58 protein-coding genes and 1 pseudogene (1 of these 59 running past the window's edge) are annotated in these 57,671 nt (G+C 41.0%); 29 read left to right on the top strand and 30 right to left on the bottom strand.

Translation table 11 applies throughout. From position 1 onward, the window contains the following. The 7 genes from ACRCA4_RS09760 to ACRCA4_RS09730 all read right to left on the bottom strand — a co-directional run. Positions 1-365, bottom strand: partial view of an efflux RND transporter periplasmic adaptor subunit gene (locus tag ACRCA4_RS09760; RefSeq protein WP_433187601.1) — the 5' end (the start) only. 1,162 nt of this gene lie to the left of the window's left edge; 365 of the gene's 1,527 nt are visible here — the first part of the coding sequence; the start codon lies at positions 363-365; its stop codon lies beyond the left edge, outside the window. A gap of 1 nt (position 366) precedes the next feature. Beyond that, positions 367-1,656 (bottom strand): TolC family protein, encoded by a 1,290-nt coding sequence (locus ACRCA4_RS09755; protein WP_433187599.1) that lies wholly within the window; start codon positions 1,654-1,656, stop codon positions 367-369. Positions 1,657-1,818: 162 nt separating this feature from the next. Continuing rightward, positions 1,819-2,346 carry a DUF411 domain-containing protein gene (locus ACRCA4_RS09750; RefSeq protein ID WP_433187596.1) on the bottom strand — a complete coding sequence of 176 codons (528 nt, stop codon included), beginning with the start codon at positions 2,344-2,346 and terminating at the stop codon, positions 1,819-1,821. Between the two features lie 45 nt (positions 2,347-2,391). Further along, positions 2,392-3,291, bottom strand: a complete 900-nt coding sequence (locus ACRCA4_RS09745; protein ID WP_433187814.1) for a copper resistance D family protein — start codon at positions 3,289-3,291, stop codon at positions 2,392-2,394. A gap of 17 nt (positions 3,292-3,308) precedes the next feature. Continuing rightward, the gene (locus ACRCA4_RS09740; RefSeq protein WP_433187593.1) at positions 3,309-3,737 is read right to left on the bottom strand and encodes a copper resistance CopC family protein; all 429 of its coding nucleotides are present in this window, start codon (positions 3,735-3,737) and stop codon (positions 3,309-3,311) included. Between the two features lie 17 nt (positions 3,738-3,754). Next, the gene (locus ACRCA4_RS09735) at positions 3,755-5,173 is read right to left on the bottom strand and encodes a copper resistance protein B (RefSeq protein WP_433187590.1); all 1,419 of its coding nucleotides are present in this window, start codon (positions 5,171-5,173) and stop codon (positions 3,755-3,757) included. Next, positions 5,170-6,954: a copper resistance system multicopper oxidase gene (locus ACRCA4_RS09730; protein ID WP_433187587.1), complete on the bottom strand. Its 1,785-nt coding sequence runs from the start codon at positions 6,952-6,954 to the stop codon at positions 5,170-5,172. Before ACRCA4_RS09730 ends, ACRCA4_RS09735 begins: the two co-directional genes overlap by 4 nt. A gap of 155 nt (positions 6,955-7,109) precedes the next feature. Here ACRCA4_RS09730 and ACRCA4_RS09725 point away from each other — a divergent pair, with 155 nt between their 5' ends. Then, positions 7,110-7,799 (top strand): heavy metal response regulator transcription factor, encoded by a 690-nt coding sequence (locus ACRCA4_RS09725; protein ID WP_111570589.1) that lies wholly within the window; start codon positions 7,110-7,112, stop codon positions 7,797-7,799. After that, entirely contained in the window at positions 7,789-9,183 is a 1,395-nt protein-coding gene (locus tag ACRCA4_RS09720; RefSeq protein WP_433187583.1) for a heavy metal sensor histidine kinase, read from the top strand. The genes ACRCA4_RS09725 and ACRCA4_RS09720 overlap by 11 nt, the downstream gene beginning before the upstream one ends. A gap of 54 nt (positions 9,184-9,237) precedes the next feature. Here ACRCA4_RS09720 and ACRCA4_RS09715 read toward each other — a convergent pair whose 3' ends face one another. The 3 genes from ACRCA4_RS09715 to ACRCA4_RS09705 form a co-directional block, all read right to left on the bottom strand. Continuing rightward, on the bottom strand, positions 9,238-11,112 hold the full coding sequence (locus ACRCA4_RS09715; RefSeq protein ID WP_433187580.1) for a 2Fe-2S iron-sulfur cluster-binding protein: 1,875 nt from the start codon (positions 11,110-11,112) through the stop codon (positions 9,238-9,240). Continuing rightward, the gene (locus ACRCA4_RS09710) at positions 11,109-11,864 is read right to left on the bottom strand and encodes a hypothetical protein (RefSeq protein ID WP_433187577.1); all 756 of its coding nucleotides are present in this window, start codon (positions 11,862-11,864) and stop codon (positions 11,109-11,111) included. The genes ACRCA4_RS09715 and ACRCA4_RS09710 overlap by 4 nt, the downstream gene beginning before the upstream one ends. A gap of 163 nt (positions 11,865-12,027) precedes the next feature. Next, complete coding sequence (locus tag ACRCA4_RS09705) at positions 12,028-13,308, bottom strand: TonB-dependent receptor domain-containing protein (RefSeq protein ID WP_433187574.1); 1,281 nt, start codon at positions 13,306-13,308, stop codon at positions 12,028-12,030. Positions 13,309-13,362: 54 nt separating this feature from the next. On the opposite strand from ACRCA4_RS09705, the gene ACRCA4_RS09700 reads away from it, so the two are divergent. Beyond that, on the top strand, positions 13,363-13,629 hold the full coding sequence (locus ACRCA4_RS09700; protein ID WP_433187571.1) for a UTRA domain-containing protein: 267 nt from the start codon (positions 13,363-13,365) through the stop codon (positions 13,627-13,629). Positions 13,630-13,768: 139 nt separating this feature from the next. Here ACRCA4_RS09700 and ACRCA4_RS09695 read toward each other — a convergent pair whose 3' ends face one another. The 7 genes from ACRCA4_RS09695 to ACRCA4_RS09665 form a co-directional block, all read right to left on the bottom strand. After that, positions 13,769-14,122 carry a cupredoxin domain-containing protein gene (locus ACRCA4_RS09695; RefSeq protein ID WP_070049668.1) on the bottom strand — a complete coding sequence of 118 codons (354 nt, stop codon included), beginning with the start codon at positions 14,120-14,122 and terminating at the stop codon, positions 13,769-13,771. Between the two features lie 11 nt (positions 14,123-14,133). Then, positions 14,134-16,482 carry a heavy metal translocating P-type ATPase gene (locus ACRCA4_RS09690; RefSeq protein WP_433187566.1) on the bottom strand — a complete coding sequence of 783 codons (2,349 nt, stop codon included), beginning with the start codon at positions 16,480-16,482 and terminating at the stop codon, positions 14,134-14,136. Next, positions 16,469-16,903 (bottom strand): MerR family transcriptional regulator, encoded by a 435-nt coding sequence (locus ACRCA4_RS09685; protein WP_433187563.1) that lies wholly within the window; start codon positions 16,901-16,903, stop codon positions 16,469-16,471. Before ACRCA4_RS09685 ends, ACRCA4_RS09690 begins: the two co-directional genes overlap by 14 nt. A gap of 240 nt (positions 16,904-17,143) precedes the next feature. Then, positions 17,144-17,386: an N-6 DNA methylase gene (locus ACRCA4_RS09680; RefSeq protein WP_433187560.1), complete on the bottom strand. Its 243-nt coding sequence runs from the start codon at positions 17,384-17,386 to the stop codon at positions 17,144-17,146. Positions 17,387-17,424: 38 nt separating this feature from the next. Next, positions 17,425-18,354, bottom strand: coding sequence for an NERD domain-containing protein (locus ACRCA4_RS09675; protein ID WP_433187557.1), 930 nt, complete (start codon positions 18,352-18,354; stop codon positions 17,425-17,427). 681 nt (positions 18,355-19,035) lie between these two features. Further along, on the bottom strand, positions 19,036-20,367 hold the full coding sequence (locus ACRCA4_RS09670; protein ID WP_433187554.1) for a hypothetical protein: 1,332 nt from the start codon (positions 20,365-20,367) through the stop codon (positions 19,036-19,038). Positions 20,368-20,687: 320 nt separating this feature from the next. Beyond that, complete coding sequence (locus ACRCA4_RS09665) at positions 20,688-21,302, bottom strand: hypothetical protein (protein ID WP_433187551.1); 615 nt, start codon at positions 21,300-21,302, stop codon at positions 20,688-20,690. Between the two features lie 209 nt (positions 21,303-21,511). Between ACRCA4_RS09665 and ACRCA4_RS09660 the strand changes: the two genes are divergently transcribed. Beyond that, the gene (locus ACRCA4_RS09660) at positions 21,512-21,781 is read left to right on the top strand and encodes a hypothetical protein (RefSeq protein ID WP_433187549.1); all 270 of its coding nucleotides are present in this window, start codon (positions 21,512-21,514) and stop codon (positions 21,779-21,781) included. 7 nt (positions 21,782-21,788) lie between these two features. On the opposite strand, the gene ACRCA4_RS09655 is transcribed toward ACRCA4_RS09660, so the two are convergent. Both ACRCA4_RS09655 and ACRCA4_RS09650 read right to left on the bottom strand, forming a co-directional pair. Continuing rightward, complete coding sequence (locus ACRCA4_RS09655; protein ID WP_433187546.1) at positions 21,789-22,184, bottom strand: ACT domain-containing protein; 396 nt, start codon at positions 22,182-22,184, stop codon at positions 21,789-21,791. A 185-nt stretch (positions 22,185-22,369) separates the two neighbouring features. Then, a complete protein-coding gene (locus ACRCA4_RS09650) occupies positions 22,370-23,785 on the bottom strand; it encodes a leucyl aminopeptidase family protein (RefSeq protein WP_433187543.1) in 1,416 nt (471 codons plus the stop codon). A 340-nt stretch (positions 23,786-24,125) separates the two neighbouring features. On the opposite strand from ACRCA4_RS09650, the gene ACRCA4_RS09645 reads away from it, so the two are divergent. The 8 genes from ACRCA4_RS09645 (at position 24,126) to ACRCA4_RS09610 (ending at position 30,721) form a co-directional block, all read left to right on the top strand. Beyond that, positions 24,126-24,875: an SIR2 family NAD-dependent protein deacylase gene (locus ACRCA4_RS09645; RefSeq protein ID WP_433187540.1), complete on the top strand. Its 750-nt coding sequence runs from the start codon at positions 24,126-24,128 to the stop codon at positions 24,873-24,875. A 145-nt stretch (positions 24,876-25,020) separates the two neighbouring features. Then, a complete protein-coding gene (locus ACRCA4_RS09640; protein ID WP_433187537.1) occupies positions 25,021-25,875 on the top strand; it encodes a pirin family protein in 855 nt (284 codons plus the stop codon). A 19-nt stretch (positions 25,876-25,894) separates the two neighbouring features. Beyond that, complete coding sequence (locus ACRCA4_RS09635) at positions 25,895-27,103, top strand: bifunctional alpha/beta hydrolase/OsmC family protein (protein ID WP_433187534.1); 1,209 nt, start codon at positions 25,895-25,897, stop codon at positions 27,101-27,103. Between the two features lie 44 nt (positions 27,104-27,147). Further along, the gene (locus ACRCA4_RS09630; protein WP_433187531.1) at positions 27,148-27,474 is read left to right on the top strand and encodes a hypothetical protein; all 327 of its coding nucleotides are present in this window, start codon (positions 27,148-27,150) and stop codon (positions 27,472-27,474) included. Then, positions 27,467-28,351, top strand: coding sequence for a LysR family transcriptional regulator (locus ACRCA4_RS09625; RefSeq protein ID WP_433187528.1), 885 nt, complete (start codon positions 27,467-27,469; stop codon positions 28,349-28,351). Before ACRCA4_RS09630 ends, ACRCA4_RS09625 begins: the two co-directional genes overlap by 8 nt. Before the next feature lie 103 nt (positions 28,352-28,454). Next, a complete protein-coding gene (locus ACRCA4_RS09620) occupies positions 28,455-29,153 on the top strand; it encodes a pirin family protein (RefSeq protein ID WP_433187526.1) in 699 nt (232 codons plus the stop codon). Between the two features lie 13 nt (positions 29,154-29,166). Continuing rightward, complete coding sequence (locus ACRCA4_RS09615; RefSeq protein ID WP_433187523.1) at positions 29,167-29,898, top strand: sulfite exporter TauE/SafE family protein; 732 nt, start codon at positions 29,167-29,169, stop codon at positions 29,896-29,898. 211 nt (positions 29,899-30,109) lie between these two features. Continuing rightward, the gene (locus tag ACRCA4_RS09610) at positions 30,110-30,721 is read left to right on the top strand and encodes a hypothetical protein (protein ID WP_433187521.1); all 612 of its coding nucleotides are present in this window, start codon (positions 30,110-30,112) and stop codon (positions 30,719-30,721) included. 96 nt (positions 30,722-30,817) lie between these two features. Here the strand turns inward: ACRCA4_RS09610 and ACRCA4_RS09605 are convergent, their stop codons facing one another. Continuing rightward, on the bottom strand, positions 30,818-31,507 hold the full coding sequence (locus ACRCA4_RS09605) for an MOSC domain-containing protein (RefSeq protein ID WP_433187518.1): 690 nt from the start codon (positions 31,505-31,507) through the stop codon (positions 30,818-30,820). Between the two features lie 165 nt (positions 31,508-31,672). Between ACRCA4_RS09605 and ACRCA4_RS09600 the strand changes: the two genes are divergently transcribed. From ACRCA4_RS09600 to ACRCA4_RS09590, 3 genes and pseudogenes are all read left to right on the top strand, one after another. Next, a complete protein-coding gene (locus tag ACRCA4_RS09600; RefSeq protein ID WP_433187515.1) occupies positions 31,673-33,142 on the top strand; it encodes a protein adenylyltransferase SelO in 1,470 nt (489 codons plus the stop codon). An 84-nt stretch (positions 33,143-33,226) separates the two neighbouring features. Next, positions 33,227-33,619, top strand: coding sequence for an MAPEG family protein (locus ACRCA4_RS09595; RefSeq protein ID WP_433187512.1), 393 nt, complete (start codon positions 33,227-33,229; stop codon positions 33,617-33,619). A gap of 104 nt (positions 33,620-33,723) precedes the next feature. Beyond that, positions 33,724-34,457 (top strand): annotated as a pseudogene (locus tag ACRCA4_RS09590) (glucose 1-dehydrogenase). 62 nt (positions 34,458-34,519) lie between these two features. On the opposite strand, the gene ACRCA4_RS09585 reads toward ACRCA4_RS09590, so the two are convergent. From ACRCA4_RS09585 to gndA, 7 genes are all read right to left on the bottom strand, one after another. Next, entirely contained in the window at positions 34,520-34,948 is a 429-nt protein-coding gene (locus ACRCA4_RS09585; RefSeq protein ID WP_433187509.1) for a hypothetical protein, read from the bottom strand. Between the two features lie 166 nt (positions 34,949-35,114). Further along, on the bottom strand, positions 35,115-36,035 hold the full coding sequence (locus tag ACRCA4_RS09580; protein ID WP_433187506.1) for a cobalamin-binding protein: 921 nt from the start codon (positions 36,033-36,035) through the stop codon (positions 35,115-35,117). Further along, positions 36,032-36,631: a cob(I)yrinic acid a,c-diamide adenosyltransferase gene (gene cobO / locus ACRCA4_RS09575; RefSeq protein WP_433187504.1), complete on the bottom strand. Its 600-nt coding sequence runs from the start codon at positions 36,629-36,631 to the stop codon at positions 36,032-36,034. The genes ACRCA4_RS09580 and cobO overlap by 4 nt, the downstream gene beginning before the upstream one ends. A 37-nt stretch (positions 36,632-36,668) precedes the next feature. After that, positions 36,669-37,661 (bottom strand): FecCD family ABC transporter permease, encoded by a 993-nt coding sequence (locus ACRCA4_RS09570; RefSeq protein ID WP_433187501.1) that lies wholly within the window; start codon positions 37,659-37,661, stop codon positions 36,669-36,671. Positions 37,662-37,683: 22 nt separating this feature from the next. Further along, a complete protein-coding gene (locus ACRCA4_RS09565; RefSeq protein ID WP_433187498.1) occupies positions 37,684-38,457 on the bottom strand; it encodes an ABC transporter ATP-binding protein in 774 nt (257 codons plus the stop codon). An 80-nt stretch (positions 38,458-38,537) separates the two neighbouring features. Further along, entirely contained in the window at positions 38,538-39,737 is a 1,200-nt protein-coding gene (purT, locus tag ACRCA4_RS09560) for a formate-dependent phosphoribosylglycinamide formyltransferase (RefSeq protein WP_433187495.1), read from the bottom strand. Then, positions 39,734-41,254 (bottom strand): NADP-dependent phosphogluconate dehydrogenase, encoded by a 1,521-nt coding sequence (gene gndA, locus ACRCA4_RS09555; RefSeq protein WP_433187492.1) that lies wholly within the window; start codon positions 41,252-41,254, stop codon positions 39,734-39,736. Before gndA ends, purT begins: the two co-directional genes overlap by 4 nt. Positions 41,255-41,479: 225 nt before the next feature. On the opposite strand from gndA, the gene gap reads away from it, so the two are divergent. Then, positions 41,480-42,490, top strand: a complete 1,011-nt coding sequence (gene gap / locus ACRCA4_RS09550) for a type I glyceraldehyde-3-phosphate dehydrogenase (RefSeq protein ID WP_433187489.1) — start codon at positions 41,480-41,482, stop codon at positions 42,488-42,490. 109 nt (positions 42,491-42,599) lie between these two features. On the opposite strand, the gene ACRCA4_RS09545 is transcribed toward gap, so the two are convergent. Next, positions 42,600-43,019 carry a hypothetical protein gene (locus tag ACRCA4_RS09545; RefSeq protein WP_433187486.1) on the bottom strand — a complete coding sequence of 140 codons (420 nt, stop codon included), beginning with the start codon at positions 43,017-43,019 and terminating at the stop codon, positions 42,600-42,602. A gap of 273 nt (positions 43,020-43,292) precedes the next feature. On the opposite strand from ACRCA4_RS09545, the gene ccoN reads away from it, so the two are divergent. The 11 genes from ccoN to ttcA all read left to right on the top strand — a co-directional run bounded on the left by ccoN (position 43,293) and on the right by ttcA (position 53,108). Further along, complete coding sequence (ccoN, locus tag ACRCA4_RS09540) at positions 43,293-44,723, top strand: cytochrome-c oxidase, cbb3-type subunit I (protein ID WP_433187483.1); 1,431 nt, start codon at positions 43,293-43,295, stop codon at positions 44,721-44,723. A gap of 10 nt (positions 44,724-44,733) precedes the next feature. Beyond that, positions 44,734-45,345 (top strand): cytochrome-c oxidase, cbb3-type subunit II, encoded by a 612-nt coding sequence (gene ccoO, locus ACRCA4_RS09535; protein WP_433187480.1) that lies wholly within the window; start codon positions 44,734-44,736, stop codon positions 45,343-45,345. Between the two features lie 5 nt (positions 45,346-45,350). Beyond that, on the top strand, positions 45,351-45,533 hold the full coding sequence (locus ACRCA4_RS09530; RefSeq protein WP_433187477.1) for a cbb3-type cytochrome oxidase subunit 3: 183 nt from the start codon (positions 45,351-45,353) through the stop codon (positions 45,531-45,533). After that, the gene (gene ccoP / locus ACRCA4_RS09525) at positions 45,526-46,506 is read left to right on the top strand and encodes a cytochrome-c oxidase, cbb3-type subunit III (protein WP_433187474.1); all 981 of its coding nucleotides are present in this window, start codon (positions 45,526-45,528) and stop codon (positions 46,504-46,506) included. Before ACRCA4_RS09530 ends, ccoP begins: the two co-directional genes overlap by 8 nt. Before the next feature lie 76 nt (positions 46,507-46,582). After that, positions 46,583-47,068: a FixH family protein gene (locus ACRCA4_RS09520; RefSeq protein ID WP_433187471.1), complete on the top strand. Its 486-nt coding sequence runs from the start codon at positions 46,583-46,585 to the stop codon at positions 47,066-47,068. A gap of 12 nt (positions 47,069-47,080) precedes the next feature. Beyond that, positions 47,081-49,462, top strand: a complete 2,382-nt coding sequence (locus tag ACRCA4_RS09515; RefSeq protein WP_433187468.1) for a heavy metal translocating P-type ATPase — start codon at positions 47,081-47,083, stop codon at positions 49,460-49,462. Beyond that, entirely contained in the window at positions 49,459-49,650 is a 192-nt protein-coding gene (ccoS, locus tag ACRCA4_RS09510; RefSeq protein ID WP_433187465.1) for a cbb3-type cytochrome oxidase assembly protein CcoS, read from the top strand. Before ACRCA4_RS09515 ends, ccoS begins: the two co-directional genes overlap by 4 nt. Continuing rightward, a complete protein-coding gene (locus ACRCA4_RS09505; protein ID WP_433187462.1) occupies positions 49,643-50,317 on the top strand; it encodes a sulfite exporter TauE/SafE family protein in 675 nt (224 codons plus the stop codon). The genes ccoS and ACRCA4_RS09505 overlap by 8 nt, the downstream gene beginning before the upstream one ends. Before the next feature lie 36 nt (positions 50,318-50,353). Further along, the gene (gene fnr, locus ACRCA4_RS09500; RefSeq protein ID WP_433187459.1) at positions 50,354-51,067 is read left to right on the top strand and encodes a fumarate/nitrate reduction transcriptional regulator Fnr; all 714 of its coding nucleotides are present in this window, start codon (positions 50,354-50,356) and stop codon (positions 51,065-51,067) included. Positions 51,068-51,170: 103 nt separating this feature from the next. Continuing rightward, positions 51,171-52,103 carry a universal stress protein UspE gene (uspE, locus tag ACRCA4_RS09495; RefSeq protein ID WP_433187456.1) on the top strand — a complete coding sequence of 311 codons (933 nt, stop codon included), beginning with the start codon at positions 51,171-51,173 and terminating at the stop codon, positions 52,101-52,103. A gap of 87 nt (positions 52,104-52,190) precedes the next feature. Then, positions 52,191-53,108 (top strand): tRNA 2-thiocytidine(32) synthetase TtcA, encoded by a 918-nt coding sequence (gene ttcA, locus ACRCA4_RS09490; RefSeq protein ID WP_433187453.1) that lies wholly within the window; start codon positions 52,191-52,193, stop codon positions 53,106-53,108. A 128-nt stretch (positions 53,109-53,236) separates the two neighbouring features. On the opposite strand, the gene ACRCA4_RS09485 is transcribed toward ttcA, so the two are convergent. Together ACRCA4_RS09485 and ACRCA4_RS09480 are read right to left on the bottom strand one after the other, a co-directional pair. Further along, a complete protein-coding gene (locus ACRCA4_RS09485; RefSeq protein WP_433187451.1) occupies positions 53,237-53,899 on the bottom strand; it encodes a DUF2987 domain-containing protein in 663 nt (220 codons plus the stop codon). 1 nt (position 53,900) lies between these two features. Next, positions 53,901-54,830, bottom strand: coding sequence for a glucosaminidase domain-containing protein (locus ACRCA4_RS09480; RefSeq protein WP_433187448.1), 930 nt, complete (start codon positions 54,828-54,830; stop codon positions 53,901-53,903). A 196-nt stretch (positions 54,831-55,026) separates the two neighbouring features. Here ACRCA4_RS09480 and ACRCA4_RS09475 point away from each other — a divergent pair, with 196 nt between their 5' ends. Continuing rightward, entirely contained in the window at positions 55,027-56,241 is a 1,215-nt protein-coding gene (locus ACRCA4_RS09475; RefSeq protein ID WP_433187445.1) for a pyridoxal phosphate-dependent aminotransferase, read from the top strand. A 29-nt stretch (positions 56,242-56,270) separates the two neighbouring features. Next, positions 56,271-57,668 carry an alanine/glycine:cation symporter family protein gene (locus ACRCA4_RS09470; RefSeq protein ID WP_433187442.1) on the top strand — a complete coding sequence of 466 codons (1,398 nt, stop codon included), beginning with the start codon at positions 56,271-56,273 and terminating at the stop codon, positions 57,666-57,668. The last annotated feature ends 3 nt before the right edge of the window (positions 57,669-57,671 follow it).

Below are 57,671 nucleotides of genomic sequence, written 5' to 3'. Positions count from 1 at the left end.
CGGTCCTCATCAAACTGAACATAGCCAACTGTTTCGATATCTAGGTTGAGTCTCGAGGACGTGACGGTTGCAGTTGTAACCCCAAGGTTATTAATAACGTCGGGATCAATTCTCACCGTACCAGGTGAACTCTCTTCTGCATCATCGCCATAGTAAGGAATAAGGTCCATCCCCATTGGAGACTTTCCTGGTTTGTCTCGACGATAATTGGGATCCATCGGAGCCACCCAATATAACGGCTCTTTTTTGGCATTATCCGATGAAGCATCGGAGCCCGCAGTTGACTGCATTAAGTAGCCAATTGCACCAGCGCCAACCGCAAACCCTACAGCTAAACTTATAAGAGATTTAGTGACTGTTTTCATTTTAAACTCCTGAGAATAATAAGTAGTTTGCTTCGGCAATCAGCTTTTGGCGGTTTATGGCGATTGCTAATGCATCAATTTTTGCGTTGACTTCAGCAATCTGTGAACGCACCGCCTCTGCAAAGTCGCCATCATCATTGTTGTAAGCTGTCAATGCAGCTTCAGACTGGGCGGACATTTGTGGAAGTAGCTCTTCACGATAAAGAGCAGCGCGTTCATTCAAACGATGCAGTTGTACAAAGGTACTGCGTAAATTGGCTATTAACTGTCTGGCAATCAGCAGTTTTTCAGTTCTTTTTGCTTCAGTTTTATACTTTGACGAACGCACCTGTTCATCCTGCTTGTTATCAGTAAACAGTGGTATATCGAACGTAACTCCGGCTGACAGCAAGTTGGCACGGTCATTGCCGCTTGGATCGTCGTTTCTATGGCCATATTTCAGATTGGCTGACCATTGCGGTTTATAGCCTTGCTGAGCGAGCTCGACAGACGTCTCCGACGCCAAAATGTCTTGATCGGTCGCTTGCAAAACCGGGTGTTCTTTTATCAATTCGTACAAGGCTTGTTTCGGTATTGTCGAAGGTGATAGCAATGTCTTCTTCAGCGTAAGACTCGGAAGGTCATCCGGTAACCTTGATTTCGCTATAACACCTATCCATTCCGACAATTCGCTTTGAAGTTGCTCCTCTTTTTGTCGCAGTGACGTCAACCTATCATCCAGGCGTGTAAGCTCAAGTTGGGCTCTAATAACATCTTGCTGCCGTGCTTTTCCCTCGGTACTGGTATAACTCGCCTTAGCCGTCGACACTAACTGTTCAAAAAGCGCTCTATCCGATTCAATCAAGCGAATACTTTGCTGAGAGAAAAAAACATCTAACCACAACTTCGTGACCGTTGTTTTGACCTTTGCAATACGATCCGCTCTCAAAAACGGTTGTTTTTGAGCTAATTGGTTTTTCTGCTTACGAGACAACGATAATGTGTCTCCTCTGGGAAATGCTTGTGAAACACCGACGACTAACTGGGTCATTCCTTCCTGTCTTGAACTAAAACTGTCAACCGGGAAACTGGCAGCCGTGAGCGATATTTGAGGGTCAGGCAAACTGGAAGAGGCTATTGCTTCACTCGCGAATGCTTCTTGGGTTTGCTTACTTGCCGTTAACCAAGGATCTTCTTGTACAGCGATACTCACTGCTTCTTGCAAATTCAAAAGCGGCTCTTGTGCATTAACGACATTTGGCACCACTACAGTCAGAACACTTAAATAAGCCATTCTTCTTAAAAGTTTCATATTGTTACTCTCAAAAACTGTGAATTTTTAAATAGCCGAACCGCACCTTTTTTGTCGGCGAGGTTCTAGACATTAAGAACATGTAAAATATTGCTAGTTTAGTCAATTACAGAAGAACTGACTTACCAGCGCGGGTAAGTCAGTTCTTGTTACTAGTTGCTGTTAAAACTGCATATCATAACCATCTACTTTAGCGTAAACCTTGCTAGTACCATCTTTAAGGAATACCAATATCTCATACGGCATAAAACGGTCGCCCACTTCCATACCTGGTGAACCTAATGGCATGGCTGGTACCGTAAGGCCAATAGCATTGGCCACTGGTTCGGCTAAAAACATATGGATATATTTAGCGGGAATATGGCCTTCAAATACATAACCACTCTCAGATACTGCTGTATGGCATGAGATATGATTGGGCTGAATGCCATAACGATTTTTAATAAAGCTTAAATCATCATAGTCTTTTGCGATAGCTGTTATGCCATTTTGCTCTATATGCGATATCCATTTTTTACAACAGCCACAGCTACTTGTTTTATAAACAGTTAATAAAGGCTCGCTCTGTTGTTGGCTCACCACAGGCTCTGCCGTAACTTTCGGATCATTATTAGTTACAGCGGGTTCAGAGCATGCTGTTAGCAAAAATACTGCTGCAAATAAGGCAGTTAAAGTTGTAATTTTTGGCACAGGGTTCTCCTAAAAAATAAGTCTTAATAACAAATAAAGCTAAGATTAACTTTGTGGCCCAACAAGTGTCGTAAACACGCTAGTCGTCACTAATACTGAGACCACCAATAGCGTTTCAATTAAAATTGACAGCCGCAGCGGTTGGGCATTTTTATGCTGCGCCAACTCAGCAACAAGTTTAAGTTTATGCCAAGCTGCTAACAGCAACATACCACTGACAAATATCAGCTTTAACATCAATAACTGACCATAATTGGTAGTGAATAAATTGCTAATAGGCTCTACAAGCTGCAGTAGTAATAGCACACCACAAGCGATTAATATGGTTACAAAAAATACCGCTACCTTGCCAAAGTTTTCCATTAACGTCACTAGGTAGTCAGTGGGTAACGCCTTGCAGCTTTGATGTAAGGGCCACAAAGAGCCAGCCCAGGCTGCCATGGCAAGTATATGCAATACTAACAAGCCTTTAAACACCGTATTAAGCGCTACCGTATGGCCTGTAAAAGTAAAGCTAATTGCTAGCAGAATAAACCCAGTCACTGTGACGATTCTTAGTATGGTTTTAAACCTTGCCAGCTTGTTTATCCCCCACTCACTAAGTAACAACAGCGTAAAACCGACAACAATGAAACTGACTTGGCTACCCACTGCTGATTGCCACATGATACTAAGCATTAAGGAGTCAAACATACCTGTTAAGCCATTTTCAGCCATAGCACCGGCTTGAAGTGGCAATTGCAATAATGATACTACTAGGCCAAAACCCGCCCACTTTAACAACCAACTGCTAAGCCAGCCATCATAAGCCTCCAGCTTAGTATCAGTAGTACTTAACTGCTTTGATCGTAAAGTTTGCATTAATATGCTGCCGACACAACTGCTGACTGCAGCATAAGTGGCAAACTTTGTTAGTAATAGCATTAACTCCCAATGGCCAATCATCACTCGGTTGCCTTCTACTAATGCTGATGAGAATGCGACTGGTGATTAAGTGACTGATTAGAAAGCTGTTTTGCTTCCAGCTTCATATCGCCATGGAGCATAAAACTATAATCACCGGTCATTTTATGGCCATCTTGGCCCATAACAATCCAACTCACCTGATACTCGCCACTTTTAAGGGGTGGCAGTGGCCACTCAAATTCTGAGGCGGCTGTAGCTGAAGCCGCAAAACCAAATTTAACCGCTTTTTTCTCTGCATCAATTAAGCTTAATTTCATCATCCGTACTGGGGCACTGAATGTCAGCTTTAACGTTGCAGGGCTTTGCATTAACATCGCCTCATCTGCTGGTACTGTCTCAGTTAAATCAACATGTGCAGACACCGTAGTCGCCATTAATAAAACAGCTATAGCACTCACTATTTTTAATGTTTTTAATATTTTCATTTTTATCACCTTAATTATTAAAACCAGAACCGCACACCCGCGACCGCACTCGTAGTATCAGTCGCTTCATTATTCGCTCGGGCAAAGTCAGCGCTATTGCCATACTTAGCCATCCACTCAACACCGATATAAGGCGCAAACTGGCGTGAGAACTCATAACGTAAACGCATTCCAGCATTTAAAGACGCTAAGCCTTTTCCGATACCATTAATGGAATCGTCTTTACCATAAGCAGTTAATCCCACTGTGCTTTGTAAGATTAAACGTTGCGTGAATAGCAATTCATATTCAGCTTCTGCTGCTATGGCTGTCCGCCCAGAGTTGCCTAAATAGGCAGTTACATCTACCTCAAACCAATACGGCGCTAAGCCTTGGACACCCAATGCCAACCACTGCCGACTTTCCCCTTCCGTGTAGGTATCAAACCGGGCTCCGAGCTGGGCATCCCAAAACGTATAAACCGCACGGCTCCATAGCAAATCGGTTTGGCTTTCTTCCAACTTACCATCGCTTACCTCACCTTCCAGCTTTATTGCTAGTCGATTAAAAGTAGTGCCATACCAGCCTTGTAATTCAAATGCTAAGCTATCCGTAGCAAACTGGTGCTCCAACTTATCTGCTTTAATTGCGTAAAAACGGTGTTCATCTGCCAGTTTTAACTGGCGACCGCCGCCTATAGCATAAGGCCCGTCGGCTAAGGTATAACCGCCAGAATAAGCATGAGGATCTCGGGCATCTGCAGGCGCTTTTCCGCCCTGCATTTTCATATCGCCATGGTCCATTTGACTGTGGTCTATCGCCTTATCGCCATGGTTCATCTTGCTATGGTCCATTTCGCTGTGGCTCATCGCTTTATCGCCATGGTTCATCTTGCTATGATCCATTTGACTGTGGTCCATCGCCTTATCGCCATGGTTCATCTTGCTATGATCCATCTGGCTGTGGTCCATTACCTTATCACCATGGTTCATCTTGCTATGGTCCATCTGGCTGTGGTCCATCGCCTTATCGTCATGGTTCATCTTGCTATGATCCATCTGGCTGTGGTCCATTACCTTATCGCCATGCTTCATCTTGCTATGGTCCATCTGGCTGTGGTCCATCGCCTTATCGTCATGGTTCATCTTGCTATGATCCATTTCGCTGTGGCCCATCGCCTTATCGCCATGGTTCATCTTGCTATGAGCCATCTGGCTGTGGTCCATCGCCTTATCGCCATGGTTCATCTTGCTATGACCCATTGCGCTGTGGTCCATTGCCGTATCACCATGCTTCATCTTGCTATGTTCCATCTGGCTGTGGTCCATCGCCTTATCGCCATGGTTCATCTTGCTATGGTCCATTTCGCTGTCTGCCATCACCCCAGCACTTACCAGCAATAAACTAGCTGTTAACGCAATCACCGGCGTGGTACTTACTAATTTTGTTATTTTCATGACACCACCACTTCTCTAAACATACCTGCATCCATATGAAATAACAGATGACAATGCCAAGCCCAGCGACCTACATCATGCGGGGTTGTTAAAAAGCTAATTCGCTGCGCAGGCTGCACAGGAATAGTGTGTCGTCTGACTTGGACTTCACCACTTTCACTTTCTAAATCACTCCACATTCCATGCAAATGCATAGGGTGAGGCATCATGGTGTCATTCTGCAAAATCACCCTAACACACTGATTTAATTTCATATGAACAGGTGTACTTTGACCAAACTCTAAACCATCAATTGACCAGCTATAGCGTTCCATATTGCCGGTTAGGTGTAATTCAATTTCAGCTTCAGGACGCCGTGGTTCAATAACGTTTTCTAGTGAATGTAAATCGGATAACGTCAGCACTTTTCGGCCATTATTGCGTAAACCAATGCCCGGATCGTCCAAGTTAGTTCTTGGCGTATCTACCCGCATATCAACCGAAGGGCCATATTCGCTACTGGCATGGCGCACTTGCGTGCTGGCTTTAGCATAAGCAGCGGCCGGCCCTTCATGCTGACTTAAATCCATCGGCATAGCTGCGCCATGTTGGCTATGATCCATAGCGCCCTCTGTCATTGAACCGCCATGGGACATATTGCCCATCATGTCGGCCATCGCTAACCACTCTACTGGATCGACTGCCGGTACGGGTGCATTAATATTGTCGGCTACCGCTAGGGTGCCTCGAGCATAACCGGTGCGTTCTATGGTCTGGGCGAAAATGGTATAAGCATCAGATTGCGGTGTGACCAGTACATCATAGGTTTCACCCGGGCCAAATCGGAATTCATCAACGGTTACTGGATGGACATTTTGGCCATCTGACTGTACTACGGTCATTTGCAGTTCCGGGATACGGACATCGAAGAAGGTATTGCTGGCGCCATTAATAAAGCGCAAGCGAACTTTTTCGCCTTTTTTAAACAGGCCTCGCCAATTAGCCAGCGGTGTGCTGCCGTTAAATAAGTAGGTTAGTGCAGCGCTTGACACATCTCCCAAGTCTGTCGGGCTCATGCGCATTTCTTGCCACATTTTACGTTTTGATAATGCTGAACTAAGCCCTTTTTCTGACAGGTCTCGGAAAAAATCTCGTACTGTTGGTTGATTATAATTGTAGATATCACCTTGCACTTTTAGTTTACTAAATACTTTCATCGGGTCATCATCGGTCCAGTCTGAAAGCTGTACCACATACTCTCTATCCGCCACGATGATATCTTGCTCTCTAGGCTCGATGATCAGTGCACCGTACATGCCGGTCATTTCTTGAAAGCCACTATGGGAGTGATACCAGTAAGTACCGCTTTGTTGCAAAGTAAACTTATAAACAAAGGTTTCACCGGGCATAATGCCCTTAAAGCTTAAGCCTGGCACCCCATCCATTTGATAAGGTAAAATAATGCCATGCCAGTGAATAGAGCTTGGCACAGATAAGGTATTGGTCACTTTAATCGTCACCTCATCGCCTTCGCGTAAACGTAGCGTTGGTGCCGGAATAGAGCCATTTATGGTAGTTGCTGTACGCACTACACCAGTAAAGTTGACTAAAGATTCAGCAATGGTTAACTCGATAACTTTGCCACTTAATTCAGGTGCTGAACCTGTCGCGGCATTATCTTTAAAAGAACTACCGGCATGAACAACATGCGGGAAACTAGCTATTACGCCTCCGATGGCAAGCCCTTGGACAAATCGGCGCCGCGAGATAGAAGCCGGTAACTTGAACTTGTTATCATTCATTTATATAACCCCTGAACTTATTTATTTCATCTAGCTTAGCTATTTATAACTGTCAGCAACATGACTCTGACATGACAAAGTTGTAATCTTGTTGTCATCTAGCTGACAGCCTGTGTATTGCAAGCTATCAGTTACCCCTATTTACAGGAAAGGTTATGCGATTACTGATTGTTGAAGACGAAATCAAAACGGGTGATTATTTAAAGCAAGGCCTCACTGAAGCGGGTTTTCAAGTTTCACTGGTTAGAAACGGCTTAGACGGGCATCACCTTGCAATGACCGAAGTATTTGATCTGATTGTGCTGGATGTGATGTTGCCTGATGTTAATGGCTGGCGGATAGTACAATCTATTCGCGAAAGCAATAACCTTACGCCAGTATTGTTTTTATCCGCCCGTGATAGCGTTGATGACAGAGTTAAAGGCTTAGAATTAGGCGCGGATGATTACTTAATTAAACCCTTTGCTTTCTCAGAAGTGTTGGCGCGGGTACGCAGCCTAATACGCCGCGGCCAAACCATAACCACCCCAGATTTACTTCAGGTGGCCGATTTACAATTAGACGTCCCCAAAAGAAGAGTCATGCGCAGCGGAGTCAAAATTGCCTTGAGTAATAAAGAGTTTTCTTTATTAGAGTTATTAATGCGCCGCAGCGGTGAAGTCTTACCCCGATCTTTAATCGCCTCACAGATTTGGGATATGAACTTTGATAGCGACACCAATGTTATTGATGTCGCAATAAGAAGGTTACGGGCTAAAGTAGACGATGATTTTATGCCAAAATTAATCCACACCGTGCGCGGCATGGGCTATAAACTTGAAAACGAGCAAGCGGATGAAGCATAACACTAAACGGCCACTGTCCTTGACCCTGAGAGTGGTACTGTCTGTCGTTGTCACTATTGCGGTTTGTTTACTGGTTGTTAGGCAACTGCTTATCAGTTCTATAGAGCACCATTTTATCGAACAAGATGCCGATGAACTTGGCGTTATTGTTCACTCTGTTCAGCAAGTTTTCCTTAACGAGCCTACAGATCCGAAAACTTTAGCTCAATCATTATCGCAAGCTGTTGCCGGACATCATGGCGTCTATTACCAAATAAACAATTCTCAGCAGCAAATTATTTATAACAATGCTAATTTTGATTTAAGCCAACTTACAGATACTGATGAATCCATAGATACATTTAAAATTGAAAATATCCAACACTGGCAATATCAAGATAAAGCCTATCGGGGTATTGCTCTGAACATAGCCACTGCAAACGATAACTACCGGTTAATTACAGCGATTGATATGGATTTTCACATCCACTTTTTGCAGCAACTCGGTCAAAGTCTTTGGGTGATTCTACTCGGTTCCTGCCTCCTTACTTTATTAGCAGCTTGGATTGCGGTGCATCAAGGTTTAGCGCCACTTAGAGGACTAAGTGACAATATGCGCGACATTCAAACCAGCAAACTCGACATTAGATTAAACGCCAACGAAGTACCTTCTGAGTTAACGCATATGGTGCAGTCATTCAACCACATGCTAAACCGCTTAGAGGATGGCTTTACTAAGTTATCGCACTTTAGTGCCGACATTGCTCACGAAATTCGCACCCCTTTAACCAATATAATCACCCAAACCCAAGTCAGTTTATCTCGGCCTCGAACAGCTGCAGAATACCAAAACGTGTTATTTTCTAATTTAGAAGAGCAAGAGCGACTGAGTAAAATGGTGAGCGATATGCTGTGGCTGGCCAAAAGTAAAAATGGTTTAATTACCCCGAGTAAACAGCCTTTAAATATTGCCGATGAAGTCGCGGCCATATTCGAGTTTTTTGAAGCGTTAGCAGACGAGGCCGGAGTCAAACTCGCGTTTACCGGTCAGCCCAGCGTCATTAATGCCGATCGCACTTTGCTAAGGCATGCTTTAACTAATTTATTGTCAAATGCGATACGACACACAGCTTCTGGACACAGCATTATAGTCAACAGCTATCAGCAAGCTACTAACACGCTTTGTATCAGTGTCGAAAACCCTGGCCCAGCAATATCCGCCGAGCATTTACCTTATTTATTTGAACGTTTTTATCGCGCCGATCAATCAAGACAACGCCACAGTGATGGTGCAGGTTTAGGGCTAGCTATTACTAAAGCGATTATCGAAGCCCATGACGGTGATATCACCGTGACCTCAGATCAAAATCTCACACGTTTTGTCATTACACTACGCATGACATAACTATAAACCCCTGATAAAACCCTGCGCAATGTTAATTGCGCAGGGTTAGTTTAATTAGCTAAAGACATCAAAAGCAATATCAGATTCAGGCACCCCTTTATCTCTAAGTAACCTTATGGTGTCATCCATCAACCCTTTGGGCCCGCATAAGTAGAACTCAGGATCACCTTGCGCAACGATATTTTGCCAATTTAATGCCAGCACATGTTGGGCATAGCCGGTCGCACCTAACCAATCTTTGTCTGGTCGTGACAACACTGGGTAATAGTAAAAATGTGGGTATTGTTTAGCGAGTTCATAAAAGTAATCAACATAAACAATATCATTTTCATTTCGTGCGCCATAAAAGAAATGGATCTCTCTGGCTGGCTTGGCAATGGTTTTATCAATTGAATTATGGCTTTGTAAAAACAACTGTTCTTCAATCAACGATTTTAAAGGTGCCATACCTGAGCCTGCGCCTACTAACACCATGGTTTTGTCACTATCGCTTTTAGCATAAAACTCTTCAAACGGGCCAAGTGCATCAATGTACTCACCGACTTTTAAGTTGCCTAAATAGTTTGAACCTATACCGGGCAACACAGCTGGGTTACCAGCACTTTGCAGCTTAATAACAAACATCAATTCATTAGTGTTTTCATCAATACTGGCTAGTGAATAACTTCGACTACAAGCACTATGTTGATAATCTAAAGGTGAGATATGCTGCCAATAAGGTTTTAATTCACCGGGTAAATCGGCAGGTATTGAATGACACTCTGAATCAGGTATAAAGAAACGCATAAAAGCACCTGCTTTATATTGCACTGGCACCTTAGAATGGGCTTTAAACCGTAACTCTTTAATATAAGGGCTTAAGTAAACACTGCTAGTTAACTCTAAAGTATATTTTTTAGCATCAGTAATATCCATCAATGTCATATGTTCAACATCGTCACAGAAATGCTGACAGGCTAAGCGGTAGCCCTGCTCTAATTCTTGAACACTGAAATGCTGTACATCAGCTGCCGTCGATTTTACATTTTGATTAATCATAATTCGACAACGGCCACAGGTACCACCGCCGCCACAAGTAGAAGGTAAGATGATTTTATGATCAACCAAGCCATCAAGTAAGTTTTTGTGATTAGAAAACGCCAGTTGGCCCATACTTTTCTGGTTACTATCAAATAGTTTCACCGTTGTTTTACGGGCAAACCATTTGATTTTGTACTGACCTCGCAGCGCTAAATCAATGGTCCAAATTAAACCAGTGCCGCTCAGAAACAAGGTTAAAAAGGCAAAAAACATCATAAATTCATTATTAAAACTACCTTCATTGGCATAATCCATAAAGTGAAGTTTTAGAAAGAAATCAGCTAAGCGCTTATCATCATCACTATGGCCTGCAATACGGCCAGAATCGGCTTCAATATAGACACTAGTGTTAATATCATCAGAGTAGTTTACTTGCCACACGGCATTTTTTTGTTTCAGTAAATCTGCAATAGGTGGCTGCATTAAGGTCGTCGATACTATCTGTCCTGGTCCTGTATACGACTGAGCCGCCAACGACTCTGCAAAACTATTATCAATGATTACTGGTTCACCGGTAATCGCATCAACCACTGAATGTTTGTTAACAAAATTATCATATAAACCGCGTTGATGGTTCAGCAGATAATAAGGCTTACCTACTAACTCAATTAGCGCAAGGCTATTACTTGCAAGCTGCTGTTGTAGCACCATTTTTGGTTCTTTTAATTCCAGCCCTTTTAATTTAAGCTGTTGCCAATCCACAGCAGTAATTTTATTAGATTTATAGGTGTTACCTGCGGCTTTAGTATGGTCCATAAAATTAAAGTACATGCCACTTCCCAGCCAAACCATCAACTGAATACCGACAATCACAGAGCTCCATTTATGGATTTTTTTCACCATACTCATTGGGCAACTCCTTGGGTATTATTTTTAGCGGCTGCCGGTTTAGTTAAACTATCATCAGTCTTACGAAACACGCGGAAATACACCAGCAACAAGCCAAATATGGCTGACAAAATACCTAATAACGTAAACCAGAATAATAATGTGTTATCTATCTCGCTATTTTCATAATCCATAACATGAAACCGGAACATCCAGTCAAATAAGCGCCAAAAACTGTGTCTTTTCCCCACTAGCAGCCCCGTTTCAGCCGAAACATAAATGGCGGGTGAACCAAAATCTGCAAAGTTAACACGCCAGGCTGGCATTACCGCTGGATTAAGCTCAAATGGCGCATTTTCACTGATAAGCTCTGTGCTTTTTATCGCCCCGCTGCCACTGTAATAATAAGTAGCGGCTTTTTCGGCTTGTGCCTGATTAAGTGGCGCTAATTCCGCACCACTTTGCGCATCTACCACTCGCTTTTTGTTATCCAGCGTAAAGCGATATACCACCTTATCTAAATAACGTTCAATACTAACTTGTTTCGCTTGTGGGTAACTTTGCATTAAGCTTTGTAAAGGATAATCTATTAAGGTTGGGTCTATTTTATCTTGTGCGTTATTAACTAAGGTGTCGCCATGAATGTAATCAATATTTAAATATACCATGTAAGCACCACTGACCGACCAGATAACAAACTGAATACCTATAAAGGCCATTAACCATTTATGGTATTTTCTACTGGTTTTAAGTAGTCGCATTGAGTCATTCATGTGTAACCTCATTTACTGCATGCTTATTCTGCAAAGTGCACAAACTATTGTTGATAATAATGTGTTTGAGCCAAGCAAAAATATTTTAATTTCAAAATAAAACATTATTAAAGGCCTTTGTCATAACGACAAAGGCCTATGTGTTTATCGTGTTAATACTGAATTAGAACTTATAAGTGGCACGAACATAGCCGCGTCTTCCCAGTAAGTCATAAGTCATCACATCGGTATTAGCGTCATTCCAAGAAGTTAGATAAGGTGCATTTTTATCAAAGATATTATCTACACCAGCGGAAAAGGTTAAATCATCATTGAAATACCAGCTAGCTGATACATCCGAATACGTAACCGAACCTACTGACTTACCTAACGGGTCTAAATCACTACCGTTAACATCATCTGCACTGCCGATATAACGTAATGAATAAGTAGCAGACCAAACATCTGTCATTACACTGTAGCTAAAGTTACTGCGCCATTCAGTATAACTGCCCTGATCTTCAGTGATATCGCCTACTTTATCGATTGTAGGTTGGCCTCTAAACGGCGTACTTTCATGCGTTAGTAAACGAGTAACATCAAGCGAAGCACGGCTACTTAAACCAAACAGAGTAAATTTATACATAGCGTTAAGATCAACACCACTGACTTTCTCTACTGCTGCATTAACCGGCCGTTGATTCAACTCGCTAACTTGGTGTGTTACAGGATGACGGTCGAAAGTATCGCAAAATTTGGCATTACCGATAGGGTCTTCATAACAAAGACGCAGCATATCCGAGCCATTAACCGAAGTGATAGAGTCGTCAATTTCAATATTGAAGTAATCTACAGTAGCTGAGAACCCTTCTAAAAACGCTGGCTGCCAAACAATACCCATAGTGGTAGTTGTCGCAGTTTCAGGCTCTAGTTTTGGATTACCGCCTACACTGGTCAAAATGGTATTGCCATCTTGCACAAAGTTTACCGGTACGCCCGCAGCCAAACAGTTAGCGGCAATTGTACCAGTGGCATTTTCACACGGATCGATAGTCCGTAAATTCTCACCATTAGTGCCACCAAATAACTCGGTAATAACCGGTGCCCTAAAGGCTGTAGAATGAACAGTACGTAGCATCAATTCGTCGTTAACATTCCAGCTTAAGCCCATTTTATAGGTTGTTTCTGCACCCGCGGTATTATAATCCGAATACCGCGCTGCCAATTCGACAGATAATTGCTTAACGAATTGTTTATCTGCTAATAAAGGCACCGACAACTCGCCGAATATTTCATTAACGCTGTAACTACCACTAATAGGATCTTCTAAACCGTTGCGCAGCACAGTCGAATCAGGATCACGCCAGCCTTTTTCAGTGCGGCTTTCTGCACCGACAGCAAAACCAAGACCACCAGCCGGTAGTTCAAGTAAATAGCCATTCATATTTACCGACCAAGTGCGCATTTCATTGCCACCGGTACCTTCACGACGATATTTAACGTAATCAATGACTTCTTTGTGCCGTTATTTTTACAACAAGATTTTAGCGTAATTACGGCAAGTCAGTATCTAAATTCAATTGCACCGGCCACTAAAGCTGATATAACCATTGAAGCTATAATGCCAACGAAAATTTTAAAACATAACTTGCTACTTGAAGATGATATCCCTTGCCTAAAAGTGACTCGTATTACCCATTCGCACGGTCATCCTATTAGCTATGCCGTGTTATACCACCCTGCTAATAGATTTAAGTTTACTAGCCAGCTTGATATTGTAAGTTAGGGTTTGCAGCAACGAACAAACACAAAATATTCCTTCAATAACATAAAAACACTCACATAACTTACTCTAACAAAAAGCTTGGTATGTGAGTACGCTAGTTACATTAGCTGCTGTAACTTATTTATGCAGGGGTATGAACTTAGACCACATTTATCACGCCACGATACATCTGCATTTGGCAGTGAAACTCATATTTTCCCACGGCCAAAGCTGGCACAGGCACGCTGGTAATGTCGTTTAATTTAAGGCTGGCACTAATCTCTAGCGCTGGTATTAATACTGTTTCTGTACAAGGTGACGCATCTTTTCTATTAAACTTCAGGGTTAATGGACTGCCCGCTTGCACCTCTATTACCGACGGCGTGTAAACACCGTCTTTGACCACAATAAGTAGCTCTTTGTCTGTAACCACTGTCGTATTGGGTTTATATAACCAAAACCACCAGATGATTAAAAATATTAGGCTGATCCCTATTACGTTAATAATTATCATAATGAGTTTCCTTAGTGATCTTTAGCTTTAAATAAGCGCAGTCGATTCGCATTTGATACCACAGTGAGCGATGAAAACGCCATTGCCGCACCCGCTATAACTGGGCTTAATAAAATACCAAAAAATGGATATAAGATACCGGCTGCAAAAGGCACTCCTGCAGCGTTATAGATAAAGGCACCAAATAAGTTCTGTTTGATATTACGTAAAGTGGCTTTACTTACGACGATAGCATCAGCTAAACCATGTAAAGATCCTCGCATTAACGTAATATCTGCACTTTCTATCGCGACATCTGTGCCTGTACCGATGGCAAAACCGACGTTAGCCTGTGCCAATGCAGGGGCATCATTAATGCCATCGCCGGTCATACCTACAATTTCACCCGCCATTTGCAGCTCTTTTACTTTATCGGCTTTTTCTTCAGGTAAAACCTCGGCCACAAACTCGGTTATGCCAGCCTTTTTTGCAACCGCGGCCGCCGTTTCTCGGTTATCACCCGTTAGCATGATCACCCGAATATTATTACTTTGTAGCCGTTTAATAGCAGAAATTGAATCGGTTTTAATAGGATCAGAAACGGCGATTATGGCTGCTAGCACACCATCTATGCTGAAATACATAGGCGTTTTAGCTTCTTTCGCTAAAGCTTGAGCTTTATGAACAAAGCTTGATATATCTATGCTTTTTTCCTGCATCAGTTTTTCATTACCAAACAATAAGCTTTTATCTTGGCAATTTGCTTCAATGCCTCGCCCCACTAACGCCTTGAAGTTTTCAACTTTTAGTAACTCAATATCTTTTTCGAGGGCACTTTCAACGATAGCTTCCGCCAACGGATGTTCAGAGCCACTTTCCATACTTGCTGCCAATTGCAGTATTTGTTTTTCAGTCATGGCATTTGCTAGCATAATATCCGTTACTTTCGGTGCGCCTTCGGTAATAGTGCCGGTTTTATCTAATATCATGGTCGTGATCTTAGAGGCAGTTTGTAATGCTTCACCGTTACGGATCAGCACCCCTGCTTCGGCCGCTTTACCTACCCCCACCATAACAGACATAGGCGTGGCTAAGCCTAGGGCACAAGGGCAAGCGATAATTAATACTGTTGTTGCTGAGACCATGGCAAAAGCGACCGCAGGATCGGGGCCGAAATTTAACCAAGCCAAGGCACTGACTATCGAAATAATCATAACCACTGGCACAAAGTAAGCTGAAATAACGTCTGCCAACCGCCCTATGGGTGGCTTAGAGTTTTGTGCCCGCTTAACCATATTAATAATGTGCGCTAAAGCCGTATCTTTACCTACATGACTAGCTCTAAAATTAATGGTGCCGGACTTATTTAATGTTCCGCCAATCACTTTATCGTCTTGCTTTTTGGCAACCGGCATTGGTTCACCAGTTAACATCGACTCATCAACCGACGTAGTGCCCTCGGTCACCACACCATCAACCGGTATTTGCTCACCAGGCCTTACTTTGACGATGTCACTTTTCAGCACCTGTTCAATGGCAATTTTGACTTCTTTGTCGTCACGGATCACGGTTGCCATTTTTGCTTGCAAACCAATTAAGCGTTTAATTGCTTCTGAGGTTTTTCCTCTGGCTTTCACTTCTAGTGCTAAGCCCAGATCAATTAAACCAATAATCATGGCAGTTGCTTCAAAGTAAACGTGCCTTGCCATCAACGGAACGGATTCGGGTGCAAATACAACAACCATTGAGTATAACCAAGCTGTTCCCGTTCCTAATGCAATTAATGTATCCATATTGGCGGAGTGATTTTTAAAGCTTTGCCAGGCGCCGACAAAAAAGTGTCTGCCCGAGAAATACATCACGCCAAAGGTTAAAATACCAATAATTAACCACGTAATACGCTCAGCGTTGGTTTCCACGGTCATTGCACCGCCCATTAGGCCGTATGCCATTAGTGGAATACCTAAAGCTAGCGCGATATAAGTGTGGCGCATTAGCTTTTTATAATAAGCTAAGTCTGCCTGTTCTTTCTCATCAAGGGCTTCACTTTCTGAACCTTGATTCATAAGCTTGGCATTATAACCTGCTGATTCAACGGCTTTAATTAACGATTCTGCTGCTGCATTACCCGACACCATAACGGTTCTATCAGCAAAATTCATTTCTGCCGTTTTGACACCCGGTATCGTATTTAAGGCGCCTTCAATCTTACCAACACAACTCGCGCATCCAGCGCCTTCTATTATAAGTTGCAGCGTATTTTGGTTGGCAGAATGTTCAGATGCCAATACCGCTGATTCATTATTATCATTCTGAGTTTGTTGTTTGGCTTTGCTACAACATGATGTTGCAGCGGTTACATCTTTATTATTCTTGTTCATTTTTTGTTCCTCCATTATCAGACATGCCAAATTGCTCTATTAAGTGACACACCATATGAGGCGTTGGCGATTTATCTGCAATTTTTTCCCACTGTGCAAGTGCTGCTTGCATTTTATCTCTCAGTTCAAGCATTTGCTGAAATCGCTTCTCTGTTTCGGCTAAACGTTGCTTTAATATTTCTCTAACAGCAGGGCATGCTGTTTTGCCGTCATCTGCTTCTTGCAAAATTACAGTAATATCCTCTACGGCAAAACCTAGTTGCCGAGCGCTTAATATGAATTTTAATCGAGATTGCTGTTTTGCTGAATAAAACCGATAGCCATTACTTGCTTTGTTGGGGCTAAGTAAGCCTAACCGCGTGTAATACCGTACTGTATCAGCAGTCGTCTTCAACTCTGTTGCTAATTCTGAGACATTCATATTGCACCCTCATTATCTACGCTGACACCACCAGCTTAAACCTATGTCTTAGACACAGGTCAAGCAGTATTATTTGTTTTTATTTTTTTAATCAATGTCAGCTGTTATTTCGAAACGTTTTCATTGCGTGCTTAAGTAGCTTGGTTCATATCAGATTGGCGCAAGTCTTGCTGCTATAGTGAATAGTACTCTTTTAATGGGGTATAGCGTAGTTAATAAAGCTCAAGCTGTAAATATGACTCAGTTATCTAAAAAGTTTACAAACTTAAAACTCAAGCCATACAAGAGGCAGCTAATTTTATTGACACTGGTTTGGCCGTGCATGGCCAGCTGCGCGATCAATTTTGAAACCTGCTGAGGGGTAAAAAATTCGCCACCGGATTTACCCGCATTGGCGGCATAGTTTGAAATCAGGAACTCGTAAGCATCACCGAATAAGTCAATTTGATTGTCTTCGAAGTTACCGAAAGTTAAACCTGCCACGCCTTTTAACACTGCTGCTAGGCGTTTGTTTTTTGCCTCTACCGTATTACCCAGACGATTACTGGTGGTATCAAAATCCGCAAATAAGCCTTTGATGTCTTTTCTGAATCATAGCCGTTGGCTGAGTTTTCGATTGCAGCAAAAATAGCGGCCAAATCAGTATTTAAATTTTCGTTTTTGTGTGCATTAGCCGCCACATTGCTGAACAACTGGCTAGGGTAAAGAAAATAGCCTTTGGTTTTAATGGCATCTTCTTTAGCAAACTTGATGTTTTCATCATCGTCAGACATGGCAGCATAGTTAACACTCTCGTCGCCGCCTGTGATGTAGTTGACAAAGTTTTCACTGATAAAACGGTAGAACAGCGTACCTGAATTGAAACTCGGCCGAGTATCGAATGTTTTAGCTACAAGTCGGTAGAACTTAATAAAGTTCATCTTTTTATCTAACGCATCAGCAATAAACTCAGATTTTACTAATTTATCTGCCACCTCCTTTGTGGCATTAGCACGGTCGATAATGGCATCGCTTGAAATAGCACAAAATACATCATAACAACGTGCACCTAAGCCTTGCTGTATACCCAAAAACTTACCTATCACTTGCAACGTATTAGCACACAAGTATTGCTTTAGCAGTTTTAACTGCAGCTCTGCCTGTTTTATCGGTGATGGCATGCCGCTCCATTGGCCTTTGTAACTACGACTCCATTCACCATGCTCATTAACGCTTACCTCACCACGGATACTTTTCGACTCCACCACAATAAAACCATAGCTATAAACAATAAGGTGATCTATTTGCGCAACTTCACCATCATGCTCTATGCGTAAATCGTTTATTACCATTACATTGTCACGATCTTTATAAGCACGACGTAAGTAAAATGCCACATCCTGCTCTTGTTTAATACCAGCATCAAGCTTAGCTGAACTAGAGATAGTTTGAGTTTTCTCTTTTAAAATCATGGTAACTTATTTCTTAGTACTTAATAAAATAACGGTCATCATTAACGCTATTGAGTATTTTATTTTTTCTGATTGCAACGGTGTAGATATACCATTGTCCCGAAAAAGAATATAAGACCAAATGCTAAAACAGCTAGGCTAATAATTTGAATATGAGTCATGTTTTCACCTTTTCTTTAAGATCACTAACATTCTGACTATAACTGATGCCTTTCGTTAAAACTAAAAAAATAATTAAGTAAATTAAACATTTAATAATACCTATACAGCTTGAATGGCGGTAACGCGTAACTAAAACCTTAACGAATAACCAAATAAACAGCTATAAAATATGGATTATGAACTTCCCAGGCTTTGCTAGACCCTTATAACAGTTACAATGTAATTTAAGTTAGAGGTGTTAGTTTAGTTTTTGCATCAAGGATAAAAGCTCATTAATAACAAGCTCTGGCTCATCCACCTGAATAAAGTGGCCGCTTTGTTCTGTCAAAACAGTTTTTCCCTATGGAAATTCACCGGCCTCTAATAAAATGGTAAGCTTACCCTGCCCAGCCACTTCGTATTCAAGTTGAAATTCATTAATACTAACCATGCTAGGTTGTGCCGCTACTGAGAGCGATAATGCAATACTAATTAATATTATTCATTTCAAATCTGATCCTTAAAACACTAACGCGCATTTTATGGCGAAGCTACAATGATTTTGTTGGCCTTTATTATTTCGTATAAATCATTAAAAAGCGTAACGGCCCAGAAATACCGCATAGATTGTTGTGTCAGAATTAGTTCAAACTCGTCATTTTCAGGGCTAAAAAAAACTAAATAGTCTTTTTCATAAGCGCGGTAGTAAAAATAGTCACTGCCTACATTAATCGCTAAAACTGGAAATACTTCTTTTTTATAATTGGATTGCGCTATATGGCGGATGTAATATTGAATAGGTTTGTTAGGGTGTTTATGAGGGGTCTCATAATCTGTTGCTTGAAATGCCGGCATATTTACGAGCTCCCATAATTTGGCGTAATCTATCTGGGGTCGATAATACTCAAAATTTTCTAAGCCTGTTAATGAGCGATCCCATAAACTATATAATGGGTGCTCATCTGGTATCACTTCCGTTTCGGCAATGTCTCTTTTTAAAAAATAGGGCTGCTCTATTTTTTGTACATTACCATTAGCATTTTTTTGTTTAGATATATAATAAACCAGCAGATCATCGGGCTCATCAGATGTCCAGTTTAAAAATAATTCAGCTACAGTATTTTTAATAAAAATAGCATATTTTTTACATGGCTTTCTGCGAGTCAGCTTTTGTATAATTGTTGGCTTATCACCTTCTTCCTTTAGAATTTCAAGAGATTCCTCAAGCGTGTTCCAAGTAGAGTAAGCACTAAGACCATCCAACAAAGGCGTTTCTAAAACCTGGAAAAACAAGTCAAAGCTAATTTTTCTATTTTGATAAAGCACAGGCGTTTGAGGGGGCGTTTTTTTATATAAAACGGGCAAAACCTCAAAAGGATCTTTAAAAATAACGCTAGTGTCATCGATATAATCAGAAACCTTAAAGTAGTCAAATTGTAAGCATGTTATCTGAAGCGTGCGTGCGTCTTTAATGGGTAAAGGTAGAAATATTAGTTCACACCCAGAGGTGTGAATGAGCAACAATTTTTTACCCTTTGTTCTAAATTGTCTATTTAGTAAAGCAAAAAGAACAGATGAATCAGCATCTTCATATTCATCTACATCACAATTTAAGGGCCCATCAATAAAGTGGTTATTGATTTCAAATGCATCGTATATATCGAAGGCATAGTCGTTGATATAAATTTGTTCTAAGTCTTCTAAAAGATCGATAACAGCATAGGTAAAATTATCTGTTTTTTCTTCTTCGGTCTGCTCTGTATTTGTCAGCAGATGATAAAACTGAATAGCTAGTGTCGGTTGGTAATGCTCTCTTAACAAGACTTTGGTAATGGTATCAACTATTGGAAATATATTGGGCTGTGAGTTCATTATAATAGTTACTTGTTTTTACAAAATTCCCTGTTTTTAGGTGTTTTTATTCATCCATTAACGAAATTATTACTATTCACCTGTTCACTATACCGCATTATCTTTTCTCTATCTAGCCCGCTATACCGGCAAAATACGCCTTAACTACTTAAATTTATTAAATCTTTAATTTCAAAATTATAGCTAAATTTAGCACACTAAAATATCATTTCCGCCGTCTTGGCTAATTTCGGTTACTCACTTAGCTAGAATCGGCCTTTAGGTGTGTTTCCATTTATTGCACTTTATAAGGCCCACTTCACTATGAAATCTCCTTAAATTCACTGCACTATTAAGCAGCATGTCGCTTTTGCATTGCTGGTTGCAGTTAATATGTCATCTATATAGGCGCAGTCCGGTTTGAAAATAAAGTCAGAATCGGGGGCGTTTTTTAATAGCTTAATATTAGTATCTAATGACTCGGCTCTAGCATCAAAGATACCTTCGTCTATATACCATTTAAAATGCTCTGCAAATTCTTGCAGCATTGCTGCTTTTTGTTGTTTATTTACTAAGTAGCATTCTGGCCTTAAATTTTCGTTTTCCATTAATTTGTAGCTAGGCACATCTTGCAGTTGTGCTGTCGACTCTCCAATATAAGGTATTTTATCGGCTACATTAGTTAAGTTAACGACAATTGGCATCCATGATTCCAGCTCGGCATAAAGGTAGCGGCCATCGTCTTTAAGTTCATCTAAAGAGCGAACATTAACAAATTCATAGGCGCCCAATATACCTTTATTTTTTAAATACTCTCGCAAGGCAAACAAGGGTGTATACGCTTCTTGGCTAAACTCTTCAGTGCTATTTTTATCTTTAAGTAGCAATTTTACTGTACTAAGCTTATTTAATTTTTCAAATTCAGCTTTAATTTTTTCTTGTTCTTCTAAATTCATACATAAACCTTATAAAAAAATATAACGCTATAATAGCAAAGTTGGCTAATAAAATTAATTAAGTACAGCAGCTATTATGGGGCTTTATTAAACTAGAGAATAGCTTAAACGAGTTGTGGTTTAGCACCGTGCAGCCAATATTTTATTAATACTTTTGCCCTAGCAGCCGATAACCTAATTACTAGAGTATGTTATTAGGAACTAATATCGTGAGCTATCAAACACCTTCTGGTGTTACTCAACAAATGACTGACGAATTGCGCTATTTACATAAAATTATGCAGGCCATTAATATTTTAGGCGAGCAGCCAACTATGGCGGTTGTCGCTTATGGCCAAATTTGGCGCTACCCCGATTTACTAAAATGCTCGGTGCGTTACGCACAATTAGCAGAGCTACATGGTTATGACACCACCGCGTTTAAACAGTGGTTTTTATGTGATGCCAGCGCATTTGCCAGCCATGGTATTTCGTTGTAAATAGCGTTTATTGGCTAAGCTCAGTTAATGCTGCAATAGCTAATGCTGCTTTATCGGCTTGAACAAAAATATGATCATGATAATAAGCGGCTATAACATTAGCGCTTATGCCTTTTTCAGCTAACTTTGTTGCAACAGCCGCAGTTAACCCTACCGCCTCAAGACTAGAATGCACGGTTAAAGTAATTTGCTTAAACACCGAACTAAAAGAAAGATTATTCGCTATAGCGCTCTCTTTAGTGATAACTAAGGTTAAGCCTTCAGCTTCGCGAAAAAGTGCCAATGGCGCCACGGCATTAATTTCAGAATAATCGTTAGCTACCGTGCAAAACACATAGTCGTAAGGCATAAGTTTAGGCGACATAGCCCAAAGTAGCTGTTGTAAATTAGTTTCTCCAGACATACAAGCTCATGCTTCTTTATTTGCTGAATATCCAGCAATTAACGGTTTCTTACTGTTACTCAAACTAGTTACGCGTAACTCAATTAATGCAACCCTTGTCTAAGTATACTCCTACAAAGCATAAAGCTCCCGCTAGGCCGCTTTAGCCGCTTAGCAGGAGCTTCAATACACAATACGGGGGCTATTTATTGGCTTTGTTGCTGGTACAACTGAACCCATTCAGTTAATAACCTAACACCGTAGCCATTACTTCCCTCTGGGTGAATACCCTTAGCGCTAGAATTAAACGAATCACCGGCCATATCTATATGTGCCCAAGGTGTGTCGGCTGCAAAATGTTGCAAAAACAGCGCGCCGGCCTGAGCACCTGGCGAACCGGTGTTAATTCTGTCAGCAATGCGGCTTTTAGTTACATCGCCATAACCGGTTAAGGGTAATGGCCACAGCCGCTCTTGCACTTGCTCGCCTGCTTGGCGCAAGGTCTGCTCAAGGGTGCTATCTTGGGTAAAAACAGCTGAATAGGCAGAGCCTAAAGCACGTACTTTAGATCCCGTTAACGTTGCAACATCAACAATAGCTCGGGCTTTTAAGTGCTCTCTTGCATACCAAATACCATCGGCTAAAATTAACCGCCCTTCGGCATCGGTGTTGCCCACTTCTATAGTGCTGCCATCACCTGCGGTTACCACATCACCTGGCAGCAATGCATCGCGTGAGATTAAGTTAATAGAAAGTGGCGCTACGGCTACCACATTTACCTCTGCTTTTTGCGCTGCTAAGGCTTGCACGGCACCAACCACGGCTGCCGCACCGGCTTTGTCTGTATGCATGCGTATTATAGAAGAAGATGAGGTTTTTAAATTATAACCACCAGTATCGTAGCTATTACCCTTACCCACTAAGGCAATAGGCTTACCCTTAGCGCCTTGCCAATGGGCAAGCAATAAATGCGATTTATTATCACTTCCCTGACTCACGCCATATAAAGATCCCATGCCTAAGTCTTTTATTTGCTCTGGCGTTAAAATTGTAACCTTTACGCCTAGTGGCTCTAATACGTCACGGGCATAATTAGCAAAGGCTTCCGGATGCCCCGTGCTGCCGGGTAAGTTACCTAACTCACGGGCTGTAAATACACCTTGAGCTAAGGCATGCAGTTGTTGATAACGCGCTTCTGTTGCCTTAACGTCGGCCACTTGCAAGCTATATTGCTGATCTGGCCGCGGCTTAGGCTGAGATTTAAATCTGTCGAACCGATAATTACGCAACTCCATGCCATGCATTAAAGAAGCACTAATCGCCGTATTAAGCTTAGGATCACTAATAAACTGGCTATTTACATGAACACGTTTAGCACTAGTTGCATTAACATGGGTACTTAAGCTTGCGCCTAGCTCTTCGGCTTTTGCTCTGGTTAACTCGGCAGGATCACCAACACCCAGTAAAACCACACGGCCAAAATCTAGGCCTACCGGCGCAACCACTTCCAGTTTGCTACCACTTTTACCTGTGAACTCTGCCACCTCTATAGCTCGGTTTATTTGACTGCGAGTAGCTTTTCCCCACTTTGCAACATTCAGATCAGTAATATTTTCAGGCACCAATATGACTAAAATATCAGCCTGCTGCTAATTTTGCTTAAACTGAACCTGAGTATTTAAGAATGGTTGTGGCGTGACGGCTATAGCGCTAAAACTAAATAACGCTACCGCACATAAAAACAAAGGCTTTTTCATTTTATTCCTTAAAATCATATTATTAGCTATAAAATTTATAGATTTGCTTTTAGCATAACCTAAGCTTAATCATTAGATAGCATAGCCAAAGCAAACAAGGTATGTTTAAGCGATAAAGTTCTAAATTTACTAGACGATTAACCCAACAGGTTCGCCAACGCAGTATTAATCTAAGCCTATAAAACCTTTTTAAGCGGAGTCTTCATTGCCAAGCCAAACATCTAAAGCAAAACTTGAAAAAATTGTCGTTTTTAGCGGTGCCGGCATTAGTGCCGCCAGCGGCTTACCCACCTTTAGGGATAACGATGGTTTATGGCAAAAATATGATGTCTATCAGCTAGCAACACCAGAAGGCTTTGCTGCTAACCCAAGCTTAGTACATCAGTTTTACCAAAGCCGACGATTAGCCGCAGCAAAAGCTACACCTAATGCCGCCCATGTAGCCATTGCTGCATTAGAGCAACACTATAAAGTGGTGGTTATTACGCAAAATGTCGATAACTTACACGAACGTGCAGGTTCTACTGAGGTTATTCATTTACACGGTAAACTAAATGAAATGCGTATGCTGGCTAAACCAGACACAATATTTGATGTCGGCGACACTGAGTTTAGCCTTGGTAGCCGCGCTCCAGATGGCAGCATGTGGCAGCCAGAAAATTGGCGGCCTAATATTGTGTGGTTTGGTGAAGCCGTGCCGAATTTAATGCTGGCCAGTGAGCATATAAGTGAAGCCAGTAAAGTGTTGGTAGTAGGCAGCTCACTGCAAGTAGAGCCCGCAGCCAGCCTGTTGCTAAGCGCTAAAGCCTCGGCCGAAAAACACCTTATTGATAAACACCCCGGCCAAGCAGCCAAAGCGAACAAACTAAGCCAAGGCTTTCACATTCAACAAGGCGATGCTGCCATTTTAGTGCCACAATTAGTTAACCAATGGCTAATGCTTTTATCGTCATAAGCTAGCATCGCTTTTTGCTAAAAATCTCTCTTGTTGTGATGCACTTAGCATAATTCGCGCTAATATTCACTATTGAAGAATGTATCCACAGTAAATACAATGCATTCATTACTCAAATAAGAATGATAAACAGGGAACTCCCTTAATGGCTAAAATTCTTAAAGCAAAAGAGCATGACATTGGCGGCTTAAACGTTAGGCGCGTGCTGCCCCATCAAGAAAAACGCATGGTCGGTCCCTTTATCTTTTTTGATCAAATGGGCCCAAATAACTTCCCTGCTGGTCAAGGTATTAATGTTAGGCCGCATCCACATATTGGTTTATCTACTTTAACCTATTTATTTACCGGGAGCATTTTGCACCGTGATTCTTTAGGTAATAACTTAGAAATTAAGCCAGGTGATGTTAACTGGATGACAGCTGGTAAAGGCATTACGCATTCTGAGCGAGAAAGCTTTGAAGTGCGTGCTAACCTGCATGAAATAAGCGGCTTACAATGCTGGGTTGCACTGCCACAGGCAATGGCAGAATTAGAACCCGCCTTTAGTCATACTAAAAAAACTGATTTACCGCACATTACCCACGAAGGCGTCATGATGCGTTTAGTGGTTGGTGAGGCTTATGGCTTAAGTTCACCGGTAAAAACCTATTCACCTATGTTTTATATTGATGTTGTAGCCAATAAAGGCAGTGTTATTACTCGCCCTAACCCTGACCAAGAAATGGCTATTTTCACTATTTGTGGTGAAGTGACAATAAACGGTGAAACCTTTGGCACTAATGAATTTATTTTAATTGAGCCAAATGATGGCGACATTGAGCTTGCAACCGATGGCCGTTTTGTCATGTTAGGCGGTGAGAAGTTCGAGCAAGTGCCTTTTATTTCTTGGAACTTTGTTTCTTTTAGTAAAGAGCGTATTAAACAAGCTGAAGACGATTGGAAAAATGGTCGCTTCCCGACTATTCCAGGCGACGACAAAGAATTTATTCCACTTAAGTAATTTAACAAAGGGTGATTTCATGAGAAAGCAGATAACATTTTTAAGTAACGGCATTAGCCTTTCTGGTTTGCTGGAGTCACCCGCCACCGAGGTTAAAGCCTATGCAATATTTGCCCACTGCTTTACCTGTGGCAAAGATATCGCAGCAGCTAGTCGAATTTCCCGTGCTTTAGTTGCCAAAGGTATTGCTGTTTTACGCTTTGATTTTACCGGTTTAGGTAATAGCGATGGTGACTTTGCCAATACCAACTTTAGCTCAAATTTGGCTGATTTAACCGCAGCTGCCGAGCATTTAAGCCAGCATTACCAAGCGCCACAACTGCTAATCGGCCATAGTTTAGGTGGTGCTGCTGTGCTTGCTGTGGCGAATAGAATACCGTCAATTAACGCTGTTGTTGCTATAGCGGCACCAGCAAAAGCGGAGCATGTTATTCATAACTTTGCCGATAGCCTAGACACCATAAAGCGTGATGGTGTCGCTAAGGTTCAATTAGGTCCAAGAGAATTTAGCATTCAAAAGCAGTTTATTGATGATGTTACAAATAATAGCCAGCACAACTTTGATCTTAAAGGCAAAGCCGTGTTGCTGTTGCACAGCCCCGTAGATACTGTGGTTTCTATTAACCAAGCTGAACAAATTTACACTAGCGTTAAGCACCCTAAAAGCTTTATTTCTTTAGATAAAGCTGATCACTTTTTATCTAACAAAGCAGATGCAGAATACGCGGCAACGGTTATCAGTGGCTGGGCCGATAAATACCTAGAGTACGACACAACCCCTAGCGATAAGACATCGCCTGTCAGTAAAGGCAGTGTGCTGGTGTCGGAAAAAGATCATAACTTTACCCTAAATGTTAGCAGCGACAGCCATTTTTGGTTAGCCGATGAGCCCAAAGCTGTGGGTGGCCAAAATTTAGGGCCTGATCCTTACGAGCATTTATTAGCCGCCTTAGGCGCCTGCACTGTTATGACGATGCGTATGTATGCTAAGCATAAAAAACTGGCCGTTGATAATATTAGCGTTAGCTTAAGTCATAGCAAAAATTATCATCAAGATTGTCAAAACTGCGAGCAGCAAGATGGTCGTGTTGAGCTTATAACCAGAAAAATAACGATCACTGGCGATATAAGCGATGAGCAAAAACAACGCCTGCTCGCTATTGCTGATAAATGCCCTGTTCACAAAACCCTGCACAGTAAGCTGATTGTTGAAACAACAGCGGACTAAAGGCAACGCAAGCGACAAATAACAACCAAAAGTAAGAGGTCTAGATGCTACAAATTGCCTTAATATATTTAGCCGCAGCCATAGTGGCCGTTCCTATAGCTAAACGGCTTGGCTTAGGCTCGGTGCTAGGTTATTTACTTGCCGGTAAGTTGTTTTCAGAACATGACGAAGAATCTTTGCATAAATTAGCCCATTTGTGGGGTGATGATCGCAGCTATGGCATCGCAGTTAAACAGCGCTTAGAAGATTTAAAACAAGTGCTTACCGACGATAAACAACAACAGCAGCAACTTAATGCCTGCAAAGAGCAACAAGGCGATCTAAATAAGTCAGCTACGCCAGCAAGCTCTAAAGGGGAAAGCAATGCTTAGGGTAACACTTGAGCAATGGCGCATGTTTCGTGCCGTGGTGCAATATGGCGGCTTTAATCAGGCCGCCCAAGGTATTCATAAAAGCCAATCGAGTATCCATAATGCCGTAGGTAAAATAGAAAATGGCTTAAACGTAAAGCTGTTTAAGATTGAAGGCAGAAAAACCGTACTCACAGAAGCCGGTGAGCTTATGTTAAGACGAGCTAATTTTTTGCTAGATGAAGCTGCTAAGCTAGAGATTGTTGGCCAAACCCTTGGCCAAGGCACAGAAGCGAGTTTACGCATAGCCATTGATGAAATGTTTCCGCATACACTGCTTTATCAGGTTTTAGAAAGTGTTTCCTCGCAATACCCCATGCTGCAAATTGAGCTTGTGGAGTCGGTATTAAGTGGTGCCTGCGAATTAGTTGATAATGCAGAGGTTGATATTGGCATCTCGCCTGTTATGTTAAAAGAGGGTTTTAGCGAGCAGCTTAGCCAAATTGAGTTTGTTGCTGTCGCTCACCCCGATCACGCCCTACATTCTATTGACCGTGAATTAACGGTAGAAGATTTAAAAAGTCACCGCCAAGTGGTAGTACGAGATTCCGCCTTAGCCACTAAAAGTAATTCTGGCTGGCTTGGTGCTCATCAACGTTGGACAGTAAGCCACTTGCGCACCTCTGTAGATATGATTTGCAAAGGTTTGGGTTTTGCTTGGTTGCCAACGAGCGCTATTGAGCAAAAACTGGCAACTGGCGAGTTAAAGCCCCTGCCACTAAAACAAAACAGCACGCGCACTATGCAGTTGTATCTAATCTTTAAAGATGGCGACAGCCTAGGGCCTGCTGCCAACGCTTTTTTAGCTGAATTACGCTACCGCTGTGAGCAACAGTAACAACATTCTTTTAAGTAGAACGATAAGTAGTAAATTAACTAATTTTAATCGATAACATAAAGGACTAAAGTAACCTCATTGTAATTAATGAAGGAATTTACAGATGATTAAATATATTAGACGTTCAGCAGATAGAGGCGCGGTAAACTTAGGTTGGTTAGTAAGTAAGCATAGCTTTTCTTTTGGTAGCTATTATGATCCAAAACATATGGGTGTCTCAGCGCTTCGAGTAATTAACGACGATATGGTGATGCCTGGCCAAGGTTTTGGTACTCATGGTCACCGTGATATGGAAATAATTTCTTATGTTACTGAAGGCGCGTTAAAGCACGAAGACAGTGAAGGCAATAAGCATATTGTGCCTGCAGGTGATGTGCAGCGTATGAGTGCCGGTAGCGGTGTAATGCACTCTGAGTTTAACCCCTCAGATACCGATAAAGTGAAGTTTTTTCAAATTTGGATCCAACCTAATAAAATGGGTATAAAACCAAGTTATGAACAAAAAAACATCCCACAAAATGGCCAGCTAACACCCTTAGTTACCGCTACAGGTGAAAATGGGACTTTATCGTTAAACCAAGATGCGACTGTATCGCGAATGGTTTTGCAGCAGAATGATACTTTTAACCTAACACCCGGTGATTACATTGGATATTTACATTTAGTTAAAGGCGAGCTTAACGTTGCTGGTGAGTCGTTCTCTGCAGGTGATGCTTTTGCCATGGAGCCTAAGCAAGCGTTTGAATTGCAAGCTAGCTCTGATGTAGAAGCCCTGTGGTTTGAATTACCCGCTGCACGATAGGTAAAACGCGATAATGGATATAACAACCTTAGTATTAATAGCCTTTGTTGTAGTACTAATTGGGATATCAAAATCTGCGTTTGCAGGGGCATTAGGCGTATTCGCCGTGCCCCTTTTAATGCTTAAACTGCCCGCTAGCCAAGCTATTGCTTTAATGTTGCCTCTGTTAATTATTGGCGATGCCTTAAGTGTAAAAAGCTTTTGGCGTAAATGGGATAACAAGTTGTTATTACCGCTTATACCTGGCGCTATTGTTGGCGTTATTATTGCCTACTTAATTATTGATATAATTAATGCCAACCACCTTAGGTTTATTATTGCTTTTATTTGTATTATTTTCGCTATAAGAAATATTCTATTTAAGCAAAGCTCTCTTTGTTTTCTAAGCAATAAAATTGGCGCGGTTATTATGTCGATGTTCTCTGGTATTACCAGCAGCTTAGTTCACGCCGGTGGCCCGCCTATTATTATTTATTTTACCGCTATAGGTTTAACCCCAAGCAAATTTGTTGCTACCGCTGCTATCTTCTTTGCTAGCATGAACCTGCTAAAGCTTGCCGCTGCGCTATCTTTTGGCCTATTAACGTCAGAAACAGTACTAACTGCCCTGCTGTTTTTCCCATTAGCCTTCGTTGGCAACTGGATTGGCGTAAAAATAAATAACGCTATCGATAAGCAGTTATTTTTAAAGGTCATGAATTATTTACTGTTAATCTTAGGTTGCTGGTTATTATTTGTTAACTAATTTTTTCTAAAGTTTTTTAGGCTTTTTATACCAAGCCTCCAACCTCAAACATATTTCCATTCACAACCTTATCGGTTTTTGAATAAACCCACACTTAACAAATTATATGGCACAATTAAAACATTAAAATAAATTTCTAATTTTTTAATGGCTTACATTAAATTTATTTCTACTCCCCCTTAAAACCCAAAAGAAACAAAATGCATACATTTTGCAAAAATATGCAAAAAAGCGTAGAGGCAGTAGTAAAGCATTTGATGCCATTATTATGTGTACTGGCTATTTATTTCATTTTCCATTTTTACCGGATGCTTTGCGCTTACAAACCTACAACTGTTTGTATCCAGATAATTTGTATAAAGGTATATTTTTTCAATCCAACCCTAAGCTGATTTATTTAGGCATGCAGGATCAATACTATACCTTTAATATGTTTGATGCTCAGGCATGGTATGCCCGCGATGTAATGCTAGGTGATAAAGTATTACCTAATGCGGAACAACGCTTAAGTGATATCCAGCATTGGTTGCAGCGCTATGAAAAAGTAGCAGATTGTAATCAAGAGATAGATTTTCAGGGAGCTTACATTCGCGACTTGTTAAACGCTATTGATTACCCTGACTTTGCGGTTGAAAAGCAAGCTGAATTGTTTAAGCAATGGTTACTGGATAAACAAGAAGACATTATGCGTTTTCGTGAGAAAACCTATACTTCTACTATTACTGATACAACGGCAACTGAGTTGCCCGAGCCTTGGCTAGAGATTAAAGACGACTCGTTAGAAAGCTTTATGGCGCTAGATTTTGTTGAAGTAAAAGACTAGTTACTAAGGATCACTTAAGGATCACTTGGTTAACCGCCAAGTGATCCGCACTCTATCCCTAAGCTTAACCCTTAAGCTTAAACTCTGGGCTTACTTTTAGCTCAAAGTGTTATCCACCCCATGCAAACGAAACTGCCAATTCTCAACTTTATTTGTTGCAATACGCTGCTCTACTTTACTTAACCAACTCGCAGAAAGCTTAGTTTGTTGGCGTAAGCTTGCTAAATGCTGTTTATTTAAAGGATCGGTAAAAAATAAGCGGCAGGTTTCAGCCACACTAAGAGCTTGTGCTAAGCGTTGCTGTAAAATAAGCGGCTCATTAATACTAACTTGTCCTGGCTGAATAATTCTATATAGCCACCCGCAGTAACCACTTTGCTGCATATCTACCGAAATATTATCATTATCCCAGCGTTTATTTAATTTATAACAAGGTGAGCGTGGCTGGCTAACTTCAATAATAGCGTCGCCCCACTGATAGCGATCACCTATATACACATTATGCTCGGTCATGCCGGTAGAGCTAATGTTTTCACCCATGCCTGGTGGTTGCCACGCTATGCTAGGATACTTACTTAGCCAATAAGCATAATGCTCTAAAGGATATTGATGTAAGGCGCGCTCTAATCCACCGTGGTGCTTAGTATCGGCTGAAGCATCATCTGTTAAGCCATGCTTAGTTAAATATACCGCTTGCTCTACTGCTTGCTTATTTATGGCCGTATGAATGCCATAGCGATTTTCTGGTTTACCGCGATACACGCCATTAAGATAAAATGTTGTCATGTAAATGCTATCCAATTAACGATAAACTGTAGGCTATCAGGTTACCTAAAGTTGAACTAGGCTTTAAACCTAGTAGTTTTTTATCCAGTAACTTTGTATCTAGTATAGTGCTCTGTACACTGTACAGCATGGTATTTATCTCGCTATTAAAATAGGCTCTTTTTTATGAATGAATTTAAGGTTGATAATAGCCTAGCAGCTTTAGCTACGCCATACAGTAAAGCTTGCATGCCAACAGCAGTTCCTGCACCACAATGGCTGGCCTTTAATACCGATTTAGCAGCACAAATACAGCTACCCAAATCATACTGGCAAACCGATGCTGGCCTCGCCCTATTTAGTGGTAATGATGTACCTGACTGGGCCACGCCAGTTGCTCATGCTTATGCCGGCCACCAGTTTGGCCATTTTGTACCGCAATTAGGTGATGGCCGAGCCATATTATTAGCCGAGGTTATAACCCAAAACGAACAACGCCTGGACTTACAGCTAAAAGGTGCAGGCTCTACCCCCTTTTCGCGTCGTGGCGATGGCCGCTCGCCGCTTGGCCCAGTTTTGCGCGAGTATTTAGTTAGCGAAGCCATGCATGCGCTTAATGTACCAACAACCCGCGCCTTAGCAGCAGTAATTACTGGCGATTGGGTGCAGCGCGAAGTCGCTGAGCCGGGTGCCATTTTAACCCGCATGGCTAAAAGCCACTTTCGTGTTGGTAGTTTTCAGTTTTTAGCTAATAGAGGCGATAAAGAGGAGCTTAAAACCTTTACCGATTATGTTATTCAACGCCATTACCCTGAGTGTTTACAGCAAACTAATCCTTATTTAGCGTTTTTGACTGCAGTTATTGATAAACAAGCTTATCTCATAGCGAAATGGATGAGCATTGGTTTTATTCATGGCGTAATGAACACCGATAATATGAGTATAAGTGGCGAAACCATCGATTATGGCCCCTGTGCTTTTATGGATAACTTCAACCCAGCCCAAGTGTTTAGTTATATCGACAGCCAAGGTCGCTATGCTTGGGGCAATCAGCCTAAAATGGCTAGTTGGAATTTAGCCCGTTTTGCTGAAGCCCTATTAGCGCTAATTGATGAAGACCAACAGCAAGCCATTACTTTAGCCAGCGAAGCAGTACAGGGTTTTGCTAAGTTAAATGAAGGCTATTTTTTAGATTTAATGGCAAAAAAAATAGGCTTACAGCAAGTTACGGCTAATGATGAAGCCTTAATAGGTAACTTGTTACAGATATTGCAAAACGATAATTTAGATTTTAGTCAAAGTTTTCGTCTATTAAGTCAAAATGTCACAGACACAACTAACGGCTTAACACCTTTAGTCACGTACACAACTGAATGGCAAAGCTGGTTAGTTGCATGGCAACAGCGCTTAGCCCAGCAAGATATTAGCCTTAGTGAAGTAAAAACTAAAATGGACGCGACTAACCCTGCAATTATTCCGCGTAACCATATTATTGCGAAGGTAATACAGCAAGCCACTACAGAGGGCGATTTAAGCTTATTTAATCAATTAAAACAGGCGTTAGCTTCACCTTTCACTTTGCAAGAGGCCGATAGCTTTTTGGCGTTGCCACCTAGCAAAGATGAAAAAATTAAAAATACCTTTTGTGGTACTTAAAGCAAACACAACACAGAATATTAGCTAAGCTTTAGCTTAAAGCTAGTTTTCACTTAACTATTTTACTTAAGAAGAGAGCACATTATGCTAGCGTCATTATTAACTAGTTTATTAGTAACCATGTTTTTACCTTACCTTGCTAAGGTGCCCCTTGCCTTTGCCATGAATAAAGCCGGCCGCTACGACAATAACAATCCCAGAAAACAACAAGCAACTTTAGAGGGCTTTGGCCAGCGTGCCAATGCGGCCCATTACAACAGCTTTGAAGCCTTAGCTATATTCGCCGCTGCGGTGTTAATAACAGCGCAAAGCGGTCCTGTTGGCAGCTTAAGTGTTACCCTAGGCTGGCTATTTGTACTTAGCCGTGTTGGTTATTTATGCTGTTATTGGTTTAACTTAGCAACCTTACGCTCGCTGATTTGGTTTTTAGGTATGGCATGCTGTTTTGCTATGGCAATTATTGCCTTATTTGTTTAGTTTACTTAGTTAGCTGCGCTATTCTTCACCAGAAGAACGAAGCTGCAGCACTTAATGAATTAACATTTTATTAATTAACTCTGCCCCCATATTAAGAACTTATTATGACTCGTTTACAAGATAAAGTGGTTATTATAACTAGTGCAGCCCAAGGTATGGGGGAAGCTCATGCTCGCAGGTTTATTGCCGAAGGGGCAAAGGTTGTTATTACCGATTTAAATCAAGATAAAGGCCAAGCTTTAGCGGCTGAATTGGGCGAAAATACTTTATTTATTCAGCAAAATGTCACTAGCGAGCAAGATTGGCAAAAGTGATTACCAGCACTGAGCAGCAGTTTGGCCCTGTGAATGTGTTGGTTAATAATGCTGGCATTACCATGGCGAAGTCTATTCTTGATACGTCTTTAGAAGACTATCGGCGCATTGTTGATACTAACCAAGTGTCGGTATTTTTAGGAATGAAAGCGGTTATTAGCTCAATGAAAAAAGCCGGTGGAGGCTCTATTGTTAATATTTCATCTATTAATGGCTTAGTTGGCGGGGCTATTGGCTATACCGATTCTAAATTTGCAGTTACCGGTATGACCAAAGCCGCAGCTTTAGAGTGTGCTGCTTTTGGTATTAGAGTTAATTCGGTACACCCTGGCGTAATAGAAACACCAATGATAATGCAAGCCGACACTAAAGACGCCGTTGCGGCTTTTGCTAAAACCATTCCGTTAAAACGCTTAGCCAAAGTAGAAGAAGTTACGCAGTTAGTACTGTATTTAGCCTCAGATGACTCTAGCTACTCAACCGGCTCAAAGTTTGTGGTTGATGGCGGCTTAACTGCACAATAAACACCCAGTGGAATAATTAACACCTAACAGCTAAAGCTTTCGCTGTTAGGTGTTTTATACTTTTAACTTATTTCATGTGCCCTAGCATCAATTTCAAGCGGTGCATCGGCATAACCATATTGCATCACTTGAGCAATATAGCGGCTTAAAAAAGCCTCGGCAGAGCCTGCCTGCTCATATTGATAAACATGGCGTAATTCATGAGATAACAAACGGGTAGTTAAATGGCCCTGCTTTATATAAATGCCATAGCCTAAGGTTAAGCCTATAGTATCATCCGTTAAAAAGCCTTGTTGTTGACACAACGCAGCAAGTTCAGCCTGTGCTGGGCGCTCTATAGCAGGCACTTGCGCTATAAATACCGCTTCAGGTTTTTCCACCCCAACCTGCTTGGCTATTGCTTGCTCGGCATCGGTTAAAGATCGGCCTGTTTTAGCAATCACATGTTGTTGCTGCTCAACCCAATTGGCCGCTAAGGCAATAATATTCATTGATCGTCCTTGGTAGTTTTACTCTGTATATTTTATCTCATGTTCAGCTTTATAGAGAAATCAGCTGTAACTAATTAGCATTTAAAGTCAAAAAACAAAAATAGAAGTAAAAAACTAAGCTTTTTTGAGTGAAATATGATTAATTTTAGCCTTTTATTTTGCTAGCTTAACGATAAACGTCTAAGCCCTGACATAGTTGTTTAATACCAAGCAAGGTGCGCGGTGTCATTCTGAACAAGTAATCAGGATCAATGGCTAAAAATTGTTGTTTTTCTACCGCTGGGATCTGGCGGTAGTTTAACCAATACTCTTGTTTTACTCCTGTTTTATCAGCCTGAATAATTACTTCAGGTTGTGCGATAACAACCTGCTCTATGCCCACTAATGGGTAGTCTCCTGCGCTTGGCTTAATAATATTTTCTGCCGCACAAACCGTTAGCATTTGCTGGGGCCATGCGTTATTGGCCACGCTGCTTAAGGGGTTAGTACTCATGGTAAAAAAAACTCTTAACGGCTTACTTTGCTGGTATTTCTGTCGTAATGCCGTTAATTGTTGTTTAAAGTCTCTTGCTTTACTTTCTGCTTGCTCGGTATAACCGGTCAGTTGGCCTAATTGTATTAACTCATTAGCTATATCATCTAGTTTCACCGGGCTAGACATTTCCACTGTAAAGCCAAACTGGCGTAAACGTTTAATATCAGCAGCGGCATTGCCCTGCTGCCAAGCGATAATTAAGTCTGGTTTTAGCGCAATAATAGCCTCGAGATTAATACTGGCATAACTGGCAACCCGAGGTAAGTTTAAAGCTTGCTCTGGGTAATCGCTGTAATCGCTAACCCCAACAAGGTTTTCACCGGCGCCAATAGTGTAAAGTAACTCGGTAATATGCGGGGCTAAACTAATTATACGTTGTGGTTTTGCCAATGCCGATGACGTAAAGAAAAATAGCAAAAACAGTGTTAACACACTGACAAACTGCGTGCTGTTTAACGATTTTATTGACGGTTGTAATGCCAGTTTCATTGCCGATTTTAGTGCCAATTTTACTGCACTAGTAACTTGCGCAACTTGAGTCACTTGGCTCACCAGTCAATTCCTTGCTGCGCTTTAATGCCATTATCAAAGGCATGCTTTATATTCTGTACCTCACTTACAGTGTCGGCTATGTCTATTAAGCGCCGATGACAAGCTCGGCCGGTTATGATTACATGTTGATGTTTAGGCCTTGTGGCTAAGGCCTGTTCAATGCGCGCCAGCTCGAGATAATGATAACTTAGCATATAGGTTAGCTCGTCTAATAAAACCAGATCAATAGTCGGATCAGCCAAGTATGCTTCGGCTTGCTGCCAAACTTGCTCTGCTGCGGCTATATCTGCTGCTTTATCTTGCGTATCCCAAGTAAAGCCGGTTGCCATAACGGCAAATTCTACCCCATGTTGTTGTAGTAAGTTACGCTCTCCGCATTCCCAACTGCCTTTAATAAACTGAACTACTGCAGCAGTTAAACCATGGCCTACCGCACGCGCTACCGTGCCAAAGCCCGAGGTTGACTTGCCCTTACCATTGCCGGTGATCACTAAGAGTAAGCCTTTTTCTTCTGTTGCCGCTTGTACGGCTTGATCCACTTTTTGCTTTAACCGTTGTTGCCGCTGGCGATGTCGTTGTTGTTGCTCGGTGGTCATAGTTTAAAATACTCTAGTTTAGTAAGTGACTATTGGGCTAATTAGCCTGACGGCGCATTAAGATTAAAAAGAAAATACTGCCAATAAAAGAGGTGACTACCCCTAAAGGGATTTCTTGGTGCGGTAAAATAACTCTAGCTAGATTATCTACCCAGAGCATAAACACAGCCCCCAACAAAGCTGAGCCAAGTAATAATTTAGTTGCAGTTACAGCCAATAGCTGTCTTGCAATATGAGGCACCATTAAGCCGACAAAAGCGATGCCGCCACTTTGCGCTACTATGGCTGCGGTAAGTAGTGCTGTTGCTACAATTAAGACTAAGCGTAATTTAACCGTGTTAACGCCAAGGCTTTGTGCGCTGTCATCACTTAATAGTAAGGCGTCAAGCTGTCTTCTTAGCGCCAGCGCTAACGACAATACAAGAATAAATAATGGCGCCAATAACTTAACACTTTGCCAATCTGTAGCGCTTAAACTGCCTAACAGCCAAAAAATCACTCGATTAGCGGCAAATGGCTCGGCAAAATATAAAATAAAGCTGGTTAAGGCGCTTAGCATAAAAGACACGGCAACACCGGCTAATAAACTAATTTCTGGTTTACGCCAATTGCTGCCAATACAAACTGCAAAGACTAAAATAACCGCCAGCATAGCGCCAATAAAGGCACCAATGGCAATACTGATAAAATGCGCCGGTAATAAAAGACTCACAACCGTAGCGCCTAAGCCTGCCCCTGCCATTAAGCCAAATAAATAAGGATCCGCTAATGGGTTACGGGTTGTGTTTTGTAGTATAGCGCCAGCAACCGCTAAGCCGGCACCGACTAAGCAAGCGCTCAATAAACGAGGTAGTCTAATTTGCCAGATAATTGTTTGGGCAATTGCATTATCTGTTGTATCACCAACTAGCAGTTTAAACATATCGTTAATGCTAATGTCTGCGGTTCCAAGCATTAAGCTGACCAAAAGACTTACCAGTAAAAGTAAACTGATGGCAATAAAAAATACTGGGGCCTGCTTTTTAAACATAATTACGCCATCGCTTTGTTATTTAATCTAGTTGCTCGCAGGGATAAAACAGCACTTGCGGCTTAGCCAACTGGCTATGTTGATAAATTTCACAAGCAAGTCCAAATACTGACTCGAGTAATCTTGGTTGTAACACCTGCTCTGGACTGCCTAAGGCGACTATTTTTCCTTGTTGGATTAATACTAACTTATCGCAATATAAAGCCGCTAAGTTAAGATCATGCAAACAGGCGATCACACTAATATTTAATCGGCGGATCAGTTGTAATATTTGGTGTTGGTATAAAACATCCAGATGATTGGTCGGCTCATCTAATAACAATAATTCAGGCTGTTGTACTAAGGCTTTGGCAATATATAAACGTTGTTGCTCGCCGCCCGATAAGGTGTCTACTCGCTGTTCGGCTTTATCGCTAAGGCCAACCGTCGCTAACGCTTGAGCTACGCGCTGATGATCTGCTTCTGTGTTGGCCTGATACCAGTTTTTATAAGGTATCAAGCCCATTGTTGCGACTTCTGCTGCACTTAGGCTAAAAACAGGGCTTAGCGTTTGGCTAACAACGGCCACTAATTTAGCCCGTTCAACTTGGCTATAATGGTTTAAATTTTGCTGCTTTAACCTTATTTGCCCTTGATTAGGCATTAATGCGCCTTGTATTAAGTTAAGCAAAGAACTTTTACCCGCCCCATTTGGACCTATAACACCTAGAAACTCCTTAGGCTGTAAATTAAAACTAATGGAATTTAATATATTTTTATTGCCAAGGCGCAAGCTAATATCGCTAAGTGTTAACACAAATAGCCCCAAACCAATAACCTAAAGCCAAAGTCAGCTTTTTTTGCAGCCTGATACTTTGGCGTTTAATTAGCAATATTTTAATCATTAAAGCTAACGCTAAGCTGGTTAATAACCTGAACGGCTTTATCTGTAGCTAACTGCACCGTGTCGGCTAAGGCTAATGCCACGCCCATACGCCGCTCTCCTTGCACTTCAGGCTTAGCAAAAATGCGCACTTCTGTATCTGGCTGCAGTAAAGCTTGGCTTAGACCATGGTATTGAATATTCTGGCTATTACCACTCACTAATAACACCGCAGAAGCGGCTGGACCATAATGTTTAATCTTAGGTATAGGTAAGCCGAGTATGGCACGAGCATGTAATGCAAACTCACTTAATTGCTGAGAAATAAGGGTTACCATACCGGTATCATGTGGCCGAGGTGAGACTTCACTAAACCAAACTTGATCGCCTTTGACAAAGAACTCAACACCAAAAATTCCAAAGCCGCCTAAGGCTTCAACAACTTGCTTGGCATAACGCTGGGCTTTTTCTAAAGCGGGCTGACTCATCGCTTGTGGCTGCCAGCTTTCACGATAATCACCGCGTTCTTGGCGATGGCCTATAGGCTGACAAAACTGGACACCCGAGACGCTATTCACAGTCAGTAGCGTTATTTCATAATCAAATTCCACTAAACTTTCAACAATAATGCGCCCCTTGCCTGCTCGGCCCCCTTCTTGGGCAAATTGCCATGCATGCTCTAGTTGGCTTTCATCACGCAAGATAGTTTGCCCTTTACCCGATGAAGACATCACCGGCTTAACCACACAAGGATAACCTATAGTGTTAACCGCAGAGTAAAATCCGGCTTTATCACTAGCAAATTGATAGTCTGAGGTTGGCAGTTGTAATTCATCAGCGGCTAATTGACGAATGCCCTCGCGATTCATGGTTAAACTAACGGCTTTAGCACTGGGGATAATATTAAAACCATTTTGTTCTAACTCAATTAATACCGATGTTGCTATAGCTTCTAATTCAGGAACTATATAGTTGGGCTTTTCAGTTATAACTAATTGACGCAAAGCCGCATTATCTAGCATAGACATTACAACGGCTTTATCGGCAACTTGCATAGCTGGTGCATTTGCATAGCGATCAACCGCAATAACTTCACACCCGTAGCGCTTTAATTCAATACACAGTTCTTTACCTAGTTCTCCAGCCCCTAACAGTAATACTTTGCTACTGCTAGTGGTGCCTGGCGTTCCTATTGTTAACTTGGGTTTATTCATTTTATTTTTACCATGGGTCTATCAGGATGGCTCCACTCGACATGAAATTGTTTACCTTTCGCTTTATCGGTGCGCTCAAATGTATGAGCCCCAAAAAAGTCTCGCTGTCCTTGTAATAAATTAGCCGGTAGTACAGCAGTTCGGTAAGAATCGTAATAACTTAACGCAGAGCTTAGCGCCGGCACCGGTATACCCGCTAAGGTGGCATTAGCCACAGATTTACGCCAATTTTGTTGGTATTGAGAAATTTGTTTAGCAAAAAAAGGATCTAGCAATAAATTTTCAAGTTCATCGTCGCGTTGAAAAGCGTGGACTATCGATTGCAAAAACACCGCCCGAATAATACAACCTGCCCGCCATATTTTGGCTATTTCAGCAAAGTTTAATGTCCAGCCATATTCTTTAGCCGCCATTTTCATCAGATTAAAGCCTTGTGCATACACACATATTTTGGCGCAGTATAAGGCATCATGTAATGACTGGATAATCTTTTGCTTTTCAGTTTTAGAAATAATATTTTCAGTTGGGCCTTGCAGTGTTGTTGCGGCTTTAACCCGCTCTGACTTTAGGGCTGAAATGGCGCGGGCATACACCGCCTCTGCTATAGTTGGCGCTGGGCTGCCTATTTGTAAACTACTGACTGCCGTCCATAAGCCAGTCCCTTTTTGTCCTGCTTTATCCATAATTACATCAACTAAAGGTAAGCCGGTTTCTGAGTCTTTTGTTGCTAACACTTGGCCACTAATTTCAATTAAATAGCTATGCAGCGGGCCTTGATTCCATTGTTGGAATACAGTGGCTATTTCTGATGCGGGCATATGCAGAATATCGCGCATTACCTGATAGGCTTCGCATATTAGCTGCATATCAGCATATTCAATACCATTATGTACCATTTTCACATAATGGCCCGAGCCACTAGGGCCAATATAAGCGGCACAAGGCTCGCCCTCGGTAACAGGATTGCCGGGCTCGTAACGTTCAATAGGCTGCCCTGTTACAGGATCAACCTTGGCTGATATAGCCTGCCAGATGGGTTTAATTCGGGTCCAGGCATAGGGATCACCGCTTGGCATTAAAGAGGGACCAAATCGTGCGCCTACTTCACCACCTGATACAGCTGTAGAAAAGAAGATAAATTTGCTTTCAAATTTTTTCTCACGGCTAACGGTATCTGTCCATAAACTGTTGCCCATATCAACAATAATATCATCCGCTGCTACCCCAGCATCTATTAGCTTATAACAAACATCATCTACCGCTTTACCTGCAGGCACAGATAAAATAATGAGGTGTGGCGGTGTTAAACACGCTAACAACTCAGTGTAAGAGCGACAAGCAACAATGCGCGCTGCTTTAGGGTGCTCTTGTGTATCTTGTTTTAGTAACTGCTCAAGCTTTTGGTGATCTAAGTCAAATGCCGCGATGCGATATCCATTATCGGCTAAATTTAAAATAAGGTTTTTACCCATTACCCCAACGCCGATAAATCCAATATCACATTTTGGTTCTGCCATCTGACAACCCTTTATTAAGTAATTAATCGAAGAAGCTTAATAGATCAAAGCAAACAGTATACAAAATAGCAGCGAATAAACCTACACTGTAACGCTTAACCGTTGATAATTCGACTAGATTAAATCTAACTGAAAGTTTAGCAGTACCTAATACGAAAGTTAGCCTATATTTAGTTGTAACTAACATACTGATTTGATAATCGCCTACAAATTAAAGAGGTCTGTATGACAATTCGGGTTGCAATTAATGGCTTTGGCCGTATAGGTCGTAATATTGTTAGAGCCTTATACGAAAATGAAAAATATAAAGATATTAAAATTATTGCTATCAACGATCTGGCCGATGCGGCTATGAATGCGCATTTATTAAAATATGATACAGCTCATGGTGTTTTTGCCGCTGACGTTAAAAGTGAAGCAGAGGCAATTTATGTCAATAAAGACAAGATCATCGTTTTACGTAAAGCTGATCCTAGCCAGTTACCTTGGCAAAAATTAGCTATAGATATTGTATTAGAATGTAGTGGTGCTTTTAACGAACGCAGCAAAGCCGCGGCCCATCTTACTGCTGGTGGCAAGAAGGTACTTGTATCAGCCCCAGCAAAAGGCGCAGATGCAACAATTGTTTATGGCGTTAACCATCAAAACATTCATGCCGATATGGCGGTTATATCTAATGCATCTTGCACAACTAACTGCCTAGCCCCAGTTGTTCTGCCTTTACATCAGGCTTTAGGTATTGAATCTGGCATTATGACCAGCATTCATGCTTATACTAATGATCAACGTTTAACAGATGCCCATCATAAAGATCCTCGCCGAGCTAGAGCTGCGGCTATGTCGATGATACCCACTAAAACAGGCGCTGCGGCCTCTGTTGGCTTAGTTTTGCCTGAACTTGAGGGTAAATTAGATGGCCTTGCCGTTAGGGTGCCTACATTAAATGTCTCTTTGGTTGATCTTAGCTTTATAACCAATAAAGACACCAGCGTTGAGGAAGTAAACGCTATTATGGCTCAGGCAGCAAAGAGTGCACCATTAAATGAAGTATTAGCAATTAATACTCTACCGCTTGTTTCAATAGATTTTAATCACCACCCAATGTCGGCCATTTTTGATGCGACTGGAACTCGCGTTAAAGGTAAATTAGTCAAGGTAATGGCTTGGTATGACAATGAATGGGCTTTTTGTAACAGAATGCTAGATAACACCCTATTATTAAAACAATTTCTATAATTAGGGCTTAATTTGCCAGCTAAAATTGTGAGCAAATAATAACCTAAATAAAATACCCCAATCGAAACACGACATGCCTTAACTGATGTCGTGTTTTACCTAAAATAAATTAGTTAACCCAGCTAGAATAAAAAACGGCTGTTTCTGTATCTACACTAGCATCATCGTATCTAATATTAAGGCTAAGTTGCCATTGCATCTTGCGAATACTACATGCACCTAGTAAAAACTCAGCTTTATAATGATTACCGCTCTGCTTGGCTGTCTTTGAGAACTGTAACGGGATTTTCCCCATATACATAGAAACGCCCACTAATTCTGCTTGAATATTCACAGGGACTTTGCTGATATCAGGGTTAAAGCTTAAAGAAAAAATAAGCGGTGTTTCAACCGGGGCACGGTGATCATTTAACATCAATTGCCAATCGGCAGTGCTAACAACAATAGCAGCTTGTGTTTTCCCGTTTGGAGCTTTATTGCAGCTTATTAATAGCGACATAGAAAACAGCAGTAGCAATAAGCGGGACATAAATAAGCCTTAATTGTATGGGGTTAACTAATATTGTACTGGCTATTAGATATATTGAGCAAATTTGCATTATAAATACCCATTTGCTCAACAGATCTGTATTCTAAACCAGAAAATACCGGTTTCGGCTATCTTTTCTTGGCTAAACACCTTAATATATATAGTCAAAATAACCATATAAAAATTATTTGTTAAAATTAACATATGGTTAATAACAACGGTTGCTTAGGCAACTTTTTCTAGTAACCAGCACAAACTTCAGCGGAACTCAACATGATCCAGACTAAATCGTTAAATGTTGATTACAACTATAGCGTTGTCCGCCTTTTTGCCGTAACTACCGTAATTTGGGGTATTATCGGCATGGGGATGGGCGTTTTTATCGCGGCCCAGTTATACTGGCCAGCATTAAACTTTGATATACCTTGGTTGACCTATAGTCGCCTACGTCCTTTACATACCAATGCGGTTATTTTCGCATTTGGTACTAGCGCATTATTCGCTACGAGTTATTATGTTGTACAACGTACCTGCCAGGTACGATTGTTTGCTGAAAAGCTAGCTATGTTTACCTTCTGGGGTTGGCAAGCAATTATCGTTGCCGCTGTTATAACCTTACCTATGGGCTTAACTTCAACCAAAGAGTATGCAGAGCTTGAGTGGCCTATCGATATTTTAATTACTATCGTGTGGATTTCTTACGCCATCGTATTTTTCGGTACCTTAGTTAAGCGTAAAACAAGCCATATTTATGTGGCTAACTGGTTCTACGGTGGTTTTATTTTAACTATTGCCGCTTTGCACGTAGTGAATAGCATGGCTATCCCCGTTAGTGCCTTTAAGTCATATTCTATTTATGCGGGTACTGTAGATGCAATGGTGCAATGGTGGTATGGCCATAATGCGGTTGGTTTCTTACTTACTGCAGGTTTCTTAGGCATGATGTATTACTTCGTACCTAAGCAAGCGGGTCGCCCGGTTTATTCTTACCGTTTATCTATAGTTCACTTCTGGGCACTAATTGCTTTATATATCTGGGTTGGTTCTCACCATTTAATTTATACAGCGCTACCTGATTGGACTCAATCTTTAGGTATGGTGATGTCTGTTATTCTATTCGTGCCAAGCTGGGGCGGTATGATTAACGGTATTATGACCCTATCTGGCGCTTGGCATAAGCTTAAAACCGATCCTATTTTACGTTTCTTAATTGTTTCATTGTCTTTCTACGGTATGTCTACCTTTGAAGGCCCTATGATGGCAATTAAATCAGTTAACGCGTTATCGCACTATACTGACTGGACGGTAGGTCATGTTCACTCTGGTGCTTTAGGTTGGGTAGCCATGATTTCGATTGGTGCTATCTATCACCTTATTCCGGTGTTATACAATAAAACCCGTATGTACAGTACGACATTAATTAACTCACACTTCTGGTTACATACTATTGGTGTTGTATTGTATATCGTTGCAATGTGGATATCGGGTATTACCCAAGGCATGATGTGGAGTGCAGTAAACACTGATGGCACCTTAACTTATAGTTTTGTACAAAGTCTTGAAGCCTCTAAGCCATTCTACTTTATGCGCTTTGTAGGTGGAGTATTTGTTGTAGCCGGTATGTTATTAATGGCTTACAACGTATTTAAAACTATTCGTGCACCGAAAGAAAGCTTGGCAGATCCAGTGCCAGCGGCTGCGTAAGAGGTAGATCATGTCTAATAAGAATCATCATGAAAAGATTGAAAAAAGCGTTGGTTTACTGACTGTTTTAATTTGTGTTGCCATCTCTTTTGGTACCTTAGTTCAGTTAACTCCATTGCTATTTATCGATGAAATGAGCGAACCTGTAACCGGTATGACCCCTTATTCACCTTTAGAATTAGAAGGTCGTGATATTTATATCCGTGAAGGTTGTGTAGGTTGCCATAGCCAAATGATCAGACCATTTCGCCATGAAGTTGAGCGTTATGGTCACTACTCTGTAGCGGGTGAAAGTGTTTGGGATCACCCATTTTTATGGGGTTCTAAGCGTACAGGCCCTGATTTAGCTCGCGTTGGTGAACGCTATAGTGACGATTGGCATCATGCTCACTTAGTTGATCCTCGCTCTGTAGTGCCAGAGTCTAATATGCCGGGCTTCCCTTGGTTAGAAACTAACCTATTGGATGGCAAAGATACGGTGAAAAAGATGGAAGTATTGCGTCAGCTAGGCTTACCTTATACTGATGACGATATTGCAGGCGCTGTAGAAGCAGTTAAAGGCAAAACAGAAATGGAAGCCTTAATTGCTTACTTACAATCACTTGGCACACACTTGAAGTAACCACTATGACATATGCAGATATTCACAGTATTTACACGGTAATTTTGTTTGTTGCTTTTGTCTCTTTTGTGTTTTGGACTTTTGTCTTAAAACGCAAAAAAGATTTCGATCAGGCTGCGAACTTAGTATTCGGCGACGAACTGAAAAAACAACAACAAGAAACCAAACAGGAGTCAGATCATGAGTAGCTTTTGGAGTGCTTGGATCATTGTTTTAACCCTACCCGTTATCATAGGTTGCTTTTGGTTATTAACCATTAGTTTGAAAAACTATGTAGACGTTCCAGAGGGTGAAGTAACCGATCATGTGGTTGATGGTATTCAAGAAGTAAATAACCCACTACCTCGCTGGTGGACCTATTTATTTTATTTAACTATCGTATGGTCTGTTTTCTATTTAGCCCTATACCCAGGCTTAGGTAACTTTAAAGGCTTTTTAAACTGGACTAGCTCTAACCAAGGCATTAAAACCTTAGAAGAGTCTCGTGCTGCTGTGGAATTAGCCAAAGCTGAAGGCCACCGAGTTCAGCTTGATCGCGAAGTTGAAGTTGCCAATGAAAAATATGGCCCTATATTTCAACAATTCGCCCAGCGTGATGTGATTGACTTAGCTTATGATGATGAGGCTATAAAAATAGGTCAGCGCCTGTTTTTACAAAACTGCTCGCTATGTCATGGTTCAGATGCGCGTGGCCAAAAAGGTTTTCCTAATTTAACCGATACCGATTGGTTATATGGTGGTACCCCAGACAAAATTAAAGAAACGATTATGTTTGGTCGTAAAGCTGCCATGCCTTCTTGGACTGAAGCCTTAGGTGGCGAACAAGGCGTAAAAGAAATGACCGCCTATGTTTTAAGCTTATCTGGTCGTGAAGTTGATCAAGTAGATGCCAATGCAGGTAAAGCTAAATTTGCTTTATGTGCTGCTTGTCATGGTATGGATGGTAAAGGCAGTCTTGCTCATAACCTACCCTTTGGCGCGCCAAACCTAACAGATAACGTTTGGTTATATGGTGGCTCAGCTAGAGCAGTAACTGAAACTATTAACTTAGGCCGTGCTGGTGAAATGCCACCATTTCATAAAACCTTGGGCGAAGATAAAGTACATATCTTAACTGCTTATGTCTATCGTTTAGCTAACCCAGAAAAGCCAGCTAATTAATCCAGCCTTAAGTGTTGGTGTAGTAAATTTATAAGCCCCGGTTGCGGGGCTTATTTCTATCTAAAATGAGGTTGTTATGCAGCAAGATATTAAACCTTGGTATAAGCAATTATGGCCTTGGCTTCTAATCGCTATACCGGTTTTTACCGCCCTTAAAGCTGTGCATACCGTTTACATAATGCAAGGTAACATTCCTGATATGGTTGTAGATGACTACTACAAAGAAGGCCAAGCAATTAATCAACAACTGGCCTTATATCGAGAAGCTGAACTGCGTAACCTAGAGGCTAAGGTGCTTATTGCAGCAAACCAAGTGATTATTCGTTTTAGTCATAATAAAACATTACAAGACACAGTGTTACTGTCATTTTATCACCCAACAATGTCGGTGAAAGATTTTGAACTTATTGCCCAGCGCAGTGGCCAACTTCTTTATATTGCGACGCTACCAAGCGCACTAGAAGGCAACTGGCGTATTGTTGTTTCTGATGACTCTACGGATTGGAAGCTTAGAGCTAATTTAATTTTACCTTCTACGGAAGAAATTCCCTTAGGCTATTAACAGGACAGTTTTGTGAGTACGACTCGCTGTTTTCATTGTCATGAGTCAGTTCCTACAACTGCTGACTATACACTTGTTTTTGATGACAAAAGCCGTCACTTTTGTTGCCCGGGTTGCCTTGCTGTTGCCCAAACAATTATTGATAGCAATTTAGCTGACTATTACCGCTTTAGGACTGCGCCTGCTACAAAAGCGGCACCTTTACCAGACTCCATTAAAAACGAATTAAGCCATTATGACTCAAGTGATGTACTAGACGATATTAGCCAGCTTCATGGTGAGTTAAATGAAATTGAACTATCTATCGAAGGCATTAGCTGTGCTGCTTGCGCTTGGTTGATTGAAAAGCAACTACGACAATTTGCCGAAATAGCTAAAGTGAATGTTAATTCAACTACCCAACGTTGCTACTTACTCTGGCATGCTCAAAAGTTGCCTCTAAGTCAAATTATTTCAGCACTGCAAGAAATTGGCTATCAAGCCAGCCCTTTTATAGCGGATAAAGAAGAGCAGAGCTTTAAACAAGAGCTTAGTCACTATTTAAAACGCTTAGCCGTATCTGGCATTATATCAATGCAGGTGATGACTATTGCTTTTGCTTTATACTTTGGTGATTACACCGGCATTGAACAATCTCATCAAGGGTATTTGCGTTGGATTAGCCTGCTGCTAACCCTACCCGTTGTGTTGTATTCAGCATTGCCTTTTTTACGTAGTGCCTTACGTAGTGTTAAAAGCCGGCAATTAAATATGGATGTGCCTGTTAGCCTGGCTATTTATTATACTTTTGCCGCATCTGCCTACGCTACCATATTTAATACAGGTGAAGTTTATTTTGAATCTGTCTGTATGTTCACTTTTCTATTGCAGTTAGGTAAATTTTTTGAGTTCCGCGCGCGCGCTAAAGCCAGAGACGCGACAAGTAACTTGCTAAAAGTCATGCCAGTTAGTGCAACCTTAATTAGCAATAATGAGCAACAGATTGTCTCGGCTCGGCGCTTAAAAGCTGATGATATTATTCTAATTAAACCCGGTGAAACCATTGCTGCTGATGGCGTCATTATTCAAGGTGATACCACTGTTGATGAGTCTATGCTTACCGGTGAATATAGGGCTATAGAGAAAAACCTCGATGATACCGTCCTTGCCGGCAGCGTAAATCATAACGGATTAATTCAGGTTAGCGTAATTACACCGCTAATGGCTTCTCGATTGGGCCAAATTATTGCTCTGCAACACCGTACTTTTAGTCAAAAACCCGCCTTATTGCAAAAAACGGATAAGTTAGCGCAAAACTTTATTGAGAAACTGTTACTTATTGCGGTACTTACTTTCTTACTGTGGTATTTCTGGTTAGATCCTGATCGTGCTTTTTGGGTTACGCTTTCAGTGTTAGTCGCCACCTGCCCTTGCGCTTTAAGCCTAGCTGCGCCAACAGCTGTTACTTGCTCATTAGCACAATTAAATAGGCAAGGTATTTTAGTTAAAAATAGTGAAGCTTTAGATGCGATCCCTGATATTAGCCATATTGTATTTGATAAAACCGGTACCTTAACTCAAGGCCAATTTTCACTAAACCACGTACAGCTTTTTAATAACAACTATAACCGCGAACAAGTACTAAATATTATTGCTAACTTAGAAATTAACTCTGAGCATCCTATTGGCCGTGCGTTTAGCCCTTTTTACCAGCAGCCTTTATCGTTATCACAGATAGAGATCACTGTAGGTGGTGGGATTTCTGCTTACCATCAACAGCAACTAATTAAAGTGGGTAGCGCTAAGTTCTGTCAAGTCGATGCCGTTGCAGACGCTATGGTCTATCTATCTATTGGTGAGCAACTTATTGCCAGTGTTAGTTTACAAGATGCATTGCGACCTGAAATTCCACGTTTAGTATCACAGTTAAAATCTAAGGGCTATCAACTTGTTATGTTAACCGGCGATAGCTCTAGTCAAGCAGAGCAGCTTCAGCAGCAACTTGGGTTTGATATTATGCATAAAGGCTGTTCACCAGAGCAAAAAGTTGCACATATACAAACGCTTGTTGCTAAGGGCCATAACGTTATGATGCTAGGTGATGGTATTAATGATAGTCCTGCTTTTCATGCTGCGCATGTTTCTGTTGCGTTGCAGTCTGGCACCGATTTATCTAAAAACCAAGCTGATGTGGTATTATTAAAGCCTGATCTTAGTTTGTTATTAAAACTCGTTAAAGGGAGTAAACTGGCTAAGCTTAGACTAAAACAAAACTTAGCTTGGGCTGTAGGCTATAATGTGATTATTATCCCTTTGGCTGTCGCTGGTTTTGTGTCTCCTTATATTGCGGTGTTAGGAATGTCTTTTAGTTCATTGCTAGTTGTCTCTAACTCGTTAAGGCTATTAAAAATATGAACGTTATCTATATTCTAATCCCTATTGCTATTTTATTCGTTGTGTTTGGCTTAACAATATTTTTTTGGGCGGTGCGTAGAGGCCAATTTGACGATTTAGAAAAACAAGGCTTTAGTATCTTATTTGATGAAACAAACGAAAAAAAACAGTTAAAAACTTCGTCTGATAAGTCCAAACACCATGAGTAATGATGTTATTGCGGCTATAGCAATTGGTTTTATTGGAAGTAGTCATTGCTTAGTTATGTGTGGCGGCATAGTGGCCGCCTTACAATTAGCAATGCCAAAAGCTAATACCGCACGAAAACTTTGGTTACAGCTGGTTTTAAGCTTAGGCCGTTTATCTACTTATAGTTTATTTGGTGCTGCTGTGGGTTATTTTGGCGCTAGCGCAATGCAATTAGCTGGCGGCTCATTATTATGGTTACGCTTAGTTGCGGGTTTATTATTGATTGCAATTGCGCTCTATATTAGCCGGCTTTGGTTTGGCCTATTGAAATTAGAACAACTCGGCCAAGGTATTTGGCGTTATATTCAACCTCTGACTAAACATTGCTTGCCTTTAGACTCGACAAAAAAAGCCTATTTATATGGCTTATGCTGGGGATGGCTGCCTTGTGGTTTAGTTTATAGTGCTTTAAGTTGGAGTTTAGTCAGTGGCGGCGCTAGCGCTGGCGCTCTTGTTATGTTTGCTTTTGGTCTGGGCACTCTACCTGCCATTTTACTTTCTGGTCTTGCAGCACAAAGGTTAAACACCATAAAAAATAATTTAATAGTAAGATACCTGACCGCTTTAATATTAGCGTCTTATGGGTTATATACCCTTTGGCTTGCTGCGAGTCGGCTTTTTCATTAAGCTTTAATTTTAACTTATCTTATAAAAGGTCTAAACATGCAGAAATCTGCTTTAAAGTGTCAAGATTGTGGTTTTAGTCAGTTATGTTTACCTTTTTCATTAAACCGCTTAGAAATGGATCAGCTTGACGATATTATTCAGCGTAAAAAACCGTTTCATAAAGGAGATATGTTATTCACAGCTGGGATGGCGCAAAAATCGCTATTCGCTATTCGCTCGGGCACTTTCAAAAGTTTTACTATCACGACGCAAGGTGATCAGCAAATTACCGGCTTTCATTTACCTGGTGATATTTTAGGTTTTGATGCCTTTAATACCGAACAACATCCTAGCTATGCTGAAGCATTAGAAACGGCTATGGTGTGCGAAATACCTTTAACTAATTTAGAACATTTACTAGGTCAGTTACCCCGTTTACGCCAACAAATAATGCGCTTAATGAGTCAAGATATTCAAGCTGATCAGCAAATGATGCTGCTATTAAATCATAAAACAGCAGAGCAAAAGCTAGCCAGCTTTATTCAGCAGCTATCACAACGTTATGCAAGTCGAGGCTTTGCTGGAACTGAATTTAGGCTAACCATGACTCGTAGTGATATTGGTAATTATTTAGGCTTAACGGTTGAAACGGTAAGTCGGCTCCTAAGTAAGTTAAATAAAGCGCAACTTATCACCGTGGAAGGCAAGCTAATTAAAATTACTAATCCTAGTCAACTATCTGAATTAGCATCCTTATCTGCGCGGTGTTAAGATTTAAATTAGTATAAATTTTAAGTTAATTACCCCCGGTTATCCTATTATGTGACTATACTAATCTAAACACTATAACCCGCATTATGATGAGGAGTCGGCTATGTCTGCTTATAGCAATGTCTTAGTAGTATTAGATCCTGCCGCAGAGCAGCAAAAAGCACTTAATCGTGCAATTCAATTGGCAAAATTGCAGCCCTGTCGATTAACTATATTTTTAACTGTTTATGATTTTTCTTATGAAATGACAACGATGCTTTCGGGCACAGAGCGTGAGTCAATGCGCCAAGCAGTTATTGCTGATCGTGAGCAGTGGATCCAACAGCTTCTTAATCAAACCCATAGCGCAGAGCTTGATATAGAAATATTGGTGGTATGGCATAACCGCCCTTTTGAAGCTATTGTCCATACTGCCATAGAGCAAAATATTGATTTTGTTATTAAAGGCACTCATGATCATGATGTATTAAAATCAATGATATTCACACCAACAGACTGGCATATTTTGCGCAAGTGTCCCTGCCCTGTGCTGTTAATAAAAGAACACGAATGGCCGACACAACGTAATATTATAGCTGCCGTTCATGCTGGTAGTGAGCAAGACCATCACTCAGAGCTTGATCAGCGTATTGTTAAAAAGGCACTGCAAATGGCGGCCTTACTTGATGCTAAAGTGCATTTAGTTAATGCCTTCCCTGGCACGCCCGTTAATATTGCCATTGAGATCCCCGAATTTAATCCACAAGAATATAATCAAAGTATGAAACAGCACCATATTGATGCTGTAGCTAAGCTAGCTCAACAATTCAATATTCCACAACAACGCTGTCATGTTATTGAAGGTATGCCTGAGGATGCTATTCCCAATGTAGTAAAAGAGCATAATGCGTTAATGGTAGTTATAGGCACTATTGGCCGCACGGGATTTTCTGCAGCTATTATTGGCAACACTGCAGAGCATGTGATTGACCAATTAGATTGTGATGTACTGGCAGTAAAACCGGCCGATTTTATTAGTCCATTACAAAAAAATTAAAATTAAAGCGGTTTTAGGCTTAGGTTGCTTTGGTATTTGCCTTGCCTTAGTTATAATGTGCGCCATTTTAGATTCAGGTTCAATATTATGACTCACGCAGCGCAAGCTAAAGCCCAGTATAGTTTAAATAAATTACATAAACGCTTACGCCGCAATGTAGGACAAGCAATAGCCGATTTTAATATGGTTGAAGACGGCGATAAAATTATGGTTTGTTTATCGGGCGGTAAAGACTCATACACTATGCTTGATATTTTGCTTAATTTGCAAAAGTCTGCCCCTATCAACTTTAGCATAATCGCCGTTAATTTAGATCAAAAGCAACCTGGCTTTCCTGAGCATGTGTTACCTAACTACCTAGATGAGCTTGGCGTTGAGTATCTTATTGTTAATGAAGATACGTATTCTATTGTTAAAGAAAAAATTCCTGAAGGTAAAACAACTTGCTCGCTGTGTTCACGCTTGCGTAGGGGCATTTTATACCGCACGGCAAACGAATTAGGCGCAACTAAAATTGCTTTAGGTCATCATCGTGATGATATGCTTGAAACCTTATTTTTAAACATGTTCTTTGGTGGCAAAATGAAGTCGATGCCACCAAAACTTGTTAGTGATAATGGTGAGCACATAGTGATCCGGCCTTTAGTTTATTGCAAAGAAAAAGATATTGAAAAGTTTTCAGTCGCTAAAGCCTTCCCTATTATTCCTTGTAATTTATGCGGCTCGCAAGATGGCCTTCAGCGTCAAGTGGTTAAAGAAATGCTACAAGACTGGGATAAACGCTTCCCAGGCCGTATTGAAACCATGTTTCAGTCTATGCAAAACATTGTGCCGTCACATATGGTTGATAAAAACTTATTTAACTTCGCCCAATTGAGTAAGGACACAAGCGTGATCGAAGGTGATACCGCTTTTGATAAACCAACAATTTCAGCTATTCCTGTTGGCTTTGTTACAGATGAAGATGAAGAAACCTCAGAAGTGCACTATATTGCTTTAAGTTAAAATTTTGCCAACGTAAATTTATTGAACACAAGCTTATTTGGGTTTGTGTTCTTTTTTTTCCCACCACTAATCAAACGATTAATCTCTGTGACTCTGGCTTACTCTTTATTTCAGCTCAATTAACCTTTTTAATTGGCAGGGTTATTTTGCTCTAGCAACGGCAATAAATAAATTGGTTTTTCAGCAAAATGCCATTGCCTAGTTGCTGGCGCATCAAGTGCTTTTAAGCGTATTTCGCAGCGTTGTTGTTGGCATTTGGTTACATCTTGTTGCTCTGGCGTTAGTTGATGCTCTGGGCTGTCTTGCTGTGAAAAAACGGCTATTACACCAGTTACTTCAGGCAACCAACGTTTACTTACACTACCAGCTAACTCCGTTAAAACTAAAGTAAATTGTTGCTGAAAATGGTTTAGCTCTTGTTGGCTCATAGTCTGCTGTAATGGCATTCTAGTGCGCAAGCGTAAGGTTAACTCACAGCTTGGGTGGTTATCTGCTTGTTGTAAAATAAGCCGTGCCTTACTGTCTTTTAATGCTTCATCATAAGGTAAGTTAATTTCACCGTTAGCAAATAAAAACAAAGGAACATTGTGGATATCACTGGTTAAGCGTAAATCTATAAAGCGGCACTCGCCTTTTCGATCAGTATTGGTCAGTAAAAAAGCTAAGGTTAAATCAGTAAATTCAGGCTTTTGAAGCGTTTTCATTTTTTTGTATAAGCTATCGTAGCTTATCATCATAGTTGCATGAGATGGCAGTGCTGTTAACAAGACCAAGAATAAAAACTTATACATTTTACTGCTCCAAAAACTTGCGGTTATAACGGATCATACTTTGTATTTCAGCAATATATTCTTCGCCACGCTCAGAGTACGCCGATAAACCTTCGGCTAATTTTTCACCACGTAGTGGTTTATTTTGCTGCCTTAATTGCTGCCTTATTTCACGCAAATGTTGGTATGTATAGAATGAGTTTAAGTTATAAAAGTAACTGGCTATACTTTGAGCCGGCCCATTAAACTTAGCCACTTCATGCAACTGGCCTTCATCTCGTGATGAAGGAATAATGCCGCAGCCTTGCTTAAAGCACCACTGGCCAAAAAAATTATAACCTTCAACGGCAAAACGGCTGGTTCCCCAGGCAGATTCATTGGCAGCCTGCATCAATACTAAGCTTTGTGGAATAATATCCACTCTGCTTAATAATGCTGTCATTGTATTGTTGTCAGACGTAGTCACCTCTAGCCTAAATTCATCATATAAACTGTATAAAAAAGCATTTTCAATAGCGGTTAGCTGTAAACCTTTTTGTCGTTTTTCGATAATTTCTAGCAATTGACTTCTCAAACTGCGCAAACGTGCGTTCTCACGCTTAACATGGGGTTTTAAGTAAGCAAAAAATGCTCTTTTTTTATCAGACGTCTGGCTAAAAGCATTAAAGTCTGGCAACGGCTGCTGCTCGGGTAATGGCAGAGTATAGGATAGTCTTTGCGAGAGCTTTACTTTATCTTTGCTATTTAGCCCTTCTAATCTGCTAGGTTGCTGCCAGTCTTGTAATGAGTCTTGCTGCCAAACTGGCTCTAACTCAGTAAAAGGGCTAATTAATGCAACGATAAAACCTAACCAAAAAATGGTTAGCAACACTTTACGAATAAACATCTGATCCTTAAATACCCATTTAGCTTGCAGCGCTAAGCGTTTTGTACTTAGTGTTTTATTTACCATAAACACCCTAACATTTTAAGCTGTCTATTTTACCTAGATATCTTTGACTTTACGACCCATTCGCTAATTTGCTCTGTTCTGAGCGCTGAAATGAAAATAAGCTATAAAATACATTGCAAACTTACTTCAAGTATGTAAAAAATGGACGCTTAAATTATAGCAACCTAGATGGTTAGATGTGTTTTAAGGCCAATATATGGAATTTATCCCCCGCTCCACTAAACTCAATGGCGTTTGTTATGACATTAGAGGTCCTATTGCTCAAGAAGCTAAAAAGATGGAGGATGAAGGGCAACGCATTCTTAAGTTAAATATTGGTAACCCTGCCTTATTTGGCTTTGAAGCGCCCGATGAAATTTTAAAGCATGTGATTCATAATTTACCGTCTGCCCAAGGCTACTCTGATGCACAAGGTATCTACTCAGCCAGAGTGGCTGTTGCTCAGTATTACCAGCAACGCGGGATCTTAACTGCCGATGCTGATGATGTATATATTGGTAATGGCGTATCTGAACTTATCTTAATGTCACTACAAGCCTTACTTAATAATAACGATGAGGTATTAATTCCGGCCCCAGATTATCCATTATGGACTGCAGCCGTTAACTTAGCCGGTGGCAAAGCGGTGCATTATCATTGTGATGACAAACAAGGTTGGCTGCCAGCACTTGATGATATCAAAGCTAAAATTACGGCAAACACTAAAGCCATTGTGTTAATTAACCCGAATAACCCGACTGGTGCGGTGTATCATAAAGCCTTTTTACTAGCGCTATTGCAGCTAGCCCGTGAGCATAAGTTAGTTGTATTAAGCGATGAGATTTACGATAAAGTACTTTATGACGACAGCCAACATGTTAGCACCGCCGCACTAGCTGACGATTTATTTATATTAACATTTAGCGGTTTATCTAAAAACTATCGCATTGCTGGTTTTAGAGTTGGCTGGTTATTAGTATCTGGCGCTAAAATGCAGGCCAGAGCATATATTGAAGGGCTAAATATTCTAGCTTCTATGCGCCTTTGCGCCAATGTGCCCTGTCAGCATGCCATTCAAACTGCTTTGGGTGGCTATCAAAGTATTGATAAATTGGTGCAACCCGAGGGTCGCTTATATCAGCAAATGGATTTAGCCCATAATTTGATAAATCAAATTGATGGTTTAAGCTGTATTCGACCTAAGGGCGCCATGTATCTTTTTGCTAAATTTGATCAAAAAAAGCTAAAGATACACAATGATGAGCAATTTGTTTTAGACTTTTTACGTCAGAAAAAAGTGTTATTAGTTCATGGCCGTGCTTTTAATTGGCCTACCCCAGACTATTTTAGACTGGTATTTTTACCACATAAAGACCAACTTACCTCTGCTATAACTGAACTTGAACATTTTTTAGCGAGCTATAAACAATAAGCTTTTTTTGATAAATAAAACGAATAACTATGACTGATAACGTTAATTTCCAAGATATTTTTGAGCAGCTGACTAATCATTTAGCGAGTGTGGTTTTTTATACATTTAATGTTAACGGTACTGAAGTTCCCTTAGTACTGTTGTGGCTAATTTTAGGTGCTTTATTTTTTACGCTGTCATTAGGCTTTATTAATATTCGTGGCTTTGGCCATGCAATTGGCTTATTAAAGAATAATAAAACGACAGGTGAAAGTGGTGAGATCACACCGTTTCAAGCCTTAACAACAGCGCTATCAGGAACAGTAGGCACAGGAAATATTGCAGGTGTTGCCTTAGCCATTAGTTTAGGCGGCCCCGGTGCAACCTTTTGGATGATTATTGCTGGTCTCTTGGGTATGTCGACTAAGTTTATCGAGTGTACACTGGCGGTTAAATATAGACAAATTAATGCTGATGGCAGTGTCTCTGGTGGGCCAATGTTTTATATTAAAGCGGCTTTTGATAAATGTAACTTGCCGCTACTTGGCTCTATTTTAGCTATTGCATTCTCAGTTTTTGTTATCTTTGGCTCAGCGGGCTTTGTCCATGTTAATCAAGGCTTTGTGCAACTTAAAACCGTTACCGGTTTTAACAATGCTTGGTTATTTGGTGCCATTTATGCAGGCTTAGTTGCCCTGGTCATTATTGGTGGTTTAAAAAGTATCGCTAAAGTAACAAGTAAATTAGTGCCCTTAATGTGTGCTATATATTTATTTGCAGCACTTGGGGTGATGGCCGTTCATTTAACTCAAATTCCAGCAGCCTTTGCGCTAATTATTTCTAGTGCTTTCACCCCTGAAGCGGGTTATGGTGGCTTTATTGGCGTGCTTATTCAAGGTTTTCGTCGTGCGGCCTATTCTAATGAAGCCGGCGTGGGTTCCTCCCCTATAGCGCATGCGGCGGCACAAACTAAAAATCCTATCAGCCAAGGCTTTGTGGCTTTACTAGAGCCCTTTATTGATACTGTGGTTATTTGCACTATTACTGCCTTAGTTATTATTCTAACCGGTGCCTATCAAACGGCAGGCTTAGATGGGGTTGAAATAACATCTAGTGCCTTTGCTTCAATATTTAGTTGGTTTCCATGGGTGTTAATGGTTGCGCTTTTATTGTTTGGCTTTTCCACCGTAGTAAGTTGGTCGTATTATGGCTTGACGGGTTGGCGCTATATATTTGGCACAGGCCACAAGGCAACCACTATTTATAAAGTGCTATTTTGTCTTATTGTGTCTATTGGCGCGGTACCCAATATTATGGCGGTATTTAATTTTATAGATTCAATGATATTTTTAATGGCGGTACCTAATATATTAGCTTTATATATGTTACTACCTGAGGTTAGACGCGATTTAGCCATTTACTGGCGACAAGTGACAAGTGACAAGTGACAA

Source organism: Rheinheimera sp. WS51 (assembly GCF_050936095.1).
GTDB lineage: Bacteria > Pseudomonadota > Gammaproteobacteria > Enterobacterales > Alteromonadaceae > Alishewanella.
Note: the sequence above shows the minus strand (reverse complement) of the source record. Positions and strands in the feature narration are given on the sequence as shown.

What these genes read in the sequence shown, in the direction of transcription:
- ACRCA4_RS09665 (WP_433187551.1), bottom strand. Translation starts at nt 21,302, where the DNA reads ATGAATTTAGAAGAACAAGAAAAAATTAAAGCTGAATTTGAAAAATTA.
- gap (WP_433187489.1), top strand. Translation starts at nt 41,480, where the DNA reads ATGACAATTCGGGTTGCAATTAATGGCTTTGGCCGTATAGGTCGTAAT.
- ccoO (WP_433187480.1), top strand. Translation starts at nt 44,734, where the DNA reads ATGTCTAATAAGAATCATCATGAAAAGATTGAAAAAAGCGTTGGTTTA.
- ACRCA4_RS09630 (WP_433187531.1), top strand. Translation starts at nt 27,148, where the DNA reads ATGCTACAAATTGCCTTAATATATTTAGCCGCAGCCATAGTGGCCGTT.
- ACRCA4_RS09675 (WP_433187557.1), bottom strand. Translation starts at nt 18,354, where the DNA reads ATGATTTTAAAAGAGAAAACTCAAACTATCTCTAGTTCAGCTAAGCTT.
- ACRCA4_RS09735 (WP_433187590.1), bottom strand. Translation starts at nt 5,173, where the DNA reads ATGAAAATAACAAAATTAGTAAGTACCACGCCGGTGATTGCGTTAACA.
- ACRCA4_RS09480 (WP_433187448.1), bottom strand. Translation starts at nt 54,830, where the DNA reads ATGGTAAATAAAACACTAAGTACAAAACGCTTAGCGCTGCAAGCTAAA.
- ACRCA4_RS09720 (WP_433187583.1), top strand. Translation starts at nt 7,789, where the DNA reads ATGAAGCATAACACTAAACGGCCACTGTCCTTGACCCTGAGAGTGGTA.
- ACRCA4_RS09625 (WP_433187528.1), top strand. Translation starts at nt 27,467, where the DNA reads ATGCTTAGGGTAACACTTGAGCAATGGCGCATGTTTCGTGCCGTGGTG.
- fnr (WP_433187459.1), top strand. Translation starts at nt 50,354, where the DNA reads ATGCAGAAATCTGCTTTAAAGTGTCAAGATTGTGGTTTTAGTCAGTTA.
- ACRCA4_RS09520 (WP_433187471.1), top strand. Translation starts at nt 46,583, where the DNA reads ATGCAGCAAGATATTAAACCTTGGTATAAGCAATTATGGCCTTGGCTT.
- uspE (WP_433187456.1), top strand. Translation starts at nt 51,171, where the DNA reads ATGTCTGCTTATAGCAATGTCTTAGTAGTATTAGATCCTGCCGCAGAG.
- ccoP (WP_433187474.1), top strand. Translation starts at nt 45,526, where the DNA reads ATGAGTAGCTTTTGGAGTGCTTGGATCATTGTTTTAACCCTACCCGTT.
- ACRCA4_RS09670 (WP_433187554.1), bottom strand. Translation starts at nt 20,367, where the DNA reads ATGAACTCACAGCCCAATATATTTCCAATAGTTGATACCATTACCAAA.
- ACRCA4_RS09470 (WP_433187442.1), top strand. Translation starts at nt 56,271, where the DNA reads ATGACTGATAACGTTAATTTCCAAGATATTTTTGAGCAGCTGACTAAT.
- ttcA (WP_433187453.1), top strand. Translation starts at nt 52,191, where the DNA reads ATGACTCACGCAGCGCAAGCTAAAGCCCAGTATAGTTTAAATAAATTA.
- ACRCA4_RS09685 (WP_433187563.1), bottom strand. Translation starts at nt 16,903, where the DNA reads ATGAATGTCTCAGAATTAGCAACAGAGTTGAAGACGACTGCTGATACA.
- ACRCA4_RS09730 (WP_433187587.1), bottom strand. Translation starts at nt 6,954, where the DNA reads ATGAATGATAACAAGTTCAAGTTACCGGCTTCTATCTCGCGGCGCCGA.
- ACRCA4_RS09635 (WP_433187534.1), top strand. Translation starts at nt 25,895, where the DNA reads ATGAGAAAGCAGATAACATTTTTAAGTAACGGCATTAGCCTTTCTGGT.
- ccoS (WP_433187465.1), top strand. Translation starts at nt 49,459, where the DNA reads ATGAACGTTATCTATATTCTAATCCCTATTGCTATTTTATTCGTTGTG.
- ACRCA4_RS09620 (WP_433187526.1), top strand. Translation starts at nt 28,455, where the DNA reads ATGATTAAATATATTAGACGTTCAGCAGATAGAGGCGCGGTAAACTTA.
- ACRCA4_RS09640 (WP_433187537.1), top strand. Translation starts at nt 25,021, where the DNA reads ATGGCTAAAATTCTTAAAGCAAAAGAGCATGACATTGGCGGCTTAAAC.
- ACRCA4_RS09710 (WP_433187577.1), bottom strand. Translation starts at nt 11,864, where the DNA reads ATGAATGACTCAATGCGACTACTTAAAACCAGTAGAAAATACCATAAA.
- gndA (WP_433187492.1), bottom strand. Translation starts at nt 41,254, where the DNA reads ATGGCAGAACCAAAATGTGATATTGGATTTATCGGCGTTGGGGTAATG.
- ACRCA4_RS09505 (WP_433187462.1), top strand. Translation starts at nt 49,643, where the DNA reads ATGAGTAATGATGTTATTGCGGCTATAGCAATTGGTTTTATTGGAAGT.
- ACRCA4_RS09605 (WP_433187518.1), bottom strand. Translation starts at nt 31,507, where the DNA reads ATGACAACATTTTATCTTAATGGCGTGTATCGCGGTAAACCAGAAAAT.
- ACRCA4_RS09740 (WP_433187593.1), bottom strand. Translation starts at nt 3,737, where the DNA reads ATGAAAATATTAAAAACATTAAAAATAGTGAGTGCTATAGCTGTTTTA.
- ACRCA4_RS09485 (WP_433187451.1), bottom strand. Translation starts at nt 53,899, where the DNA reads ATGTATAAGTTTTTATTCTTGGTCTTGTTAACAGCACTGCCATCTCAT.
- ACRCA4_RS09530 (WP_433187477.1), top strand. Translation starts at nt 45,351, where the DNA reads ATGACATATGCAGATATTCACAGTATTTACACGGTAATTTTGTTTGTT.
- ACRCA4_RS09570 (WP_433187501.1), bottom strand. Translation starts at nt 37,661, where the DNA reads ATGTTTAAAAAGCAGGCCCCAGTATTTTTTATTGCCATCAGTTTACTT.
- ACRCA4_RS09745 (WP_433187814.1), bottom strand. Translation starts at nt 3,291, where the DNA reads ATGATTGGCCATTGGGAGTTAATGCTATTACTAACAAAGTTTGCCACT.
- ACRCA4_RS09585 (WP_433187509.1), bottom strand. Translation starts at nt 34,948, where the DNA reads ATGAATATTATTGCCTTAGCGGCCAATTGGGTTGAGCAGCAACAACAT.
- ACRCA4_RS09690 (WP_433187566.1), bottom strand. Translation starts at nt 16,482, where the DNA reads ATGAACAAGAATAATAAAGATGTAACCGCTGCAACATCATGTTGTAGC.
- ACRCA4_RS09715 (WP_433187580.1), bottom strand. Translation starts at nt 11,112, where the DNA reads ATGAGTATGGTGAAAAAAATCCATAAATGGAGCTCTGTGATTGTCGGT.
- ACRCA4_RS09595 (WP_433187512.1), top strand. Translation starts at nt 33,227, where the DNA reads ATGCTAGCGTCATTATTAACTAGTTTATTAGTAACCATGTTTTTACCT.
- ACRCA4_RS09695 (WP_070049668.1), bottom strand. Translation starts at nt 14,122, where the DNA reads ATGATAATTATTAACGTAATAGGGATCAGCCTAATATTTTTAATCATC.
- purT (WP_433187495.1), bottom strand. Translation starts at nt 39,737, where the DNA reads ATGAATAAACCCAAGTTAACAATAGGAACGCCAGGCACCACTAGCAGT.
- ccoN (WP_433187483.1), top strand. Translation starts at nt 43,293, where the DNA reads ATGATCCAGACTAAATCGTTAAATGTTGATTACAACTATAGCGTTGTC.
- ACRCA4_RS09600 (WP_433187515.1), top strand. Translation starts at nt 31,673, where the DNA reads ATGAATGAATTTAAGGTTGATAATAGCCTAGCAGCTTTAGCTACGCCA.
- ACRCA4_RS09755 (WP_433187599.1), bottom strand. Translation starts at nt 1,656, where the DNA reads ATGAAACTTTTAAGAAGAATGGCTTATTTAAGTGTTCTGACTGTAGTG.
- ACRCA4_RS09725 (WP_111570589.1), top strand. Translation starts at nt 7,110, where the DNA reads ATGCGATTACTGATTGTTGAAGACGAAATCAAAACGGGTGATTATTTA.
- ACRCA4_RS09545 (WP_433187486.1), bottom strand. Translation starts at nt 43,019, where the DNA reads ATGTCCCGCTTATTGCTACTGCTGTTTTCTATGTCGCTATTAATAAGC.
- ACRCA4_RS09475 (WP_433187445.1), top strand. Translation starts at nt 55,027, where the DNA reads ATGGAATTTATCCCCCGCTCCACTAAACTCAATGGCGTTTGTTATGAC.
- ACRCA4_RS09705 (WP_433187574.1), bottom strand. Translation starts at nt 13,308, where the DNA reads ATGCGCACTTGGTCGGTAAATATGAATGGCTATTTACTTGAACTACCG.
- cobO (WP_433187504.1), bottom strand. Translation starts at nt 36,631, where the DNA reads ATGACCACCGAGCAACAACAACGACATCGCCAGCGGCAACAACGGTTA.
- ACRCA4_RS09615 (WP_433187523.1), top strand. Translation starts at nt 29,167, where the DNA reads ATGGATATAACAACCTTAGTATTAATAGCCTTTGTTGTAGTACTAATT.
- ACRCA4_RS09655 (WP_433187546.1), bottom strand. Translation starts at nt 22,184, where the DNA reads ATGTCTGGAGAAACTAATTTACAACAGCTACTTTGGGCTATGTCGCCT.